The following is a 57671-nucleotide window of genomic DNA, read 5'->3' as shown; positions in this document are numbered from 1 at the left end:
GTGAACCGCTTGTCGGCATCCGAGAGGGAGACGCCGATGGAGAGGGTGACCAGGGCGGCCCGCCGGATGTTGCCGCGCCGGTCCTTCAGCTCGACGAAGCCGCGCTCCCGGTCGGTCGGGTCGTAGAGGGCGTCGGCGGCCTTCTCGAAGTCGACCACCGCCCGGCTGGTCAGCGGCCGGATCTGGGCGGGCGTGCAGACGATGACGAAGTCGTCGCCGCCGACGTGGCCGAGGAAGGCCGGCGGCAGCCCGACCGAGACCACCGCCCGGTGCAGGCTGCGGGCCAGGGCGGAGATGAACTCGTCGCCGCGGACGAAGCCGTACCGGTCGTTGACGCTCTTGAACCGGTCGATGTCGATGTAACCGACGGCGTAGTCCACGCCGCTGCGTACCCGGTCGCTGATCTCCCGGCGGATCCGGCTGTTGCCGGGCAGCCCGGTCAGCGGGGAGACCTCCCGGAACTCCTTGTTGCGCCGCAGCGTGGAACTGACCCGGGCGACCAGCTCGGCGGTGTCGAAGGGCTTGACCAGGTAGTCGTCGGCGCCGGCGGCGAGGCCGTTGACCTTGTCCTCGGTCATTCCCTTCGCGGTCAGCATGATCACCGGCAGGGCCGAGGTCATCGGGTCGGCCCGCAGCCGCCGGGTCAACTCCAGGCCGTCGAGCCGGGGCATCATCAGGTCGACCACGGCCAGGTCCGGCCGTTGCCGCTCGATGACCTCCAGGGCCTCCTCGCCGTCGCCGGCGCGCAGCACCTCGAAGCCGTGCAGCCGCAGGTTGAACTCGACGAAGCGGACGATGTCCGCGTCGTCGTCGACGACCAGGATGACGTCGGGTCGGTCGCCGGCGGGGTCCACGTCAGGCCCCGGTCATCGCGCGTTCCGCCAGCCCGCGCAGCCGGCGTACCGCCTCGGCCGGGTCGTCGGCGCCGTACACCGCGGTGCCGGCCACGAAGGCGTCGGCGCCCGCGGCGGCGGCCTGTTCGATGGTGTCGGCGGCGATCCCGCCGTCGACCTCGATGCGCAGCTCCAGGTGGCCGGCGGCGACGTGCCGCCGGGCGGCGCGCACCTTGTCGAGCAGTTGCGGGATGAACCGCTGGCCGCCGAAGCCGGCCTTGATCGTCATGATCAGCAGCGTGTCGAAGCTGGGCAGCAGCTCCAGGTACGGCTCGATCGGGGTGTCCCGGTCGATGGCCAGGCCCGCCTTGGCGCCGGCCGAGCGGAGGTCCTTCGCGAGGGCCACCGGGTCGTCGCAGGCCTCGGCGTGGAACGTGACGTTGTACGCCCCGGCGTCGGCGTAACCGGGCGCCCAGCGGCGCGGGTCCTCGATCATCAGGTGCACGTCGAAGGGCAGCTCGGTGGCCGCGCGCAGGCTCTGCACCACCGGCAGCCCGATGGTCAGGTTCGGCACGAAGTGGTTGTCCATGACGTCCACGTGCAACCAGTCGGCCGCGTGCTCGACGGCGCGGACCTCCCGGGCGAGGTGGGCGAAGTCGGCGGCCAGGATGCTGGGGGCGACGATCGGCGGCGGTACGGTCACCGGGCCAGTGTACGAATGCGGTCATCCACCGGGCACAGCGCGGCACCGCCGGGGACGCGGTGTGATCCGGACGTGACCGTCGGTGCAGAATGCGTCCGTCCGGAGAAGAATTCGGAACAATAAGCCAGCGGTGGCTGGCCGATCGGTCGAAAGGCAGCGAAACTCCAACAGGGACGGTCACGTATGCTGCACGCCCGGTGGCGCAGGACGCCGTAGGGCCGAGGCGACCGGCCGTCATCTCCCGGAAAGGGCGGACGATGCGACGGTGGCTCCTGGCGCTGGCGCTGGCCGGCACGGCGACGGTGGTCCTGGGCGGCTGCGTCCAGCCGCACCGGGCCGACGGCGACCTGACCGACGACTGGCCCGCGTTGCCCGCACCCCGGTTGTTCGTCCCGGCCACCGACGCCTGCCTTCCCCGGATCACCGCCGTGGTGCAGGCCAGCACGTACGAGGCGGTGGACTGCGGCCGCAGCCACCTCGCCGAGGTGGTGCACGTGGGCACCTTCGTCGGGGCCGCCGCGACCGGCGCCCGCCCCGAGCCCGGCTCCCCCGCGCTGCGCGTCGCCCGGGCCGAGTGCGACCAGCAGGCCCGGCAGATCATCGGCGGGGACTGGCACGCCGCCCGGCTCACCATGAACATCGCCCTGCCCACGGTGACCGCCTGGCTGTCCGGAGCGCGCTGGTACCGCTGCGACCTCGCCGAGACCGACAGCATCGACAACACCCGCCCGGTGAACCGGGTCGGCAGCCTGCGCGGCGTGCTGGTCGGCGACAACGCGCTCGCGCACCGCTGCTTCGACCCGAAGCTGATCGGCGACAACCTCAACTACATGGCCCCGGTGCTCTGCACCGAGCCGCACCGGGCCGAGTTCGTCGGCGTCTACGAGGAGCGGGACATGAGCTGGGACAAGTTCACCCGCTCCGCGGCGGAGGTGCACCGGCACTGCATGGCGCTCATCGCGGTCTTCGCCAACGTGCCGAACAACAGCGAGCTGCCGTACCGGGCCGGTTCGATCTTCTACCCGCCGTCGCAGCGCGAGTGGGAGGAGGGCGACCGCGGGGTGCGCTGTTTCCTGTGGAGCGACGACCGGAGGCTGACCCGTTCGATGCGCGGGGTCGGGCCGGAGGGACTACCCGTCATCTAGGCCGTGGTGCCGTATGCTGCACCGCCGTAGCGGTCGACGACGGGGAGGTCGGTGCGATGCGGCGATGGTGGACGGCGACCGCCGTGGGTGTGACGGCGGCGCTGGCGCTCGCCGGGTGCGGGGCTCCCGCCGGCGTGGACCGGGACCTGGCCGACGACTGGCCGGCCCTGCCGGCCGCCGAGACGTTCGTGCCGGAAGCCGGCGTCTGCCACGCCACCATCCAGGACGTCGGCTATCTCAGCGGCTACAACCCGGTCGACTGCGCGGCGTCGCACCGGGCCGAGACCCTGCACGTCGGCACCCTGACCGGCCCGGACGCCGACCGGTCGACGCCGCCGCGGGCCGGGTCGAACGGGGCGCGCACCGCCCGGGCCGAGTGCGACCGGCGGGTCAACACCGCGGTCGGGGCGGACTGGCGCGGCGGCCGGCTGCTGCTGTCGGTGGTCTTCCCCTCGGCGCAGGCCTGGACCGGCGGGGCGCGCTGGTTCCGCTGCGACGTCTCGGAGGTGGCCAGCCTCGACGACGGCAGCATCACCCCGCACAGCGGCAGCCTGCGCGGCGCGTTGAAGGCCGGCTCCCCACTGGCCTTCGGCTGTTTCAACCCCAAGCTGGCCAAGGACGACATCGAGGAGATGCGGCCGGTCGCCTGCACGGCGAAGCACCACGCCGAGTTCGTCGGGGTCTACCAGTTCCCCGAGGTCTCGTACGCGCAGTTCCAGACGTCTTCGGTGCGCGCGCACAAGGCGTGCCGCAGCCTGATCGCGAAGTACGCGAAGGTGCCGGACAACAGTGACATGCAGTACCGCGCCGGCACGATCATCTACCACCCCCTGGAAGAGGAGTGGAAGAACGGCAACCGGGGCGTGCAGTGCTTCCTGTGGCTGTCCGACCGGACGCTGACCCGCTCGGTCAAGGGCGCGGGCAGCAAGGCGTTGCCGATCCGGTGAGCGGGGCGGGCCGGGCCCACCGGCCCGACCCGCCCCGGGAACGCGCCTAGCCGACCTGCAGCGTCACGTCGTCGAGGACGAAGCTGGTCTGCAGGGACGCGTCCTCCACGCCGGTCCACTTCAGGGTGACCGTCTGCCCGGCGTAGCCGGCCAGGTCGAAGGTGCGCTGGGTGTAGCCGGCGGCCTTGTTCAGGTTCGAGTAGGTCGCCAGCGTGGTGCTGCCGACCTGCACGGTCAGCTTGTCGTACGCCGTCGACGTGGTGGTCTCCGACGTGTCGATGTGCAGCCAGAAGGCGAGGGTGTAGCTGCCGCACCCGGCCGGGAGGGTCACCGACTGGGACAGGGTGTCGGTGTGCGAGCTGCCGTACCCGTCCAGCCACGCCTTGTACGACCCGGTCCGGGCCGCCTGGCCGGACGAGCTGGTGATCACGCCCGAGGTCGCGGTCCACGGCGCGGTGCCCGACTCGAAGCTGCTGTTGCCGATCAGCTGGCCGCCCGTGCATCCGCCGCCCGTGCCGGTGACGGTGAGGCTGTAGCTGGCGGTACGGGTGACCGAGCCGGTGCCGGTGACCGTGATGGTGTACGTGCCGGTGGCGGCCGTCGAGGACGCGCTGACGGTCATGGTGGCCGAGCCGCCCGAGGTGACCGAGGACGGGCTGAAGCTCACCGTCACTCCGCTCGGGGCGCCGGACGCCGACAGGCTGACCGTCTGGGCGCTGCCGCTGACGGTGGTGGTGCTGACGGTGGCGGTGGTGGAGCCGCTCCGGGCCACGCTGCCGGAGGTCGGGCTCACCGCGACGGAGAAGTCGTTGGTCGGGGTGCCGCCGACCGCCGTGTTCCAGATCGTGTACGCCACGCCGTCGGCGCTGCGGTTCAGGATGGTCGCGTTGATGTTGCTGGTGGTGTCGCAGGAACGGTGGTAGCACCCGTCGTACGCCGCTCCGGCGGTGCCGCCCCACTTGCTGGCCTGGGCCGACGTCTTGGTGTAGCTGGCGCCGGCCGCGTAGCCGGAGGTCTGGATGCCCGCGTTGGCGAACGAGTAGTCGTCGGATCGGCCGGCGCCCTCGGTGTTCTCCTCCGGCTGGAGGTTGAACGAGTCCCAGTACGCCTTCAGCGGCGCGGCCGTGGCGGAGGTGATCCGGTTGATGAAGTAGCCGCCGTTGGGCGAGGCCACCATGTCGAAGTTGTAGTACGCCTTGATGTAGCCCTTCTGGGTCGAGCTGAGCTGGCCGACGTAGTACTTGGAGCCCTGCAGGCCCTGCTCCTCGCCGTTCCACCAGGCGAATCGGACCCGCTTGGTCATGGCCGGGTTCTGGCTCGCCAGCACCAGGGCGTTCTCCAGCAGGGTGGCCGAGCCGGAGCCGTTGTCGTTGATGCCCGGGCCGGCGGAGACGCTGTCCAGGTGCGCGCCGAACATGATCACTTGGTCGGCGGGGCCCTGCGGCCACTCGGCGATCAGGTTGCTCGCCGGGTAGGTGCAGGTGGTGCAGGTCTGCTCGGTGACGGTGTAGCCGGCCGCCTGGAGCTTCTGCTTCACGTACGCCACCGAGGCGGTGTAGCCGGCCGAGCCGGCCCGCCGGGTGCCGCCGTTGCTGCTGGCGATGCTGTTGAGCTGGGTCAGGTGGGCCTGGACGTTGGTCACCGAGATGTCCGGGGCCGCGGCCGCGGCCAGTGCGGGGACCGCCGGCGCGGGGGCGGCGGAGGCGGAGGTTCCGGCCAGGGTCGCCGTCATGGCGGCGAAGAGGGCGAGCGCGAGGCCCGCGGTCGGGGTGCGACGTCTCATGGAGACTCCTCGTGGGGGTCGGCGGGGTGGACGGGCGGGGGTGGGCGGGACCGTGGGCTCCGGTGGGAGCCCCGGCATCGGCGGGACCGGTGATCGGAACAGTTACATGCATCAATCTATTAGTCAACGGGGTGTCACATCCCAGGTGGACACTCCCCCCGCCGGGATGCCCGGACGGGACGGCGGGGTACCGCGGCGCCGGCGTTCACCCGGCGGGGTTCACCGGCCGACGCGGTCACGTCCCGCCCGGGCCGGCCGACGATCACACCCGGCGCTCCCCGAGGTCAACGCACCCACCCACACCCCCACCCCACCCGGCAAGTTCCGGCACACCCCCACCCCGGGGTTGGGTGATCAAGGGGTTCGCGTCGGGGATCGGCGATTCCGCGACGCGAACCCCTTGATCAACCCGACTGGGGGGTGGGGCGGAGGCGGTCGTGGAGGTCGCGGACCTCGGGGAGGTCGGACCAGTGGTGGGCCAGGCGGGCCCGCAGGCCGCGCAGCTCGTGGGTGATGGTGGCCCGCCCGCTGCGGGCCGCCGCGGCGGCCACCGGCGCCACCACCGCGACGGCGGCGTCGGGTTCGCCGGCGCACGCGTAGGCGTCCGCCAGCCGCACCGTGAGCAGCAGGTACGTCGGACGCATCCGGGCCGGCAGGTGACTCAGTGACCGGCTCGTGGCGTGCACGGCCCGCCGGGCCGTCGCCCGGTCCCCGGTGGCCGCGGCGAGGTCGCGCAGCGCGCCGCCGATCGACGACTCGGCGCGGACCACGCCCGCGTCCCCGGTGAGCCACGGCGCCTCCGCGACGTCCCGGGCGTCCAGCCGGTCCAGCCGCCGGCGGCCGAGCAGCACCTGCCGGAGACACTCATCGGCCGCGCCGGCCAGGCCGTACGCCCGGGCCTGGTAGAGGTGCGACAGGGTGGCCATCCAGCCGCGCTGCCGGTCCACCTCGCCGAGCGCCCGCGCGTACGCCAGCGACGACGCGGCGTCCCGGTCCAGGCGGGTCAGCGTGCAGAAGTCACTGAGCAGGGTGGCCCGCGCGACGGTGTCGGCACCCGCCCCGGCCCAGGCCAGCCCGTGGGCCACCCAGGCCATCCCCACCACGCTCTGCCCCCGCTGCATCCGCAGCCGGGCGGCGAGCTGGGCGTACTGGGCGGCGAGGCGGAGCAGCGCCAGCGGCGACCGGCCGGCCCGGTCGACCACCTCAGCCCAGCCCACCAGCAGGTGCAGGACCCGCTCGATGGAGGAGACCACCTCGGTCGAGACCTGCTCGACCGAGGCCCGGGTGTAGCCGGGCAGCAGCGCGGTCAGGCCGTGGACCAGGTCCGGCACCGCCCGGTCGGGCAGCGCCGCCGGGCCACCCCGGACCAGCCGGGCGAGCGCGGGCAGCAGGTCGTGCGGCCCGGGCACCGGGCAGCCGGCGACGTCGTGCAACGGGCAGGCGAAACCGGCGTACGGCAGGAGGGGCGGCCAGACCGGCACGCCCGGCGCGGCCAGCGCCTCGGTCCCGTCGACCGCCGGCAGCACCGGGAAGAGCGTGGGGTCGGACGGGCCGCGCGGCGGCCGGCCGCGACCGGACGGCTCGGCGAGGGCGGTCAGTGTGCCGTCCGACCCGAGCAGCGCGTCGAGCCGCCGCGGCAGCCCCATCGGCGGCTCCCGCAGCCCGCTCTCCAGCTTGCTGATCACGCTGTAGTGGTAGCCGACCCGCAGGCCGAGCTGGCCCTGGGTCAGCCCCGCCCGCCGACGCCACACCCGCAGCTCGCGGCCGAACTCGGCCCACGGCCGCGCCCCGGGCCCGTCCCCGGCATCCATCCGCCCCTCCCACCCGTCCCGGGCGTCAGGCGCGTCCGGGATCGGGTGGTGCAGGCATACACCAGCGGTCCGAACTGGTCAATCGGGTGCGCCGGGGCGGCTCAGCCCCTGCGGAGCACCGCCAGGAACATGGCGTCGGTGCCGTGCCGGTGCGGCCAGAGCTGCACCGTCGGCCCGTCCCCGAGCCCCGGCATGCCGGCCGGCAGCAGCGGCCGGGCGTCCACGAAATCCACCGGGAAGCCGCAGCGGCGGGCCGCCTCGGTCACCGTCACGTGGGTCTCCACCGTGTGCGGCGAGCAGGTCACGTACGCGACCAGGCCACCCGGCCGCACCGCGCGCAGCGCCGCGGTGAGCAGTTCCCGCTGCAACCGGGTCAGCGGCGGCAGGTCCGCCGGCTGGCGGCGCCAGCGGGACTCCGGCCGGCGGCGCAGCGAGCCCAACCCGGTGCACGGCGCGTCGACCAGCACCCGGTCGAAGTGCCCCTCCGGCAGCTTCGGGTCGGCCCCGACGGTGCGCCCGTCGGTGTTCAGCACGGTGACCGGCAGCCCGCTAGTGGCCTGGGCGACCAGCCGGGCCCGGTGCTCGGCCACCTCGACGGCGGTGAGCCGGGCGCCGCGCTGCGCCGCCAGCGCGCCGAGCAGGCCGGCCTTTCCGCCAGGGCCGGCGCAGAGGTCCAGCCAGCGGCCGTCCGGGCCGTCCAGCGGCGCTCCCGCCAGGGCGTTCGCCACCAGCTGGGAGCCCTCGTCCTGGACGTGGGCCCGCCCCTGCGCCACCGCCGGCAGCTCGCCCGGCGCGCCACCGGACAGATACACCGCGTACGGCGAGAAGGCGCCCGGCGCGCCGCCGACCTCGTCGGCCAGCTCCACCGGGTCGGCCAGGCCCGGCCGGGCGCACAGGTGCACCGGGGGCCGCTCGTTGTCCTCGATCAGCAGGCGGGCGGTCTCGCCCAGGTCGCCGCCGAGCGCCTCGGCGAAGGCCCGCACGATCCACTGCGGATGGCTGTACGCCAGGGCCAGGTGCCCGATCGGGTCGGTCTCGGCCGACGGGGCGAGCTTGTCGACCCAACCGTCATGGTCCCGGGTGGTGATCTCGCGCAGCACCGCGTTGGCGAAGCCGGTGGCCCCCGGGCCCACCGAGCGGACCAGGTCGACGATCGAGGAGACCGCGGCGTGCGCCGGCACCCGGGTGTGCAGCAGCTGGTACGCCCCGATCCGCAGCGCGTCGCGCACCGGCGGGTCGATCCGCTGCACGTCCCGCCCGGCCGCGTCCGTGATGATCGCGTCCAGGGTGCCGGTGTGGCGCAGCGTGCCGTAGGTCAGCTCGGTGGCGAAGGCGGCGTCCCGGCCGGTCAGCCCCTCCTCGCGGAGCATCGCCGGCAGCACCAGGTTGGCGTACGCGTCGTCCCGGTGCACCGCGGCGATCGCCTCGTACGCCACCAGCCGGGGCAGGTCGACGGGGGGCCGTGACGGTCGACGGGCGCCGCCGGAGCGCCCCTCGCGGGCGCCGTCGGCCCGGCGGCCGGTGCGGTCACGGCGCGGGCCGTCGGCGGGCTGACGCCCGGGATCACCCGGCCCCGTCACGCGAACACCTCGCCGGCGGCGACCCGGGCGCCGCGCGCCCAGTCGCTCGCCGACATGGCCTTCTTGCCGGCCGCCCGGACCTCGCCGAGCCGCACCGGCACGGTCGCCGTGCCGGCGAGGACGCGGGACTTCTCGACCAGCAGCTCGCCCGGCTTCAGCTCCGGGCCGTCGGCGACCGGGGTCACCGGGCCGAGCTTGACCCGGTCGCCGCGGAAGGTGGTCCACGGGCCGGGGGCCGGCGTGCCGGCGCGGATCCGCCGGTCGACCGCGAACGCGGGGTCGCTCCAGCGGACCCGGGCGTCCTCGACGGTCAGCTTCGGTGCGAGGGTGACCCCGTCGGCGGGCTGCGGCTCGGCCCGGGCGGTGCCCGCCTCGAGCGCGTCGAGCACGGCCACCAGCAGGCCGGCGCCGGAGTGCGCGAGGCGCTCCAGCAGGTCCCCGGAGGTGTCGGTGGGGCGGATCTCGTCGGTCACCGTGCCGTAGACCGGCCCGGTGTCCAGCCCCTCCTCCAGCTGGAAGACGCTGGCGCCGGTCAGCTCGTCGCCGTGCAGTACGGCGTGCTGCACGGGCGCCGCGCCACGCCACGCGGGCAGCAGCGAGAAGTGCAGGTTGATCCAGCCGTGCCGGGGGATCTCCAGCGCCACCGGCGGCACCAACGCCCCGTACGCGACCACCGGCACGCAGTCCGGGGCCAGATCGCGGAGCCGGTCCAGGAACTCCGGCTCGCGCGGCTTCGCCGGGGTGAGCACCTCGACGCCGTGGGCGTCGGCCCAGGCGCCGACGGGCGAGCGGACCAGGCTGCGACCCCGCCCGGCGGGGGCGTCGGGTCGGGTGACCACGGCCAGCAGCTCGTGGCCGGACGCGGCGATGGCGTCCAGGGCGGGCACGGCGACGGCCGGCGTGCCGGCGAAGACCAGGCGCATCCGGGTCACCGCCCCAGGCCGAACGGGTTGCCGGCGGCGTGCGGGCTGACCTTCACCGTCGGCGGGGCCTCCTGGTCGTACCACTCGGCCTGGCGGATCGCCTTCATGGCCGCCTTGCGGGCGGCCGGGTCGAGCCGGTCGACGAAGAGCACCCCGTCGAGGTGGTCGGTCTCGTGCTGGACGCACCGGGCCATCAGGCCGGTGCCGACGATCTGCACCGGGTCGCCGTAACCGTTGAAGCCCTTGGCGACGACGTTCTGCCGGCGCTTGGTGTCGAAGTAGAGCCCGGGGATGGACAGGCACCCCTCCGGGCCGTCCTGCTCCTCGGAGTCCGGGAACTCCAGCACCGGGTTGACCAGATGCCCGAGGACGTCGTCGACGTCGAAGGTGAACACCCGCAGGCCCACCCCGAGCTGCGGCGCGGCCAGGCCGGCCCCGCTCTGCTCGCGCATCGTGTCGGTCAGGTCGGCGATCAGCCTGCGCAGCTCGGCGTCGAAGTCGACGACCGGGTCGGCCGGCGTGCGCAGCACCGGATCCCCGAACAGACGGATGGGCTGGACGGTCACGCGGGGTGGCTCCTTCAGTGGGACGAGTGGTGCCGTACCAGTCTACGGAGTCGCCCGTGCCGTCCCGGCCGGCGTACCGCGATCGGTGAGCGGCGCCGCCACGTCACCGACGGTGACCGGCAGGGTGGCGTACCCGCGCAGGGTGAGCCGGACCCGGCGCTCGGGCGTCCCGGCCAGCGCGAGCCCGGGCAGCCGGCGCAGCAGCAGCGGGAAGGCCACCCGCGCCTCCAGCCGGGCCAGCGCGGCGCCCAGGCAGTAGTGCGGGCCGGCGCCGAAGGAGAGCGGGTGGACCTGCGGGCGCCACGGGTCGAAGCGGCCCGGCTCCGGGTAGCGGCGGGGGTCCCGGTTCGCCGCGCCGAGCAGCACGATCGTCCAGCTCGCGGCGGGCAGGTCGACCTCGCCGTGCCGGGCCGGGGCGGTGCTCATCCGGGAGGTGAGCTGGACCGGGGAGTCGTACCGGAGCAGCTCCTCGACGTACCCGGGGGCGAACTCGGGGTGCTCGCGCAGCGCCGCCGCCGCGCGCGGGTGGTCGAGCAGCACCACCAGGCCGTTGCCGAGCAGGTTGGTGGTGGTCTCGAAGCCGGCGACCAGCAGCACGACCAGGTTGGCCAGCAGCTCGTCCCCGGAGAGCCGGGCGCCGTCGGAGTCGTGTGCCTGGACCAGCGCGGTGGTCAGGTCGTCGGCCGGGGCCCGGCGGCGTTCCGCGACCAGCTCGCTGAAATAGTCGCGCAGCTCGACGGCGCCCTGGTCGGCCACCGCCAGCTCCTCGGGGGTGATCTCCGGCTCCAGGACGCCGGTCAGGTCGGTGGCCCACCGCCGGAACAGCGGCCGGTCGGCCGCCGGCACGCCGAGCAGCGCGCAGATCACCCCCACCGGCAGCGGGTACGCGAACTCGGCCTGGAAGTCCACCGGCGTCCCGTCCCGGCCCCGGGCGAGCATCGCGTCGATCAGCTCATCGGCCTGGGCGACGACCACGTCCCGCATGGCGGCGATCCGGCGCGGGGTGAACGCGCCGGCGGCCAGCCGCCGCATCCGGCTGTGGTCGGGCGGGTTGGTGCGCAGCATCGACCGGGAGATGGACAGCACGGCCGGGCTCTCCCGCCAGCCCGGCATGAACTGGTCGCGCAGGTCGTCGTCGAGCACCCCGAACCGTGCGTCGCGGAGGATCGCGTCGGCCTCGGCGTAGCCGGTGACCAGGTAGAAGCCCGGCCCGGCCGGGACGACCGGCCCGTGCGCGCGCAACTTCTCGTACGTCGGGTACGGGTCGACCCGTCCCGCCGGGGACATCAGCAGCGCGAGGGCGTCGGCAGGATCCACGATCGGCCTCCCCAGGGATCGGAGACCCTCATCATGCTCCGGTACGCCCGATCCGGCGATCCCGCACGGCCCGGTGGGCGCTCAGGCGCCGGTGCCCGGCTCCCCCGCGAGCACCGTGTCCCCGCCGAGCAGGGCGTGCTCGGGCAGCGGCAGCCGGGTGCCGTGCGCGGCCTCCCAGTCGTGGATCAGGCTGGGGCGGACCTGGGCGGCGAAGTACTCGACCGCGCTCATCCCGCCGACCACCGGCTCGTCCACCTCGGCGACCAGCCGGGCGGGCACCAGCGGGAAGCCGCTCTGCAGGGCCGCGCTGAGCCGGCGGTGCCCGTCGACCACGAAGAAGTACTCCCCGGTGTAGCCGATGGTCAGCGGCTCCAGGGCCTCGTCGCCGGCCTGGGCGACGCCGCCGACGAAGTCGGAGTCCCACAGGCCACGCAGGGCGACGACGTCCTCGGTCGGGTAGACCCGGGCGGGGTCGAGCAGCAGCAGCGGCTGCCCGTCGCGCAGCACGTCCGCGCCGATCCGGCCCTCGTAGACGTCGATGACGTGCGCGATCACCTGCTCCGGGGTGGCCCGGGTGGTGTCGCAGATCAGGTCGTAGTTGCGCAGCCGGGCCTTGTCGACGCCGTACCGCACGATGAACCGGCCGCGCTCGCTCTCGCTGCGCTCCCTGAGCTTGGCCTTCGCCTCCTCGATCGAGGCGTAGCTCTCGGCCGGGCCGGACGGCCGGGCCAGCACCCGGCGGGCCGCCTCGGTCGGCTCGGTGATCATGTGCACCTTGAGCGCGTCGGTGAAGAAGTGCCAGGCCAGCCGCGAGTCCATCACCAGGCGCTCGCCGGAGGCGGCGATGTCCCGCTGGAGCTGGTCGACGTAGCCGTCGACGGCCTGGTCCAGCTCGGCGTGCAGGTTGAGCTGGAGGGCGGTCATCTGCCGCTCCTCGGCCATCTGCCGGTAGAGGTCGCCGACACTGACCCGGCGCATGTTCAGCCGCTTGGCGATCTCGACCGAGACGGTGCTCTTGCCGCTACCGAGGTCACCGTTGAAGACGATCGACTGACGAACGGTCACGACTGGTCCACCCCTGCTCACCGGCTGACTGACATCATCGATTTGGCCTCGGCTCCCCGCGCTGCCGTCCGTGCGCGACCCTCGGGCAACTCCAGCTCGGCGCGTCTGACGCCGCGCCGCGATCTGGAGCCGCCGTTCGCCCGGGCATGACGGGCGATGCTATCACGCAGTGTTCACCCAACCGCCGCACGAGGTGTGCGACAAACCCCTGGTCACGACCCTCCGCGACGGCCCGGATCCGGCACGTCACGGCGCGGGGCGGTCAGAACAGAGCGAGCGGATCGACCTGGAGCCGGACCGGCTCGGCCGCCTTGCGGGCGCTGCGTTGCCCGGCGGCGACGTGCAGCGCCCGGGCGAGGGCGGCCGCCCGGGTCCGGGGCACCCGGACCAGCATCCGTTCCCGCCCCTCGTCCGCGGGCACCGGCCCGAGCACCTCGGCGCCGTCGGGCAGCCGGGCGCCGGCGAGCAGGTCGGCCACCGCCTCCGCCACGCCGGTGACGCTGGCCATCCGGACCGCCGGCGGGAACCCGAGCTCGCGCCGCTCGGCCAGCTCCCGGGCGGCGAACCAGGGAGCGTCCCAGCGCAGCAGCGCCTGCACCGGGGCCAGTCCGCCGTCGGCCACCACCACGACCCGGCCGCCCGCCGGACCCGGCCGGGCCAGCGCGGCGGCGGCCAGCCAGCGGCGCAGCGCCTCCTCCCCCGCCCGCAGGTCGGCGCGGGTGAGCAGCGCCCACGAGTCGAGCAGCAGCACCGCCCCGTAGCCGCCGTCGGCGACCGGTTCGGCCCCGGGGGTGGCGATCACCAGGCCGGCCCCGCCGGGCACGGTGGCGAGCACCTCCTCCCGGCCGGAGGTGCGCACCGGCACGCCCGGGAAGGCCCGCCCGAGTTCCTCGGCGGTCCGCCGGGCGCCGGTGACCGAGGCCCGCAGCCGCCGCCCCCCGCACTCCGGGCAGGCGTACGCGGCGGCGACCCGGCCGCACCAGCGGCAGGCCGGCGCCCCGGCGGCCGACGGCAGGGCGAGCGGTCCCGCGCAGTGCGGGCAGCGGGCCGGGGTACGGCAGTCGGCGCAGGCCACCGAGGGCAGGTAGCCCCGGCGGGGCACCTGGACCAGCACCGGCAGGTCGGCGCGGAGCGCGTCCCGGGCGGTGGTCCAGGCCAGGCTGGGCAGCCGGGCGGAGGCGGCGCCGGGGTCCCGGGCCAGCTGCGGGTCGTCCCCGGTCGGCGCGATGGCCGGCACCCGGGCCCGCAGGGTCGCCCGGTCGGCGACCAGCTCCCGGGCCCAGCCGGTCTCCACCAGCAGTTGCGCCTCGGCGGTGCGGGCGTACCCGCCGACCAGGGCCGCCGCCCCGCCGAGCTGGGCCCGGGTGAGCAGCACCTCCCGCGCGTGCGGGTACGGCGCCCGGGGTTCGGCGTGCAGGTCGTCGCCGTCGTCCCAGATCGCGACGAGGCCGAGCCGGGCGACCGGGGCGAACATGGCCGCGCGGGTGCCGATCACCACCGGCACATCACCGTGCAGCGCGGCGAGGAAGGCCCGGTAGCGGCGGGCCGGGCCCAGCGCGGCGGAGAGCCGGACGTGCCGCCCCGGCCCGAGGACGTCGGTGAGCGCGGCGTCGAGGCGGTCCAGGTCGCGGGCGTCGGCCACCACGACCGCCGCGCCCCGGCCACCGGCGACGGCGGCGGCCACGGCGTCGGCGTACCGGGCGGCCCAGTCCTCGCCCGGCAGCGCGGACCAGACCGCCCGGGGCGCCCGTCCGTCGGTGAGCGCGCGCAGGAAGGCCGGTCCGGCCGGGTAGTCCCGCCAGCCGCGCGGGTCGACCCGGGCGACAGCCAGGCCGGGCGCCCCGCCGGCCCCGGCGGGGGTGCCGGCCTCAGCGGGCGGCGCGGGTCCGGTCTCGGCGGGGTCGGCCGCGGCGGCGATCAGGTCCTTCTCGGCCCGGGCGTGCCGGGGCGGGACGGCGAGCCGGAGCACGTCGGCGAGGCTGCCGGCGTACCGGTCGGCGACCGCGCGGGCCAGCCCGGCGATCTCCGGGGCCAGCACCGGCACCGGGGAGACCACCTTCTCCAGGTACGCCAGCCGGGGATGGTCGGACTCCTCGGCCCGCGCCAGCAACCAGCCGTCGACGAGCTGGCCGGCGAAGCGCACCTTGACGCGTACGCCGGGTTGCGCCGCGGCGTCCAGCTCGGCGGGGACCAGGTAGTCGAACGGGCGGTCGAGGTGGGCCAGGGGCACGTCCACGCAGACGCGGGCGACCGGCGACCCGTCGGCGGGTCGCCGGTCGCCGCGCCTGGTGCCGGTCAGGCTCCCGCGGCCGACTTGAGGTCGGCGGCCCGGTCGGTGCTCTCCCAGGTCAGGTCCGGCAGCTCCCGGCCGAAGTGGCCGTACGCGGCGGTCTGCTGGTAGATCGGGCGGAGCAGGTTGAGGTCCCGGATGATGGCGGCCGGGCGCAGATCGAAGACCTCGGCGACCGCCTTCTCGATCGAGGCGACCGGCACCGTCTCGGTGCCGAAGGTCTCGATGAACAGGCTGACCGGGTGGGCCTTGCCGATCGCGTACGCGACCTGCGCCTCGCAGCGCTCGGCGAGGCCGGCGGCGACCACGTTCTTGGCCACCCAGCGCATCGCGTACGCGGCCGAGCGGTCAACCTTGGACGGGTCCTTGCCGGAGAACGCGCCGCCGCCGTGACGGGCGTAGCCGCCGTAGGTGTCGACGATGATCTTCCGGCCGGTGAGCCCGGCGTCGCCCATCGGGCCGCCGATCTCGAACCGCCCGGTCGGGTTGACCAGCAGCCGGTAGCCCTCGGTGTCCAGGCCGAGGCCCTCCAGCTCGGGGTTGATCACGTGCTCCCGGACGTCCGGGGTGAGCAGCGAGTCGAGCGAGATGTCGGCGGCGTGCTGGCTGGAGACGACGACCGTGTCGAGCCGGACCGGGCGCAGGCCGTCGTACTCGATGGTCACCTGGGTCTTGCCGTCCGGCCGCAGGTACGGCACCGTGCCGTCCTTGCGCACCGCGGCGAGGCGGCGGGCCAGCCGGTGGGCCAGCGCGATCGGCAGCGGCATCAGCTCGGGCGTCTCCGAGCAGGCGAAGCCGAACATCATGCCCTGGTCGCCGGCGCCCTGCGCGTCCAGCGCGCTCTCCGACCCCCCGGTACGCAGTTCGAAGGCGTTGTCCACGCCCTGCGCGATGTCCGGGGACTGCGCCCCGATCGAGACGCTGACGCCGCAGGAGGCGCCGTCGAAGCCCTTCTTCGACGAGTCGTACCCGATCTCCAGGATCGTCTCGCGGACGATGGTCGGGATGTCGGCGTACGCCTTGGTGGTGACCTCACCGGCAACGTGCACCTGACCCGTGGTGATCAGGGTCTCGACCGCGACCCGGCTGTGCGGGTCCTTGGCGAGCAGCGCGTCGAGAATGCCGTCACTGATCTGGTCGGCGATCTTGTCCGGGTGGCCCTCCGTGACCGATTCGGACGTGAAGAGACGTGTCACGGCACTCCTAAGCATGTGAATACTCTTTGAAAAGGTCGCTCGGCGGCAGTTTAGTCACCGTGCTCCTAGCGTGACCCGGGGAACGCGAGGTGACCAACCGTCAGGATTGCTCAGTCAGCCGGGCGACCACGAGGTCCCAGACGGCGTCGGCCAGGTCCTCCTTGGGCTGCTCGGGCAGCCGGTGCACGGACCCGTCCGCCCCGATCACGGTGGCCGCGTTGGTCTCGGCGCCGAAGACCTTGTCCACGCCCACCTCGTTGATCACGATCAGGTCGGCCCGCTTGCGGGCGAGCTTGGCCCGCCCGTTCGCCTCGGCGTCCCCGGTCTCGGCGGCGAAGACCACCAGCACCTGCTCGGGCCGGCGGGATCGGCCCAGCTCGGCGGCGATGTCCGGGTTGGTGACCAGCTCGATGGTGGGCGCGCTGCCGTCGTCCGCCTTCTTGATCTTCCCGGCCGCGTAGGTGGCCGGGCGGAAGTCGGCCGGGGCGGCCGCCATCACCACGGCGTCCGCGTCCGCGGCCGCCGCCAGGGTCGCCTTGCGCAGCTCCTCGGTGGTGCCGACCCGGACCAGGTCCACGCCGGCCGGGTCGGCGAGCGCGACGTTGGCCGAGATCAGGGTGACCCGGGCGCCCCGGGCGACGGCGGCGCGGGCGAAGGCGTACCCCTGCTTGCCGGAGGAGCGGTTGCCGAGGAAGCGGACCGGGTCGAGCGGCTCGCGGGTGCCGCCCGCGGTCACCACGACGTGCCGGCCGGCCAGGTCGGCCGGGGCGGCGACGCCCCGGGCGAGGGCCCGGCGGGCGACCGCGAAGATCTCCGCCGGATCGGGCAGCCGGCCCTTGCCGGTGTCGGCGCCGGTGAGCCGGCCGACGGCCGGCTCGATCACCCGGACGCCCCGGGAGCGCAGCGTCGCCACGTTCGCGACGGTGGCCGGGTGCTCCCACATCTCGGTGTGCATCGCCGGGGCGAGCACGACCGGGCAGCGGGCGGTCAGCAGGGTGTTGGTGAGCAGGTCGTCGGCGAGGCCGTGGGCGGCCTTGGCGAGCAGGTCGGCGGTGGCCGGGGCCACCACCACCAGGTCGGCGTGCTGGCCGAGCCGGACGTGCGGCACCTCGTGCACGTCGGACCAGACGTCGTCGGCGACCGGCCGGCCGGAGAGCGCGGCCCAGGTCGGCGCCCCGACGAAGCGGAGCGCCGACGCGGTCGGCACGACGCGCACCCGGTGGCCCGACTCGGTGAAGAGCCGGAGCAGCTCACACGCCTTGTAGGCGGCGATGCCGCCACCGACCCCGAGGACGATCTCGGCGGTCATCGGCGCGGGTGGGGCTTACGGCTGGTCGGTCGGCTCGGCGGTGAGCAGACCCGCGTTGATCTCGCGCATGGCGATGGAGAGCGGCTTCTCCTGCGGAGTGGTCTCCACGAGCGGGCCGACGTACTCCAGCAGGCCCTCGCCGAGCTGGCTGTAGTAGGCGTTGACCTGGCGGGCGCGCTTGGCGGCGAAGATCACCAGCGCGTACTTCGAGGTCGTCTTCTCGAGAAGCTCGTCGATCGGCGGGTTGGTGATGCCCTCGGGGTTGGTGGCGATGGATCCCACGAATAACCTCTGCGTCTTTGTGCACCGCCCGGCGGCGGTGGCCGCTCAACCGCTCAGGCGCGGTTGGGCCGGAGCCAGGAAGGATGAACCGAGCAAGCCTACCAGTTCCTCCGCCGCGCGCTCGGTGCGGTCGTGCGCCACGGCGTGTGCGAACGCGGCCGCGACGGCCGGGTCCGGCCGGTACGCCGGGGGCGCGAGGAGCACCAGCCGCGCGTCCGGCCAGACGGCCCGGACGGCGAGCGCACCGGGCAGGTCCAGCGGGAGCAGCACGGGCCGCCCCTCGGCGAGTCGGGCGCGGACGGCCTCGCGCGGCACGCCGCGCCGGTACGGCCCGACCCGGCTCCACTCCAGCAGCTCGTCGGCCGCGATCATCCGGTCGAACGCGGCCGGGTCGAGGAAGAGCCGGTCGACCCCGGGCACCTCGCCGGGGCACCGGGGCCGGGTGGTCGCGGGCACGGGCCGCCACACCGACGGAAAACGCGCCCGGATCAGCTCGACGACACTCTCCCGGCCGTCCCCCGAGGGTCCGGTCAGGACAGTGAGCCGAGCCGCCGGGCGCGCCTCGTCATCCGTGCTCACCGCTTGTTTCTACACGCCTGGGGCGCTCAGTTGGCGGCGAACTCTCCAAGCAGAGCCTTGCGCTGCTGCTCGCCCAGGCCGCGCAGGCGACGGCTGTCGGCGATCTTGAGCTTCTCCATGATCTGGGTGGCCCGGATCTTGCCGATGCCCGGCATCGCCTGCAGCACGGCCGACACCTTCAGCTTGCCGACGACGTCGTCGGACTCGGCCTGCTCGAGCACCGTGGCGAGGCTGGTCTTGCCCTGCTTGAGGTCCTCCTTCAGCTTGGCACGGGCCTTGCGGATCTCCGCGGCCTTCTCCAGCGCGGCAGCGCGCTGTTCGGGGGTCAGTGACGGGAGCGGCACCAGTTCTCCTCAGGTCCCTCATGCGGTGGGCGGGGCGCACCACCGCTGCTGTGAAACGTGGTGTCGCTGGCAACCAAAGGGGTCCGTGGTTCCCAGCGCGGGGAAAACTAGCGGTCAACGGAGTTTTCGGCAACGTGGACGCGCGAAGATCAACGTAAAGTGACCGAGCCGTCAGTCAGTCACGAACCGGCCAGGGCGGCCCGGCAGTCGCCCAGCACCCGCTCGGCGGCGGCCCGCAGGGCGGCCACGTCGGGGCCGGCGCTCAGCACCTCCCGGGAGTAGGACGGCAGCACCGAGGGGAGGCTGGAACCGAAGACGGCGCGCAGGTCGGCGGCCGTGGCACCCTGCGCTCCCAGGCCGGGGGCGAGCAGCGGACCGTGCACGGCGGAGAGATCGTGACCGGTGTCACCGATCGTCGCGCCGACCACGAGACCGAAGCTGCCGAGCGGGTCGGCGCCTCGGTTGAGCTGGGAAATCTCGTCGATGACGGTCTGCGCGACGGTGCGCCCGTCGGCCCCGACGGCCCGCTGCACGGCGGCGCCCTCCGGGTTGGAGGTGAGCGCCAGGACGAAGACCCCGCCCCCGTGCGCGGCGGCCAGCTCGAACATCGGCGCGAGCGAACCTACTCCCAGGTAGGGGCTCGCGGTGACCGCGTCGACATACAGCGGGCTGGATGGATCGAGGTACGCCGAGGCGTACGCGCTGACCGTCGAGCCGATGTCGCCCCGCTTGACGTCGAGGAGAACGAGCGCACCGGAGTCCCGCAACTGTCGGATAGTTGACTCAAGGACCCCTACGCCCCGGGAGCCGAACCGCTCGAAGAACGCCGACTGGGGCTTGATCACGGCGACCCGGTCACCGAGCGCCTCCACCACCGTCCGGCTGAATCGCTCCAGTCCCTCGACGTCGTCGGACAGCCCCCAGCCGGCCAGCAGCCCGGGATGCGGGTCGATGCCGACGCAGAGCGGTCCCCGCTCGGCCACGGCCCGGTGCAGCCGGGCGCCGAAGCTCTCCATCGTGTCTCTCCCTCTCTCTGCGCGGCGTCGCGCCGCCTCTGTCCGGCGGATACGCCGCCGGTCGTCTCGTCCCGCCCGCAGCGTTCCAGCGGGGGCGTCGCCGCCCGCTGGGCCGTTAACAGGGGGCCCTTCCTCTACCGAATGCGTTAAGAAGGGGCCCTTCCTTCAGTTCAGCCCGCCTTGACCGCCGCCTCGATGCCGGCCGCGATCCGCGCCACGTCGGCGTCGTCGGTGACGTACGGCGGCATGGTGTAGACCAGGTCGCGGAACGGCCGCAGCCAGACGCCCTGGCCGACCGCGGCGGCGGTGGCCCGGGGCAGGTCCACCTCGTGGTCGAGCTGGACCACCCCGATCGCGCCGAGCACCCGTACGTCGAGCACCCCGGGCACGCCGCGCAGCGGCTCCAGACCGGCCCGCAGGCCGGCGGAGATCCTCCGCACCTGCCCGGCCCACTCCCCGGCCGCCAGCAGGCCCAGGGAGGCGTTGGCGACCGCGCAGGCGAGCGGGTTGCCCATGAAGGTGGGCCCGTGCGCGAGCACCCCGGCCGCGGAGATCCCCCGGGCCACCTCGGCGGTGCACAGGGCGGCGGCCAGGGTGAGGTAGCCGCCGGTGAGCGCCTTGCCGACGCAGAGCACGTCCGGGGCGACCCCGGCGTGCTCGGCCGCGAACATCGTCCCGGTGCGGCCGAACCCGGTGGCGATCTCGTCGAAGACCAGCAGGATCCCGTGCGCCCGGGTCACCTCGCGCAGCACCCGCAGGTAGTGCGGGTGGTGGAAACGCATGCCGCCGGCCCCCTGGACCACCGGCTCGACGATCACCGCGGCCAGCTCGTCGGCGTGCCGCTCCACCGCCTCCACCAGCGCCGCCTCGTACGCCGGGTCGGGCGGGGTGTCGAACCCACCGGGCGGCACCGGCGCGAAGACCTGCCGGGGCAGCACGTCGCCCCAGAGGTGGTGCATGCCGCCCTCCGGGTCGCAGACGCTCATCGGGTGGAAGGTGTCGCCGTGGTAGCCGCCCCGCCAGGTGCCCAGCCGGCGCCGTTCCGGCCGTCCGGTGGCCCGCTGCCACTGCAGGCACATCTTCACCGCCACCTCGACGCTGACCGAGCCGGAGTCGGCGAGGAAGACGTGCTCCAGCCCTTCCGGGGCCAGCTCGACCAGGGTGCGGGCCAGGCGTACCGCGGGCTCGTGGGTGAGCCCGCCGAACATCACGTGGCTCATCCGGCCGAGCTGATCGGTGACGGCGGCGTCCAGCACCGGATGCCGGTAGCCGTGGATCGCCGCCCACCAGGACGACATCCCGTCGATCAGCTCCCGGCCGTCGGCCAACCGCAGCCGTACGCCCTCGGCGCTGTCCACCACGTACGGCGGGCTGGCCGGCGGCAGCGCCGCGTACGGGTGCCACACGTGCCGCCGGTCGGCGGCGAGGATCTCCTCGGGCGTCACGGTCCTCCTTCGTGCCGGGTCAGCGCCGGGCGGCGGCCCGCGCCGCCGCCCGGACCAGGCCCGGGCCGCGGTAGATGAAGCCGGTGTAGAGCTGGACCAGGCTGGCCCCGGCGTCGAACATCCGGGCGGCGTCGTCCGGGTCGAGGATGCCGCCGACCCCGATCACCGGCAGCCGGCCGCCGGTCTCCCGGTGTACGAAGGCGACCACCTCGCGGGCCCGGGCGGCCAGCGGACGGCCGGAGAGGCCGCCGGTCTCCGCGCCGCGCGGCCGGTCGGCCGGGGCGAGGCCGTCGCGGGCGAGGGTGGTGTTGGTGGCGATCACCCCGGCCGCGCCGCGGTCGAGGCAGACCTCCAGCAGCTCGGCGACGGCCGGCTCGGTGAGGTCCGGGGCGATCTTCACCAGCACCGGCTTCTCCCCCACCAGGGCCGCCAGCAGCGCGTCCAGGTGGGACCGGTCCTGAAGGGACCGCAGGCCCGGTGTGTTCGGTGAGGACACGTTGACCGCGAAGTAGTCCCCGTGCTCCTTCAGCGCCCGGTACGAGGCCAGGTAGTCCTCGACCGCCTCGTCCAGCGGGGTCACCTTGGACTTGCCGAGGGAGATGCCCAGCGGTACGCCGAGCGGGCGCGGGAGCGCCGCCAGCCGGGCCGCGAGGGCCTCCGCGCCGGCGTTGTTGAAGCCCATCCGGTTGACCACGGCCTCGCTCTCCCGCAGCCGGAACAGCCGGGGCCGGGGGTTGCCCGGCTGGGCGTGCGCGGTGACCGTGCCGACCTCGACGAAGCCGAAGCCGAGCGCCGGCCAGGCCGGCAACGCGACGCCGTTCTTGTCCATCCCGGCGGCCAGCCCCACCGGGTTCGGGAAGTCCACCCCGAACACGGTGCGCGGCGCCGCCCGGAAGTACCGCCCGCGCAGCGCCGCGAGAGCGACCGGCCGCCGCGACACCGCCGCCAGCCGCCGCAGCGTCCACTCGTGCGCCACCTCCGCGTCCCCACCCCCGATGGAGAACAACCCAGCCCGCACGACCTTCTCGAAGATCACGCCGCCCTCACCCCCGATGCGGTGATCATGAAGTTGACGGCGAAGTCGATCTCCTCGACCGCCGCCAACCTCATGATCGACGCGGACGTGCGGGCGGTCATTCGCCGGACCGGAGGGCGGCGTGGAGGTCCTGGAGGGGGCGGACCTGGAGGTCGCCGCGGATTCTCGCCTCGATGCCCATGACCGCGGCGGCGGCGCCGGGAACCGTGGTGATGCAGGGGATGTCCGCCGTGACGGCGGCGCTGCGGATCTCGTAGCCGTCGGAGCGGGCGCTCGCGCCGGACCCCTGCGGGGTGTTCACCACCAGGGCCACGTCGCCGCCGAGGATCAGCGACACCGCGTCCTCGCCCTGACCCGACTCGTAGTGCTTGCGGATCTGCTCGCAGGCGATGCCGTGCCGGCGCAGCACCTCGGCCGTGCCGGTGGTGGCGACGATCTCGAAGCCCAGGTCGGCCAGGCGCTTGATCGGGAAGATCATGCCGCGCTTGTCCCGGTTGGCGACCGAGACGAAGATCTTGCCGGCGGTCGGCAGCGACCCGTACGCGGCGGCCTGCGACTTCGCGAAGGCCTGACCGAAGCCGGTGTCGATGCCCATCACCTCGCCGGTGGACTTCATCTCCGGGCCGAGCAGCACGTCGATGCCCTTGCCCGACGGGGTGCGGAACCGCTTGAACGGCAGCACCGCCTCCTTGACCGCGATCGGGGCGTCGGCCGGCATGGCGCCGCCGTCCCCGGTGGGCGGCAGCATCCCCTCGGCGCGCAGCTCGGCGATGGTGGCGCCGAGCGCGATCCGGGCCGCCGCCTTGGCCAGCGGCACCGCGGTGGCCTTGGAGACGAACGGCACCGTCCGCGAGGCGCGGGGGTTGGCCTCCAGCACGTAGAGCATGTCGCCCTGCAGCGCGTACTGGACGTTGAGCAGGCCCTTCACCCCGACGCCGCGGGCGATCGCCTCGGTGTAGCGGCGGACCTGGGCCAGGTGCGAGCCGGCCAGGGTGATCGGCGGCAGCGCGCAGGACGAGTCGCCGGAGTGGATGCCGGCCTCCTCGATGTGCTCCATCACGCCGCCGAGGTAGACGTCGCCGTCGGCGTCGACCAGCGCGTCCACGTCGATCTCGATGGCGTCGTCGAGGAACCGGTCGACCAGCACCGGGTGGTCGGGCGAGATGTCGGTGGCCCGCCCGATGTAGTCGCGCAGCGTGGCGTCGTCGTAGACGATCTCCATGCCCCGCCCGCCGAGCACGTACGACGGGCGGACCAGCACCGGGTAGCCGATCTCGTCGGCGATCGCCTTCGCCTCGTCGTACGAGGTGGCCATGCCGTGGGCCGGGGCGCGCAGCCCGGCCCGGGCCAGCACGGCGCCGAACGCGCCGCGCTCCTCGGCCAGGTGGATCGACTCCGGGGAGGTGCCGACGATCGGCACGCCGGCGTTCTTGAGCCGCTGGGCCAGGCCGAGCGGGGTCTGCCCGCCGAGCTGCACGATCACCCCGACCACGCCGGGGCCGCCGGCCGCCTTGCCGGAGGAGTCCTCGGCGTGCCAGACCTCGAGGACGTCCTCGAAGGTCAGCGGCTCGAAGTAGAGCCGGTCGGCGGTGTCGTAGTCGGTGGAGACCGTCTCCGGGTTGCAGTTGACCATCACGGTCTCGTAACCGGTGCCTTCGGCACCGGAACCGGACGCAGCGGCTGTGCCGATCGGGGCGCTTCGCAGCGCCTGCACCGCGTGCACGCAGGAGTAGTCGAACTCGATGCCCTGGCCGATCCGGTTCGGCCCGGAGCCCAGGATGAGCACCTTCGGCCGGTCCGAGGGCGCGACCTCGGTCTCCTGGTCGTACGTCGAGTAGTGGTACGGCGTGGTCGCCTCGAACTCGGCGGCGCAGGTGTCCACGGTCTTGTAGACCGGGCGGACGCCGAGCCGGTGCCGCAGGCTGCGGACGCCGTCCTCGGCGGCCAGCTCGGGGCGGAGCGCGGCGAGCTGCCGGTCGGAGAGGCCGGCCCGCTTGGCCCGGCGCAGCAGGCCGGCGTCGAGCACCGGGGCGTCGACGATCTCGGCGCGCAGCTCCACCAGCGCGGCGATCTGATCCAGGAACCACGGGTCCATCCCGCCGGACGCCTCGGCCACCTCGGCGATCGACGCGCCCAGGCGCAGCGCCCGCTCGACGGTGTAGAGCCGGCCGTCGTGCGGCATGCGCAGCGCGGCGAGGGTGTTCTCCCGGGTGGCCCCCGCCGGGTCCGGGATGGTCCAGAAGCCCGATGACTTGGTCTCCATCGAGCGCATGGCCTTGTTCAGCGCCTCGGTGAAGTTCCGGCCCAGGCTCATCGCCTCGCCGACCGACTTCATGGTGGTGGTCAGCTCCGGGTCGGCGCCGGCGAACTTCTCGAAGGCGAACCGGGGGATCTTCACCACCACGTAGTCCAGGGTCGGCTCGAACGCCGCCGGGGTCTTCAGGGTGATGTCGTTGGGGATCTCGTCCAGGGTGTAGCCGATGGCCAGCTTCGCCGCGATCTTGGCGATCGGGAAGCCGGTGGCCTTGGACGCCAGCGCCGAGGAGCGGGACACCCGGGGGTTCATCTCGATCACGACGATCCGGCCGTCGGCCGGGTTGACCGCGAACTGGATGTTGCAGCCGCCGGTGTCCACCCCGACCTCGCGGAGCACCGCGATGCCGAGGTCACGCAGCCGCTGGTACTCCCGGTCGGTGAGGGTCATCGCCGGGGCGACGGTGACGCTGTCGCCGGTGTGCACGCCCATCGGGTCGACGTTCTCGATCGAGCAGACCACCACCACGTTGTCGTGGCGGTCGCGCATGAGTTCGAGCTCGTACTCCTTCCAGCCGAGCACGCTCTCCTCGATGAGCACCTCGTGCACCGGGCTGGCGGCCAGGCCGGCGCCGGCGATCCGGGTCAGGTCCTCGTCGGTGTGCGCCATGCCGGAGCCGAGGCCGCCCATGGTGAACGACGGCCGGATCACCACCGGCAGGCCCAGCTCGGCGACGGTCTCCCGGACCTCGTCCATGGAGTGGCAGACCCGCGAGCGCGGGGTCAGCGTGGACGGGTCCTCGATACCGAGCCGTACGCCGGCCTTGGCCACGATGTCCTTGAACAGCTGCCGGTCCTCGCCGCGGTTGATCGCGTCGATGTTGGCGCCGATCAGCTCGACGCCGTACTTCTCCAGCACGCCGGCCTCGTGCAGGGCGACCGCGGTGTTCAGCGCGGTCTGCCCACCCAGCGTGGGCAGCAGCGCGTCCGGGCGTTCCTTGGCGATGACCAGCTCGACGAACTCCGGGGTGATCGGCTCGACGTACGTGGCGTCGGCGAACTCCGGGTCGGTCATGATGGTCGCCGGGTTGGAGTTGACCAGGCTGACCCGGATCCCCTCGCTGCGCAGCACCCGGCAGGCCTGCGTGCCGGAGTAGTCGAACTCGCAGGCCTGTCCGATCACGATCGGCCCGGAGCCGATCACCAGAACGTGCTTGAGGTCGGTCCGCTTAGGCATTCTTGCCGCCTTCGATGAGCTCGGCGAAACGGTCGAACAGGTAGTCCGCGTCGTGCGGGCCGGCCGCCGCCTCCGGGTGGTACTGGACGGTGAAGGCGGGCACGTCCTTGGCCCGCAGCCCCTCGACCACGTTGTCATTGAGGCAGACGTGTGACACCTGGACGCCGCCGAACTCGGTGTCGATCACCTGGTCGGGGACGACCGCCCCGGCCTGCGCCCCCGGCACCTGCACGGCGAAGCCGTGGTTGTGGCTGGTCACCTCGACCTTGCCGGTGGCCCGGTCGAGCACCGGCTGGTTGATGCCGCGGTGGCCGTACCCCAGCTTGTAGGTGCCGAAGCCGAGCGCCCGGCCGAGGATCTGGCTGCCGAAGCAGATACCGAACAGCGGGATCCGCCGGGTCAGCACCTCCCGGGCCAGGGCGACCGGACCGACCGCGGTGGCCGGGTCGCCCGGGCCGGGCGAGAAGAAGACCGCGTCCGCCCCGGTGGCGAGCAGGCCCTCGATGGTGGAGCCGGCGGGCAGCACGTGGGTGGTGACGCCGCGGGCGGCGAGCCGGCGCGGCACGTTGCGCTTGATGCCCAGGTCGAGCGCCGCGACGGTGAAGCGGTGCTCGCCCTGCGCCTCGACGACGTACGGCTCGGCGGTGGTCACCTCGGCCGACAGGTCGGCGCCGACCATCTGCGGCGACCGGCGGACCCGTTCGAGGAGGGCGCGCGGGTCGTCGTCGACGCTGGAGATGCCCACCCGCATCGCGCCGCGCTCGCGCAGGTGCCGGGTGAGCGCCCGGGTGTCGACGCCGCTGATGCCGACCACGCCCTCGGCGGCGAGCCGATCCTCCAGGTCGCCGGTGGCCCGCCAGTTGGAGCGGATCCGGGCCGGGTCGCGGACCACGTACCCGGCGACCCAGATCCGACCGGACTCGTCGTCGGACTCGTTCACCCCGGTGTTGCCGATGTGCGGGGCGGTCTGCACCACCACCTGCCGGTGGTAGGAGGGGTCGGTGAGGGTCTCCTGGTAACCGGTCATGCCGGTGTTGAAGACCGCCTCACCGAAGGTCTCCCCGACGCTGCCGTACGCCTCGCCGTGGAAGGTGCGCCCGTCCTCGAGCACGAGGATCGCGGGCCTCCGCTTGGTCATCGAACTGCCTTTCCGTCCAGGACCGTCGGCTCGCCGCGCAGGAAGGTCGCCACGATGCGACCCGGCAGCGTCATGCGGGCGTACGGGGTGTTGCGACTGCGACTGGCCAGCTCCGCCGGTTCGATGACGCGGCGGGCGGCCGGGTCGACCAGGGTCAGGTTGGCCGGGACGCCGGGGGCGGGGTCGAGGCCGTGCCCCTCCAGGCCGGCGATGCGGGCCGGGGCGCGGGACATCCGCTCGGCGATCAGGTCCCACTGCGGACCGAGCACGTCCAGCGCGATGGAGAGCGCCGTCTCCAGGCCGAGCATGCCCGGCCGGGCGTACGCCCACTCGCACTCCTTGTCCTCCACGGCGTGCGGGGCGTGGTCGGTGGCGATGATGTCGATCACGCCCTCGGCCAGCGCCGCCCGGAGGGCCGCGATGTCGTCCGCCGTCCGCAGCGGCGGGTTGACCTTGTAGACCGGGTCGTACGTCTCCGCCTTCTCGTCGGTGAGCAGCAGGTGGTGCGGGGTGACCTCGGCGGTGACCTTGACCCCGCGCGCCTTGGCGTGCCGGAGCACCTCGACGCTGCCGGCGGTGGAGACGTGGCAGATGTGCAGCCGGCTGCCGACGTGCTCGGCCAGCAGCACGTCCCGGGCGATGATCGCCTCCTCGGCGACCGCCGGCCAGCCGGTCAGCCCGAGCCGGGTGGAGACCTCGCCCTCGTGCATCTGCGCGCCCTCGGTGAGCCGGGGCTCCTCGGCGTGCTGGGCGATGACCCCGTCGAACGCCTTGACGTACTCCAGCGCGCGGCGCATCAGCTTCGGGTCGGCCACGCAGTGCCCGTCGTCGGAGAAGATCCGCACCCGGGCCGCCGAGTCGGCCATGGCGCCCAGCTCGGCCAGGCGCTCGCCGGCCAGGCCGACGGTGACCGCGCCGATCGGCTGCACGTCGACCAGCCCGGCCTCCCGGCCGAGCCGCCAGACCTGCTCGACCACGCCGGCGGTGTCGGCGACCGGCGAGGTGTTCGCCATCGCGCAGACCGCCGTGTAGCCGCCCAGCGCCGCCGCCCGGGACCCGGACTCGACGGTCTCGGCGTCCTCCCGGCCCGGCTCGCGCAGGTGGGTGTGCAGGTCGACCAGGCCGGGCAGGGCGACCAGCCCGGTGGCGTCGAGCACGGTGGCGTCCGGCGCGGCCAGCCCCGGGCCGGTCTGGGCCACGACGCCGTCGCGGATCAGCAGGTCGGTCGGCTCGGCGCCGACCAGGCTGACGTTCTTGATCAGGTACGCGGTCACCGGTTGTTCCCTCCGAGCAGCAGGTAGAGGACGGCCATCCGCACGGAGACCCCGTTGGCGACCTGTTCGACGATGGTGGAGCGGGGCGAGTCGGCCACCTCGGGCGTGATCTCCATGCCCCGGTTCATCGGGCCGGGGTGCATGACGATCGCGTGCTCGGGCAGCCGGCGCATGCGCGGCGCGTCCAGGCCGTAGCGGCGGGCGTACTCGCGGGCCGAGGGGAAGTAGGAGTCGTTCATCCGCTCCCGCTGCACCCGCAGCATCATCACCACGTCCACACCGGGTAGAACGGCGTCGAGGTCGTAGCAGACGTCGGTGCCCGGCGCGAGCGCCGCCGCGATGTCGACGGGGATGAGGGTGGGCGGGCCGACCAGGGTGACCTTGGCGCCGAGGGTGGAGAGCAGCAGCACGTTGGAGCGGGCCACCCGGGAGTGCAGCACGTCGCCGACGATCGCCACGTGCAGGCCGGCGAGCCGGCCCAGCCGGGACCGCATCGTGTACGCGTCGAGCAGCGCCTGAGTGGGGTGTTCGTGGGTGCCGTCGCCGGCGTTGACCACCGACCCGTCGACCCAGTTGGCCAGCCGGTGCGGGGCGCCGGAGGCGGGGTGCCGGACGACCACCGCGTCGGCCCCCATGGCCTGGAGGGTGAGCGCGGTGTCCTTCAGGCTCTCGCCCTTGGCCACGCTGGAGCCCTTGGCCGAGAAGTTGATCACGTCGGCGCTGAGCCGTTTGGCGGCCGCCTCGAACGAGATCCGGGTCCGGGTGGAGTCCTCGTAGAAGAGGTTCACCACGGTCCGGCCGCGCAGGGCGGGCAGCTTCTTGACCTCGCGCCCGGCGACGGTGGCCATCTCGGCGGCGGTGTCCAGGATCTGGGTGGCGGTGGCCGCGTCCAGATCGGCTCCGGAGAGCAGGTGGCGGATCATGAGGGGGTCCCCCCGTACAGCTTGACCTCGTCGGCGCCGTCGGTCTCGGCGAGGGTGACCTTGACGCTCTCGGCGAGCGCCGTCGGGATGTTCTTGCCGACGTAGTCGGCGCGGATGGGCAGCTGGCGGTGGCCGCGGTCGACCAGGACCGCGAGCTGCACGGAGGCGGGGCGGCCGACGTCGCTGAGCGCGTCGAGCGCGGCCCGCACGGTGCGGCCGGAGAAGAGCACGTCGTCGACGAGGATCACCCGCTTGCCGTCGATCCCGCCGGACGGCAGGTCGGTCGGGCCGACCGCACGGGTGGCGTGCCGGCGCAGGTCGTCGCGGTAGAGGGTGATGTCGAGCACGCCGACCGGGACGGTCACGTCCTCGAAGGTGCTGATCCGGGCGGCGAGCCGCTTGGCCAGGGGCACGCCCCGGGTGGGGATGCCGAGCAGCACGGTGTCGGCGGCGCCCTGGGTCTTCTCCAGGATCTGGTGGGCGATGCGGTCGACCACCCGCGACACGTCGGCGGCGGCGAGGATCACCTTCACCGAGGGTTGTCGCGGCGGCGACGACTGGGCAGCCGGTGGGTAGGCCACGGCGGACCTCCTTCCCCGCCTCACGGGACGGGTCGTTAAAGGACGTCTGGATGACCGGGCGGACCCCGCGGGGCCCGGACCGGGGCTTCCCGCCACGTTACCAGCGGTCACCGGGCCGGCCGTCGCCGGTACTGACCCCCGGGTCAGGGCGGAGAAATGCGGACAAGTTTCGCGTGGACCCACACCCGGCCCTCTCGAACACTTGACCGCGTGTCGCAATCCCCGTACCGTCACGCTCCGTAGCGATAGCTGGGAGAACCCCGAGCAGCACTGGGAGTGTCCGAATGCCCTCTGAATACGCCAAGTCGCTGGGCGCCCGCCTGCGCTCCATCCGCCAGCAGCAGGGCCTGTCCCTGCAGGGGGTGGAGGAGAAGTCGAACGGGCGGTGGAAGGCCGTGGTGGTCGGCTCGTACGAGCGCGGCGACCGGGCCGTCACCGTGTCCCGCCTGGCGGAGCTGGCCGACTTCTACCGCGTTCCCGTCTCGGAGCTGCTGCCCGACGGCAGCGGGGTGCGTCACGAGCCCACCAGCAAGATCGTGCTGGACCTGGAGCGGCTCTACGACGAGGCCTCCGAGGACCTGGCCTACGTCGCCCGGTACGCCCGGGCCATCCAGCAGCAGCGCGGCGACTACAACGGCCGGGTGCTCTCCATCCGCGCCGACGACCTGCGCGCCCTGGCCATCGTCTACGACGCCTCGCCGTCGGGCCTGATCGAGCGGCTCACCGAGCACGGTGTGCTGGTCGCCGACCCGCGGGCGTTCTTCGCGTCCTGACCTACCGCTGTCGCACACCGAGGGCCCGTGCCGTCCGGCACGGGCCCTCGGTGTCTGTCGCCTCAGCGGGTGGCGTACTCGGCGATCCGGCCGAGCAGGCCGTTGAGGAAGCGCGGCGAGTCGTCGGTCGACATCTGCCGGGCCAGCTCGACGGCCTCGCTGATCGCCACCGCGTCGTCGATCTCGTCGACGTAGAGCAGCTCGTACACGGCGATCCGGGCGAGGTTGCGGTCGACCACCGGCATCCGGTCCAGCGTCCAGCCCTCGGCGTAGCTGGCGATCACCTCGTCGATCCGGTCGAGGTGCGCCGCGACGCCCTCGACCAGGCTCACCGCGTAGCCCAGGTGCTCCGGGCGGGGCTTCTCGATCCGCTCGATGTAGCCGGCGAGCACCTCGACCGGGGGCCGGTCCCGCAGATCGGCCTCGAAGAGCACGTCCAGCGCCCGCTTGCGCGCCTTGCGGCGCGCCGGCATCTGCTGCTTGGGACCCTCGGCCATCAGGCTCGGCCGAGGTAACGGCCGTCGCGGGTGTCGACCTTGATCTTCTCGCCGGTGGTGATGAAGAGCGGCACCTGCACGGTCGCGCCGGTCTCGACGGTGGCCGGCTTGTTGCCGCCGGTCGACCGGTCGCCCTGCAGGCCCGGCTCGGTGTAGGTGACCTCGAGCACCACGGAGGTCGGCAGCTCGATGTAGAGCGGCACGCCCTCGTGGGTGGCGACGGTCGCCTCGGCCTCGGGAAGGAGGTAGTTGGCGGCCTCGCCGACGGTGCCGCCGGGGACGGTGATCTGGTCGAACGTCTCCAGATCCATGAAGACGTAGTCCTCGCCGTCGGCGTACAGGTACTGCATGGTGCGCTTGTCGACGGTGGCGGTGTCGACCTTGGTGCCCGCGTTGAAGGTCTTGTCGACCACCTTGCCGGACAGCACGTTCTTCAGCGTGGTACGCACGAACGCGCCACCCTTACCGGGCTTGACGTGCTGGAACTCGACGACGGCCCACAGCTCGCCGTCGAGGTTGAGTACCAGGCCGTTCTTGAGGTCGTTGGTGGTGGCCATTTCCTGCCTTGATCATCAATTGGCGGACAGACCTGGAAAGTCTACTAGCTGTGTCGAACCGGGGCCGCCGCGCTGCGCGCGGCCCCGACCGGCCACCCCCGCCTACACCTGGCCGGCGTGCCGAACATCACTCAGAGCGACCGCACCGGCCACCCCGGCGGGAAGGAGGCCCGCCGGCGCCGCCGGGCCGATGACGGACAGCCACGAAGGCAGCGAACACCGAACGCAAGCGCCGCCGGGCGCGAACGAGGCGGGCCACCGCCGGGTCGGGCGCGGACGGGGCCGGGCGCGGACGGGGCCGGCTCAGGCGCCGGCGTCCCGCCGGGCCGCCAGGTGGTGCAGGGCCAGCCGGTAGCCGTCCACGCCGAGGCCGCAGATCACCCCGGTGGCCACCGCCGACACCACCGAGTGGTGCCGGAACTCCTCCCGGGCGTGGATGTTGGAGATGTGCACCTCGACCAGCGGGCCGCGGAGCATCGCGCAGGCGTCCCGGACGGCGATCGAGTAGTGCGACCAGGCGGCCGGGTTGAGCACCACCGCCGCTTCCTCGTCGGCCGCCTCGTGCAGCCAGCCGAGCAGCTCGTGCTCCGCGTCGGTCTGCCGGACCACCACGTCCAGCCCCAGCTCGCGGCCGGTGTCCACGCACAGGTTCACCAGGTCGGCGTAACTGGTCACGCCGTAGACGTCGACCTGGCGGGTGCCGAGCCGGCCCAGGTTCGGCCCGTTGAGCACGTACACCCTCATGAGCTGATCTCCCGGTACGCCTCCTGCAGCAGCTCGTCCGGCGGGCCCTCCAGGATCGCCGGGCGGGCCAGCCCGTCCAGCACCACGAACCGCAACGTGTTGCCCCGGGCCTTCTTGTCCACCCGCATCGTGGCGAGCAGCTCCGGCCAGGCGTCCGCGCGGTAACCGGTGGGCAGCCCGAGCGCGCCGACCACCGCCCGGTGCCGCTCGGCGGTGGCCGCGTCGAGCCGGCCGGCCAGCCGGGCCAGGGTGGCGGCGTAGATCAGACCCACCGCGACGGCATGCCCGTGCCGCCAGCGGTAGCCCTCCACCTTCTCGATCGCGTGGGCCAGGGTGTGCCCGTAGTTGAGCACCTCGCGCACCCCGGACTCGCGCAGGTCCCCGGAGACCACGTCCGCCTTGACCCGCACCGCCCGCTCGATCAGCTCCCGGGCCACCGGCCCGGTCGGGTCCAGCGCGGCCGTCGGGTCCCGCTCGACCAGGTCGAGGATCACCGGGTCGGCGATGAACCCGCACTTGACCACCTCGGCCATGCCGGCGGCCAGGTCGGCCGGGGGCAGGCTGTCCAGGGTCGCCAGGTCGCAGATCACCCCGGCCGGCGGGTGGAAGGCGCCGACCAGGTTCTTGCCGGCCGCCGTGTTGATCCCGGTCTTGCCGCCCACGGCCGCGTCGACCATGCCCAGCAGCGAGGTCGCCACCGGCACCCAGCGCACCCCGCGCAGCCAGCAGGCCGCGACGAAGCCGGCCAGGTCGGTGACCGCCCCGCCACCCACCCCGACCACCGCATCGGTACGGGTGAAGCCCGCCTCACCCAACCGGTCCCAGCAGGCCGCGGCCACGTCCACGTGCTTGCCCGACTCGGCGTCCGGCACCTCGATCAGCAGCGGCGACACCCCGGCCGCGCGAACCCGCTCGGCGAGCCCCTCCGTCAGGGCCTTGAGCGGGGGCGCGTGCAGGAACGCCACCCGCTCCGCGCCGGGCAGCAGCCGCGGCGGCGGGTCGAGCAGGTCGCGTCCCACCAGCACCTCGTACGGCCGTTCGCCGCCGACCGGGATCCGGGTCACCTCGTCCATCGCGGGCAGCCTAGCCGAGCGGGCGATGCCCGGGCGGCGAGTGTCCACAACGTGGGGCGGATCGGACGAAACAAGAAGCCGGTCGCGGCCGGACTACGAGCGGGTGCTGGCGTATCCGAGGAACGCGCGCCAGGCGCCGGGGGCGAAGGTCAACACCGGCCCCTGCCGGTCCTTGCTGTCCCGGACCAGCACCCGACCCGGCAGGTTGTCCGCGACCTCCACGCAGGCACCGCCGGTGTCACCGGACCGAGTCGACGTCCGCCAGCGAGGGCCATCGGTGATGGTCATGGGGTCACCTTCAGCTTCGTGATCAGATCCAGCGAGGCCCGCTCGGATACAGCCTCACCCAGCAGGCTATCCCACTTACGCCGGACCAGATGCAACGTGTCCGGGTCGTCAACGACCCTGCCCCGGGCGATGTCTTCCAGGTAGAGAATCTGTTCCCCGTCGGTCAGATCCGCCAGCAGAAGGTTGCCGGTAAGGCCGACGTAGGCGCCAGCCTCGTTGGGGATGACATGGAGGTGGACGTGCGGGAGCCGGGCGATTTCCAGCAGGTGCCCAAGCTGTGCATCCAGGACCGCGGTCCGCCAATCGGCCGGCGCAGCGCACCCTCGTCCAGAATGAAGATGCATTCTGGGGGATCGTCGCGGGTCAGGAACTGCTGCCGCTCCATCCGTACGCTGACCAGCTCGTCCACCTTGTCCGACGGATTCAGGCCGCCGGCCGAGATGATCGCCCGGGCGTACTCCTCGGTCTGGAGCAGTCCCGGGATCAGGCAGGGCTCGAAGGCGCGCAGCCGCGCGGCTTGCGACTCGTAGGAGCGCCAGGTGGCGAACCAGCTCGGCGAGCGTTCCCGGTCGGCCGCCTCCAGCAGCTCGGTCAGCAGGCCACCGGTCTCCAGCACCTGGTCCGCCGCGATCGCGAACTCCCGGGTCGGCCTGCGCCGGCCGGTCTCGATCGCCGCCACCGTGGACGGACTCCACTTGACCAGGCTCGCCATCCGCTCCTGGGAGACGTCCGCACTCGCCCGCGCGGCCTTCAACGCGCGGATCCACATGTCGAAGTCCACCCACGCACTCCCTCTGCAAGCGTACGAACGCGCTCCGTAGTATGCCCCGGCATTCTCCACTGTGGGTGGCAGGCGGTCCAGGGGCTCCCCGGCGGTGCGCGGGAGCGGCGTCCCGCACGGGTCAGGGCTTGAGCAGGGCGGCGATCTCGGCGGCGATCTCCTCCGGGGTACGCCCGTCGGTGACCACGGTCGCGGTCGCCACCTCGGCGTACAGCGGGCGGCGCTGCTCCATCAGGTGCTTGAGCGTGGCGCGCGGGTTGAGCGCAAGCAGCGGCCGCCCGGCGCCCAGGCCGACCCGCTTGACCGCGTCGGGCAGCTCCACCGACAGGTGCACGACGGTGTGCCCGATCAGCGCGGCCCGGTTCTCCTCGGCGAGGACCGCGCCGCCGCCGAGGGCTAGCACCCCCGGGTGCGCGGCCAGCGCCGCCGCCACCGCGGCCCGTTCGAGGGTACGGAAGTGCTCCTCCCCCTCGTCCACGAAGATCTCCGGGATCGGCTTGCCGGCCAGCTCCTCGATGTCGGCGTCGGTGTCCCGGAACGCGACGCCGAGCGTCGCGGCGAGCGCCTCCCCGACGGTGGTCTTGCCGGAGCCGGGCGCCCCGACCAGCACGCAGACCGGCCGGGTGCTCATTTGATCACCAGGTTGTCGAGGTAGCTCGCCAGGTTGCGGCGCATCTCGGCGACCGAGTCGCCGCCGAACTTCTCCACCGCCGCCTCGGCCAGCACCAGCGCCACCATCGCCTCGGCGACCACCGCTGCGGCCGGCACCGCGCAGACGTCCGAGCGCTGGTTGATCGCGGTGGCCGGCTCGCCGGTGGTGACGTCGACCGTGGACAGTGCCCGGTTCAGCGAGGAGATCGGCTTCATCGCCGCCTTCACCCGCAGCGGCTCGCCGGTGGTGATGCCGCCCTCCAGGCCGCCGGCCCGGTCGGTCACCCGGCGTACCCCGGTGGCGGTCGGGATGATCTCGTCGTGCGCGGCGGAGCCCCGGGACCGGGCCTGCTGCCAGCCGTCGCCGATCTCCACCCCCTTGATCGCCTGGATCGACATCAGCGCGGTGGCCAGCCGGGCGTCGAACTTGCGGTCCCACTGCACGTGGCTGCCCAGGCCCGGTGGCACCCCGTACGCGAGCACCTCGACCACGCCGCCCAGGGTGTCGGCGGCCTTCTTCGCGGCGTCGACCTCGGCGACCATCCGGGCGCTGGCCTCCGGGTCGAGGCAGCGCAGCGGGTCGGCGTCGATCCGGACCGCGTCCTCCGGGGTCGGCCGCAGGCCCGGCTTCACGGCGACCGGTCCCAGCTCCACCACGTGCGACACGATGTCGACGCCGAGGGCCTGCTTGACCAGGGCCTTGGCGACCGTGCCGACGGCGACCCGGGCGGCGGTCTCCCGCGCGCTGGCCCGTTCCAGGATCGGCCGGGCGTCGGTGTGGCCGTACTTCTGCATGCCGGCCAGGTCGGCGTGGCCGGGCCGGGGCCGGGTCAGCGGGGCGTTGCGGGCCTGCCGGGCCAGCTCCTCCGGGTCGACCGGGTCGGCGGCCATGACGGTCTGCCACTTGGGCCACTCGGAGTTGCCCACCCGGATCGCCACCGGGCTGCCGATCGTCACGCCGTGCCGCAGCCCGCCGATGATCTCGATCTCGTCCTGCTCGAAGGACATCCGGGCGCCCCGGCCGTAGCCGAGCCGGCGCCGGGCCAGCTCACCGGCGATCTCCCCGGTGGTCAGCTCGATGCCGGCGGGCACCCCCTCGACCAGCGCGACGAGGGCGGGTCCGTGCGATTCACCTGCGGTCAACCAGCGCAACACAGCGGTCAGTCTGTCACGCCCGGTGGCCGCCCCGATGCGCCGCCCGTCCTGTCCCGCCCTGCGGACACGGACGTCCGCAGGGCGAGGCAGGCGGCGGATCAGGCGGTCCGGACCGCGATGATCGACTTGGTCAGGCCGAGCATCCGCTCCGCGCGAATGGTGGAGTCCGGGAAAAGGTAGCGAAGCTCCGCCCGGCCGATCAGCTCGGTGGTCAGCACCTGCCTCATCGCCGCCTCCCAGGACTTGCCCGGCGTGTACGCCAGCGGCCACTTCCGGGCCACCGCCACCCGGGCCGGCACCGGCAGGAACTGCATGCCGGGGGCCACCCAGTGCGGCTCGACCGGGAAGTACCGGTACGGGGTCTGCACCCAGTGCCGGGGAGCCAGCGCCCGGATCGCCTCGGCCATCCGGCGGCGCCGCTCGTGGCCGCCGACGTGCTCCAGCACGCTGTTGCTGAACACCAGGTCGTAGCGGCGGTTCAGGATGGCCGGCGGCAGCTCGCAGGCGTCGGCGTGGTCGGCCTCCGCCCAGTCGGGCAGTTCGGCGGGCAGCGGCTCCAGGTTGACCACGTGCACGTGCTTCGGCCGGACCGGGACCTTCGTCCAGCTGCCCAGCCGGCCGCCGAGGTCCAGCACGGACATCTCGGCCAGGTCGGGGAAGGTCTCCGAGAGCCACATCGCCCGCTTCGCCCGGCGCTTCGCGCCGTACGAGTCCGGGGAGTCGACCAGGCGGAACCGGAGCGCGTGCAGGGATCCCCTGCGCTCGCGGGGGGTCGTGGTGTTCTCGTCGGTGGTGCGGGTGCCGCTCGCCACGGTCAGTTCCCCCAGTCGAAGGTCATGCCCAGCCGGTCGGCGAGGGCGTTGTTATGCGGTGCGTAGTACCGGGTCAACTCGTCCCGGACGGCCGGGTCCATGGCGCTGCTGCGCCGGTCGTTGAACACCTCGTACCGGTCGAGCCGGTACGGCGGCAGGTCGAGGAACTCCAGCACCCGGGCGTACGTGGCGGCCGGCTCCCGGTACAGCGTCTCGCTGGGCAGGATCAGCAGCTGCGCCGGGTCGAACCGGTCCAGCCACGGCTCCAGGTGCTCCAGGTAGCGGCCCCGGGCCCGGTAGCTGTACCAGTCGTAGGCGTTGCTCACGTACGTCGGGTCGGCGATCAGCTTCTCCCGCTCCCCCGCGGTCCGCTCCTCCTCGGCGGCCAGGGCCTCGGCGAAGCCGAGCGGCTCCACCCCCTCGGTGCGCCGTTCCTTCCAGTGCGAGTACGCACGCTCCACCGGGTCGCGCAGCAGCACGATCAGCTTCACCGCCGGGATCAGGTCGGCGACCCGCCCCGGCGCGAGGGGGTGGAACATGTACAGCGGGGCCGCCTCCCCCACCCGGGTCAGCCCGCCGTGCCGGCGTTCCAGGGCCTCCCGCTGCCGGCGGGTCGGGAAGTGCGAGCGGTACCACGCCTCCCCGCGGCTGAAGGTGTCCTCGAAGTAGTGCGAGGTCTTGGTGTTCCAGGCCGGGAAGAGCCGGGGCACGAGCGGGTGCTCCAGCAGGTAGCGCCAGAGCGAGGTGGTGCCGCCGCGCTTGGTGCCGATGATGAGGAAGTCCGGCAGCGGGCGCCGGTCGCTGGTGCGTTCCCCGTACCGGACCAGGGACTCGCGCACCCCGGTCAGCACCGGGGTCGGCACCAGCCCCTTGACCCGGTCCCGCAGCGTCGTCATCGCGTCCTCCTCGTCATCGCGGTCCCCGTCCCAGCAGGGTGGGCACGGCGGCGCGTGCCCGTCGGCGTACCCCGGGGTGCAGCAGCAGCACGACGGCGAGCAGCGCCGCGACCCCGAGGGTGAGGAACAGTCCGGCCACGCCGCGGCCGGCCACCGCGGCGCCCGCGCCGGCCAGCACGGCGGTGCCGGCGGCGGCCAGCACCGCGGTCCGCAGCACGGTACGGGTGACCAGCGGCTCGCCCACCACCCGCCGGGCGGCGGCGGTGGCGATGAGGTTCTCCACCACGATGCCGACGGTCCAGGCGACGGCGGCGCCGAGCGCGCCGTGCGGCGGGATCAGCACCAGCGCGAGCCCGACGTTGAGCAGCAGTCCGGTGGCGGCGGCCAGCAGATGCCGCCCGCTGCTGCCGCTCATCAGCAGCAGGGTCTGCACGATCCCGGTGCCGGAGTTGACCAGCATGGCCCCGGCGAGGACCGCCATGGCCGCGCTGCCGGTGGTGAAGTCCGCCCCGAAGAGCCGCAGGAAGCCCGGCGCGAAGACGGCCAGCAGCAGGTACCCGGGCCAGGAGAGCGCGATGATCACGGCGGTGATCCGCTGGTAGACCGCCGCCGCCTCCGCCGTGCGGCCCTGCCCGAGCAGCCGGGACAGCTGCGGCGCCACGGACACCCGCAGGCCCTGCATGACCAGCAGGCCGGCGAGGGCGTACCGGCCGACCGCGCCGATCACGCCGGCCGCGGCCTGGCCGGCGAGGGCGGCGGTGAGCAGCACGGTCAGCCACATGCTGCTGGCGTCGATCGTCGCCGACGCGGCGCGGGGCAGGGCGAAGCCCCAGAACCCGTGCCAGTCCGCCCGCACCGGGCGCAGCCTCGTCCCGGCCGTCAGCCCGAGCGGGCCGACCAGCAGCGCCACGCAGGCCAGCACCGCCAGCGCGACCGGGGCGAGCCAGCCGGCGAAGGCGACGGTCACCCCGGCGCCGGCGACCAGCGCGGCGCCCACCAGCGCCGGGCGGGCGGCCGGCACCAGGACGTACTGGACGGCGACCAACGCGGCGACCGGGCGGACCGCGCGCACGGCGGCGAGCAGCACGGTCATCGCCACCACGAACGGCAGCCCGGCGAAGGCCAGTCGGAGCAGGTCGTCGCCGTCCGTGGTGCCGGTGTCGAAGAGCACCGGAGCGAGCGTCCCGGAGAGCGCGACGCCGGCCGCCGCCACGGCGACGGTGAGCAGCAGCGTCGGCGCCAGGGCCACGGGCAGCAGCCGGGCCGCGTCGCCGTCCGGCCCACGGGTACGCCGGGGCAACGCCCAGACGAGCGCGGTGTCCGCCCCGGCGCAGCAGAGCACACCCACGATGGCCACCACGCCGATCGCGGTGAACATGGCGCCGGAGCCGGCCGGCCCGAGCCCCCGGACGATCACCACGGTCAGCACGAAACCGAGCAGGCCGTTGACCGCCGCCCCGGCCAGCCCGACCAGCCCGCTGCGGGTGCTGCGGCGCACCTCCCGCTCGCCGCTGGTGGCGGTGGCCACGGTCGGCGTACCCGATGCGGTCATGTCGTCCCCTCCCCCGCCGCCGGCTCGGTGGCCGGTTCCGTCGCCGCCTGCGGCGGCTCCGCCGCGTCCGGCGCGGCTGCCGGAGGGCCGGCGGTGCGCAGCGGGACGGCCGCCACCCCGGTGGCCGAGGCGTCGCGGATCGCCCGGTCCGGGACGGCGGCGCGGCCGAAGCCGCGGGTCCGCCACGGGTTCAGCGGCGCCGGCCGGGACAGGCGGGACGGGCCGAGCGCGGTCCGGTTCACCGGGCCGGCGACGGCGGCCAGCCCGGCGCCCACCGCGAAGAAGATCAGCGACAGGTTCGGGTCGATGTAGGCGTAGACCGGGATCACCACCAGCGCGATCACCGGTACGGTGCTCAGCCAGTGCCCGGCGGGCGAGACCGCGGCGGCCAGCCGCCGGGCGACCAGCACCAGCCAGCTCACGAAGACCAGCAGGGCCGGGATGCCGTGGCTGTAGAGGATCTGCCAGATCAGGCCCTGGGTGCCCAGCGGCTCCTCGGCCAGGGTGGTGTCCACGCTCTTCGGCGCGCCGTAGCCGAGCAGCGGTGAGCGTTGCACCGCCTGCCAGGTCCGCACGTACAGGTCCATCCGGTCGACGTTGGTGTCGGTGCTGCTGACCCGGGCGTTGATCATTTCCTGCACGGGGACGACCAGGCTGACGATCCAGACCAGCAGGACCAGCCCGCCGATCGACACGATCAGCCGGGCGTTGCCCCGGAGCAGGGCGCGCAGCGCCAGGTAGAGCAGCCCGGCGCCGAGGCCGAGGAACATGCCCCGGTTGAGGGTCAGGAACGCCGGCACCACCGACAGCGGCAGGGACACCCACAGCGCCACCCGGAACCGCCCGGTCCGCACCGAGGTCAGGTACGCCAGCACGCACGGCACCAGCAGCGCGTACGCGGTGCCCCAGTTGTTGGTGTACGGGTACGGCGCGGCGGTGCGGTAGATCGGCGTCCGGGACAGCGGGTTGAACTCGTTGGCGTGGACGTGGGTCAACGCCTGGATGTACCGCTCGCCGGCCACCCCGCCGGGCAGGGCCAGCTCCACCGGCGTGGTCAGCGCGAGGGTGGGCACCAGCACGGCCAGCCAGCCCAGCGCCACGATGCCCAGCCAGTACCAGCCGAGCGGGCGCAGCACCCGGTCCCAGGGGGTGCCCTCGCGGACCAGCGTGTACACGTACACGCAGACCACCAGGGCGGTGACCAGGAATCCGTAGCGCAGCCCGAAGGTCAGGTACGCGGTGGCCCGGTCCAGCCGGGTGGCGCTGAGCAGCACCAGGACGAGGAAGACCAGCCAGCAGGCGGTCCCGGCGGGCAGTGGCACCCGGCCGCGGGTCACCAGCAGGGCGAGCAGGGCGACGCCGAACGCCGACCAGCCCAGGTAGAACGCGCCGAGCGCCCACCAGAGCGGCACCAGCGCGAACATCACGGTGAGCGGCCAGACCGGCAGCGGCGGCGGGCCGGGCGCGGGCCGCGCGGCGCCACCGGTCATCGGCCGCGCGGTGGTCCCGGTCGCCCGATCAGACACCCCGCCCCGTCCGCTGGGCCAGCCGGAGCACCCGCTCCCCGGAGAGCAGCCCGAGCACCACCGGCACGGTCACCAGGACGCGCTTCTCGCGCGGGTTGAGCCGGAGCACCCGGCCCAGCTCCCGCACCGCCTCGCGGCGCCGCCGCCCGGAGGCGAGGGCGAAGGCGATCTGCCCGTGCAGCCGGGCCAGCCCGGTCCGGCTGCGGGCCAACTCCGGGTGCTTGTCGATGAGGTAGCGGGTGGCCTCGACGATCATCGCCCAGCGGCCGAAGAAGAACGAGCCGCCGTGCCAGTCCACCACCACCAGCACCTCGGGCACGATCACCACCGGTCCGTGCCCGGCGATCCGCAGCAGCCACTCGTAGTCCTCGCCGTAGCCGCCGGGCAGCTCCTCGTCGACCGGGCCGACCGCGTCCCAGGTGGACCGGGGCAGCAGGATCGTGCTGGAGTGCACCTCCATGATCCGGTCCTCGACGAAGTCGGCGAGGGTCACCTCGACGCTGTCGAGCTGCCGGTCCTTGGCGATGCCCGGCCCCTGCAGCCGGATGCCGCAGCTGACCGCGGCGGCGTCGGGGCGGGCGACCAGCAGCTCCACCTGGCGGCGCAGCTTGCCCGGCAGCCAGTGGTCGTCGTCGTCGCAGAAGGCCAGCAGATCGTGGGACGCCTCGGCGGCCCCGGTGTTGCGGCCGCCCGGCAGGCCCCGGGAGTGGCTGTTGTTGACGTAGCGCAGCGTCCGCCCGGCCGGCACCGGCAGGTCCAGCGGCCGGATGTCGGTGTGGTCGTAGACGACCAGGCACTCCACCGGGCCGGGGTAGTCCTGGTCGAGCACCGCGCCGACGGCCCGCTCCAGCAGCCGCGGGCGGTCCCGGGTGGCCACCACCACGGTCACCGGCGGGTACGCCGCGGCGGCGGGCCGGTCGTGGTCAGTCACGGTGGCCTCCGGTGAGCACGAATCCGAACGGTTCCACGCCGACCGAGCGCAGCCGCTCCACCAGGCGGGTCAACTGGGGCAGCCGGGTCCGGTCGCGGGCGGCCACCAGCACCGCCCGGCCATCCCGGGCGGCGCGTACGCCCCGCTCGTCGTGCAGCGCGGGCGGCGCGTCGAGCAGGGTGAGGCCGTCCGCCGCCGGTGGGGCGTCGAGCGGGACGAGCCGGACCGTGCCCGAGCCGATCCGCAGCTCCTGGCCGTCGGTCCGGGTGGTGGCGCCGGCCGTGGCGGACCGGGCGGTCGGGATGACCTGGGTCTTGTCGTCGGTGGTGGTGGACCGGTAGACCGCGCCGTTCTTCGCGTCGGCGGTGGGGAACGGGCGCGGCTTGCGCACGGCCGGGATCACCGCGGTCTCCTCCGGGTCGCCGCCGCCGGCTGGGGCGGCGACCCCGACGCTGGCCGGGGTGGTCGCCGGGGCGGGCCGCTGCCGGGGCAGCTTGGCGGGGGCCGGCTCCACCGGCGGGTTGCGACGCTGGGCGTCGAGCATCAGCGGGCGGATCCGGTCCAGGCTCTCCGGGGTGACCCCGAGCCGCACCGCGTGCCCGCCGCCGGCCAGCACCGCGGCGAGCCCCGCGGTCACCTGCTCGCGCCCCTCGTCGGTGGCGGAGGAGAGCAACACGAGCGGGCCGCGCTCCGGGCCGTCCACCCAGCGGGCCAGGGCCAGCGCCAGGTAGCGCAGGTCGGCCTCGTCGGGCTCGCCGCCCCGGGTGCGGCGGACGGTGCCGAGCAGCGGCGCGCCGATCGCCGACACCGCCTCGGCGGTGCTGCGCAGCCGCCGGTCCAGCGACTCCCGGACGAAGGCCACCAGCCCACCGAGCAGCAGGCCGCCGAGGACGCCGCCGACGAGGAGCAGCGGGGCGCTGTCCCGGCTGGACGGCACCGGCGTCCGGGCCGCGCTGGTGATCGAGCCGGGGCTGAGGTCCGCGGAAGCGATCTTGGAGCGTTGCTCGGCCAGCGTGGCGAGCTGGTCGTTGAGGGCCCGCAACTGGTCCAGCAGGGCGCTGGTGCGCGGCGACGGGCTGTCCGTCGACTGCTTCTCGGGCAGCGACTTCTGGGTGGTGGTGCGCTGGGCGGTGACCACCGCGATGGTGTCGTCGTACGACTTCAACACCTCCGCGCGCTGCTTCTCGTAGATGCCCCGCCGCAGGTCCAGGTAGCCCTGGGCCGCCCCGTTCGCCCCGTCGACGGCCTCCCGCTCGCTGTGCGCCGCGTACTCGAAGCGCATCACCTGGCCGCCGACCGGGGTCTCCACCTTGAGCGCGTCGGCCACCTCCTCGGTGTCGCGCCCGGTGATGGCGGCGACCTTGTCGATGACCTCGTTGCTGGTGGCGATGCCGCTCTCGGCCGTCATGTTCACCGCCCGGTCGGCGCCCCCGGAGGGCACCGAGAACGGGTCGGTGACCACCGGACGAACCACCACGGCGGTGGTCGCGGTGTAGCTGGCCGGCAGCACGAACAGGTAGACCAGCACCGCCACCAGCACCGACGCCGCCGCGACGAGCACGGTCCGCCACCGGCGTAGCGGGATGCGCGCCAGTTCGGCGAGGCCGACCGGGTGTTGCCGGGCGGTGGCGACGTCGGTCACGTCCATGTGTCAGGTCCTTGCGGGGCGTGAGGGGTGGGTATCCGGCCCGGGCCGGAGAGGGGACCGTGTCGGGGCGGCGAGGTCTCATTGTCGCCGACCGGGCCCCCGGATCGGGAGTCCGTCCCGGGGCCGGTTACCCCGACGGTCCGCCGGCGTCCCGGGGGACGCCGGCGGACCGCCGGTGGGGGTGGATCGTCAGGAGGTGGCGAACCAGAGCGTCCGGCTCGACCAGTCCACCGCGCCGCCGGCCGGCGCGACCTGGACCGCGGCGGCCCCGTCGACGGCCGCCCCGTCGAACGGCACGGTACGCAGCGAGCCGTCCGTCCAGCCGTACACGATCTTGCCGTTGACCCAGGCCAGGCCCCGCACGCTGCCCCAGGCCAGGCCGACGCTGGGCAGGGTGAACTCGGTGCAGCCGACGATGTAGCCGTCCGGCTCCAGGTACCGGAAGAACAGGCTGTTCGTGCCGGACTTCGTGTAGTACATCTTGCCGCCGAGGTAGAAGGCGCCGGTCATGGTCGCCGGCTTGAACCAGTCGTTGTAGCCGCTGCTGACCCACGGCACGCCCACCGAGCCGCCGGAGAAGATCGACACGTCGAGGTAGCTGCCGTTCGGCGCGCCCGCGTCGGTCTTCGACCAGTAGAGCTTGTTGCCGACCGAGAACGACGCCCCGGCCGCGGTGAGGTTCGGCTGGCTGGTGCTGACCGGGGTGCCGAGGGTGGTGCCGTCGAACGGCACCTTGGTCGCCTGCCCGTTGGCCGAGGAGACGTAGAGGTAGCCGGAGGCGGCGGACGGCGCGTTGGTCGCCGCGACCGTACGCCCGCCGGCGAGCGGGAACAGGCCCATCCGGCCGTGGTACTCGTTGCCCACGCCGTCGGAGTCGAAGCCGGCGTACAGGCCGGTGCTGCCCCGCCACAGCTCCCACATGATCGGGCCCCAGGTGGTGGTGCCCGCCGGTGCGCCGGTGCGACCCGGGTTCCAGACCAGCGGCAGGCCGTTGATCGGGTCGAGGGCGCCCAGGCCGAACCGGTTGATCGCGCCGGCGCCGGCCGAGTCGTTGCCGTTGGCGTTGTTGAGCCAGCGGAAGTGCCCGCCGACGTAGACCACGTTGTCGGCGGCCTCGACCGAGGTCACCGAGTCGGTGCCGGTGTAGTTGACCCAGGTGGCGTCGATGCCGGCGCCCCGGTCGGCGGTCTCGAACCGGGCGACCGCGTCGCAGTACGCCCCGGCGCCCCGGCCGCCGTCGGCGATGATGATGAAGTACGTGCCGTCGTCGGAGAAGTCCACGTCGCGGGCGTAGAACGGGAACGCCCAGTCGTAGCAGGGCGCCACGTAGCGCTGGGTGCTCCAGTCGGCCACCGCCGGGGTGCCGGCCAGGTCGACCACCACCACCTGGTTGCGGGCCTGACCGTTGACCTGGGTGAAGTTGCCGACCGCGACCAGGGTCTTGTTGTCCGGCGACACCGCGAGGCCCCACACCAGCTCGCTGCTGGCCCGGGGGACGCTGGCGTCGATCTGGAAGGTCGGGTCGATCGCGCCGGTGCTCGCGTTCAGCCGGGCGAGCAGGGAGTGCTGGGTGCCGTTGACCCAGTGGAAGGCCCCGGCGATGTAGAGCTGGTTGCCGACCACGATGGTGCGCCGGACCAGGCCGCCGTCGCTGCGCCCGGCCCAGCTGGTCACGGTGGCGCCGGTGGTCGGGTCCAGCTCGACCAGGTTCTTGCGGCTGTCCCCGTTCACGGTCTTGAAAGCGCCGCCGACGATGAGCTTGCCGTCGGGGCTGACCGCGAGGGCGTGCACCGCGCCGTCGAGCACCGGGGTGAAGTCCGCCTTCAGCGCCCCGGTCGACCGGTCGTACGCGAACAGGTAGTTGCGGGCCGTCCAGCCCGCGTCGCCCGCCGCCTTCACCGCGGTGAACGACCCACCGACGTAGACGGTGCCACCGATCTCGGCGAACGCCTTGGTGTCGCCGTTCTGCGCGTGCGGGGTGTTGTCCGCCGGGTTCGCCGAGGTGAGCGTGCTGGTGACCGGCGTGAGGTCCGCCGCGCGGGCCGGCGCGGCGAGCAGCCCGACGGCGAGCACCGGAGCGGCGAGTACGGCGCACCACCGCCGCCACCCCGGTCGAGACGTTCTGTGAAGCACGGGTGCCCCCAAAGAGATGATGAGATCACGGGTAGCTTGCTCGGAACGGACATTAGGCACCATCAACCGACCGGTCCGGTCTGGTCGTCCGGGTCGCGTCCCCGGGTCCCGGTGCGGGCGGGCGTCCGGTGTCGACCGGCGGAGCCGGCTGCCGGACCGTCCGCTCCGGTCGGCCCTCACGCGGCCGCCGCCCACTGGAACGGCGCCACCGATCCGGTCGCGGCGACCGTCCAGGCGGCCGCCTCCGCCAGGTCTTCCGCCGTCACGGCGTCCGCCTCCCGGGCCAGGACCAGGCCGCGGCGGTCCAGCTGCCGGGCCAGTTCGACCTGGTGATCGTCGACGTGCTCGGCGTGCCGGCGGCGGCGCGGCACGTAGACGGCCCGGTGACCGGCCCGCAGGGCGCCCAACGCCGAGCCCACCCCGGCGTGGGTCACCACCACGTCCGCCTCCCGCATCGCCTGCTGCATCTCGGCGTACGGAACCTGAGCGCGGGCGCCGGCCGGCATCCGGGGGATCCGGGTCGACCCGACCTGCCAGAGCACCTCCGCCTCCGGCGGCAGCACCTCGACCAGTCGGGCCAGCAGCCGGGGGAAGCTGAACCGTCCGTGGGTGCCGAGGGCGACGACGACCCGGGACACCGGTCGCGGGCGGGCCAGCCGGACGGCCTGGTAGCCGTCGAAGACCGTGCCGCCGTAGCGCCAACGCGCGTCGGCCCAGCCCGGGTACTGGGTGTAGAGCCGGGTCCGGGGCACCCGGGCGACCAGCCGGCCGGTGAGCGACGGGCCCTCGGTGCGGGTGGCGCTCTCGATGTAGTGGCAGTCCAGGCCCCGGCGGGCGGCCGGGACGAAGAACGACATGGCCACGCTGGCACCGGTGCTGACCACCCGGCTGAACCGTCCCCCACGCAGCACCCGGCGCGCGGCGAGCAGGTCGCGGAGCGCGCCGACGGCGTCCCGGGTGGTCGCCGGCGGCACGTGGATGACCTCCTGACCGTCCAGCAGGGACCGGCTCTGCGGTGAGTCGAAGGTCGCCCAGACGCAGTCGCCGGGCAGGCCCAGCCGCGGGTGCAGGTCGTACAGCTCGGCGAGGTGTCCACCGGTGGAGGCGACGAGAAGGGTCGTCACGTCGTTGCCCGACTTCCTTCGAGGGGTGGCAGGGGACGGTCTTCCGGGGTGGCGCGGGGGTCAGGTGCCGGCGGTCACCCGGTCCCGTGCGGCGCGGGTGGGCTCGCTCTCCGGGGGCCGGACCCGGCCGGCGGCGACCAGGACGGTGAGCGTCATGACGCCGGTGAGCAGGGTGGCGAAGACCCACCCGCCGAGCACGTCGGTGAACCAGTGCTTCTCCGCGTAGACGCGGGTGTAGCCCTCGACGGCGACCAGCACGGCCAGCGCGGCGACCAGCCCGATCCGGACCCGGCGCGGAATCCGCCAGGTGAGGGCGACGAACACCAGGATGGTGCCGAAGGTCATCGCCACCCGGGCGCAGCCGCCGGACGGGTAGGTGCCCAGGTCCGTCGGCGGGTGGCCGCGGTCGACCACCCGGGCGAGGATCTCCTGGACGTACCGCTCGACGACGAACTGCAGCGGCAGCGCGACCAGCGGCAGCCACCAGCGGCGCCGGCGCCAGGCCACGGCGAGCGCGAGGGCGGCGACCACGGTCACCCACTTGAGCGGGTACCGGTCACCGAGCGCGGTGACGAACGAGTTGATTCCGGCCCACGGCTCGGCCCGCCGGGCGTGCACGTAGTCGAAGACCGGGTGGTCCACCTGGGGTTCGAGCCGGGACAGGGCCTCGCCGAGGGGCCAGCAGACGGCGACCACGGCGGCGCTGCCGGCGAGCAGCACCACGCCGGCGGCCCCGACCCGGCCGAACGCGGCGGTCAGCCCGGCGACGGCGACCCGCAGCCGGTCGGCCGCCCGGCCCGCCACGACGGCCGGCGCCCAGCGGGCGGCCAGCCAGGGCACTAACAGCGCCGGCACGAGCACGACGAGCACGGCGCAGGCGTAGATGAGGGTCATCGCCGTCCACCGTCCGTGCCCGGCCGGGTGCCGCGCGTCGACCGCACCCGGTCCTCTGCCCCGTCAGCCATCGGCCGACCTCCCCACGCCGCACGGTCCGCGGGCGGTCCCCCACGCCCACGCCGACCGGATCGAACCCGTCACCGCCGACGGGTGGTGATCGAGTGGTGACACCTTAGTGGAGGCCGGCTCATGTTCGGTAGCAGGGGCCGGACGGCCGGGGCATTTCCCCGGATTTGCCGGCCACCTCCCCCGACCGGCCGACCGGGTCACTCCCGGGGCGACCCCAGGCGGTCGGCGAGCACGTGCAGCAGCGCGGGGTGCAGCCGGTCGCTCCAGCCACCCCCGCCGGCGGCGAGTTCGGCGGTCCGCAGCCACAGCTCGACCAGGTAGGCGTCGGCGACGAGGCGCCGGCGGGTCGGGTCGAGGCCGAGCCTGTCGCCGTACCGGTCCAGCACGGCGACCAGGTCCGCGGTCGCCTCCGGCACCGGCCGCCCGCGCAGCGACAGGGCACTCTGGAACGCCTGGTGGGCGAGGTCGAAGCCGACCGGCCGGCCGGGGCCGCTGTTCTCCCAGTCCCAGGCGACCAACCGCCCCCGGTGGGTGCCGAGGTTCCACGGCACCCAGTCGCCGTGCCAGTGGCCGAACTCCAGGGTGGTCGCGCCGTCCCGCTCGACGAGGGCGGCCAGCGCGGCCCCGACCGGGCCGCCGGCCCGCCGGGCGCGGGCGGTGAGGTCGGCCAGGAACGGGGAGCCGGCGAGCGGGCGGGGCGCGGCCGGCGGGCCGCCCCGCCGGGCGACGGCGAGCATCGCCGCCAGCTCCGGGCGGTCCGGCCGGGGCAGCCGGCGCACCCCGGCCGGCATCGGCTCGACCAGGGTCACCGCCAGGTTGCCCCAGGCCAGCTCGCGCAGCAGGCGGGGCACCGCGGGCAGGTCACCCCCGGCGCGGGGCGCCGCGCGCAGCGCGTCCGCCTCCGCGCGGACCATCGCCCGGGTCGCGTCGTTCCAGCCGACCTTCGCGTACGCCCATGCGGCGCCCCGACCGTCGAAGAGCTGCAGGGTCGGCTTGTGGTGCGGGTCGGGCGGCCGGATGCCGATCGCGGCGTGCAGCGGCCGGCCCTCGACCCGGGCCAGATGGGCGGTGAGCAGCAGCTCGGCGGGATCGGCGTCGGTCGGGGCCGCGACGGTGAGCACCGGCATCCGGGCCAGCCCGGTGACCCCGAGCCCGGCCAGTACGCCGACCGCGAGCCGGTTGGCCCGCACCCGGGGCGGCCGGAGCGCGTTGTACGCCAGCGTCGACGCCGCCCCGACCCGGCGGGACGCCAGCGGCAGCAGGAACTTCGCCCGGTCCACCGAGGGCACCACCGCGTACCGGGCGACGGTCCGGTGACCGGGCGGCAGCCCGGCCGCCTTCGCGGCGACGCCGAGCCGGAGCCGCTCGTCGCCGAAGATCGCCCGGGTCACCCAGCCGATGCCGTCCCGCCGGTCCCGTGGGTCGTCCGTCACGCCGCGCCCTCCCCAGTCCCGTCGCACCCTGTGGCGGACACGATAGGGGCCGCCGGCCAGCCACCGGCGACCGGTCAGCGCTGCCAGACCCGGACGTGGTCGACCCGGAAGTCCGCGGGCCACGCGGTGGCCGCGTCGGGCGCTCCGAGCCAGCCGCCGACCTGGAAGTTCAACCGCAGGTTGTACGGCTTGTCGAAGGCCTCGTCGAACCACGGGGTGGTGCTCCGGTCCCGCTGCCAGACCAGCCGGCCGTCGACGTACCAGCGGATCACACCGGGCTCCCACTCGGTGGTGTACGTGTGGAACCCGTCGCCCGGGTACCCGGTCGGGAACTCCCAGCGCTGGTCCTGTTTGACCGGGCTGTAGTCGTAGAAGATCGCCTGGGTGGCGGCCCGGTGGTACGCCGCCCCGCCGGGCAGCTCGACCACGTCGATCTCGCCCTTGCCCCCGTCGTCCGGCCGCAGCCAGAACGCCGGCCACAGGCCCTGCGAGTCGGTCGGCCCGTTGGGCGACTCGGCCCGGACCTCGAACCGGCCGTAGCGGAACGACGCCCTGCCGATGGTGTCCAGGTAGCCCTCGGTGTACTGCCGGGGCTGCCCGGCGCAGACGGTGCTCCGCCGCTGCGCCCGCAGGGTGAGCACCCCACCGGCGACGATCACGTTCTCCGGGTCGTCCACGTTACAGCCGAGGTCGACGTCGCGCGGCTCGCCGTCGCGCACGTTCCACTTCGACCGGTCGATGGTCGGACCGTCGAACTCGTCCGACCAGACCAGCCGCCAGCCGGGCACCCGGGCGCCGGGGCGGTCGGCCGGCGGCGGGGCCGGCGAGGCCACGGGACCGGCCTGCGGCGGTCGGGCGGCGGCGGTCGGGCGAGCCGTGCCGCCCGGCTCACGGCGGTAGCTGACCACCAGCCCGGGCCGCAGCGCGGCGCGCACGTTCTCCCGGGAGGCCCAGTAGATCCGCCGGGGCCAGTCCTCCTGGGTCAGGGCGAGGGTCACCCGGCCGTTGCCGGTGACGGCGGCGGAGACGTCCCACTCGTTGAAGCCCTGGTCGACCCGGTCCCGGGTGGCTAGCGCCGAGCCGAGCACGGGACGCTGCGCCCAGGCGCCGGCGTTGGCGGCGGAGCCCTGCGCGGAGTGCGCCCGGACCCGCGAGGCGAACGGCTGCCAGGCGTACACGCGCAGCACGGCCCGCACGTCCACCGCGTCCGGGGGCAGCCCCCGGACGTTGAACTCCAGCACCGCGTCGCGCTGCCCGTCCGGGTTGCCCTCGCAGAACCGCGGGCAGCTCGCCAGGGTGGTCTTCACCCCGTTGTCCCCGTCCTGCGGGACCCGGGTGACGGTGGTGTCCGCGGTGGCGGCCACCACCAGCGGCGCCACCTCGGCGACGACCCGGGGCAGCGCCACGGCCGTGCCGGCGGCGAGCGCCACGGCCAGCACGCCGAGCAGCACGAGCCGGCGGCGACGGCCGGTGGCCGGTCGGTCGGGCGGGGACGGCGGCTGCCCGGTCACGGCTCCCCCTGTGGTCGGCGACGGGTTGCGTCAGCAGCGTATCGACCGGGCGCAGCCGCCCGCTCAGTCGCGGGCCGCCGCCAGCGCCGCGCGCATCGCGTCGACCGGGGCGGGCACCCCGGTGAACTGCGTGAACTGGCCGACCGCCTGGGCCAGCAGCAGGTCCAACCCGGAGATCACCCGGCAGCCGGCGGCGAGCGCCGAGGCGGCGAGCGGGGTGGGCCAGGGATCGTAGAGGGCGTCGAAGAAGACCGCCCCCGGACGCCAGTCGAAGTTGTCGGCGAGGGGGTCGCCGACCCCCTTCGGCACCGTCGAGATCACCAGGTCGGCGCGGGCGTGCGCCGGGGCGCCGTCCCAGTCGGCACCGGCCAGCGGCACCCCGACCGCGGCGGCCACCGGGCGCAGCTCGGCGATCGCCTCGAGCCGGCGGGCCACCACGGTCACCTCGGCCGCGCCGATCCGGGCCGCCGCCGCGAGCGCGGCGCGGGCGGTGCCGCCCGCGCCGAGCACCGTCACCACGGCGCCCGCCGCGCACCCGGCGGCCGTCAGCACGTCGACCATGCCGGCGACGTCGGTGTTGTCGGCGTACCAGCTGCCGTCGGGGCGGCGTACCAGCGTGTTGGCGGCGCCGACGGCGGCGGCGACCGGCGAGACCTGGTCGGCCAGCGCGAGCGCCGCCTCCTTGCCCGGCATGGTCACCGACAGCCCGGCCCACTCCGGGCCCAGGCCCGCGACCAGGCCGGCCAGGTCGTCGGCCGCGCACTCGATCCGGGTGTACGACCAGCCGGTCAGCCCGGCGGCCGCGTACCCGGCCGCATGGATGACCGGGGAGAGCGAGTGGGCGATCGGCTTGCCGACGACGGCGGCCCTCACGCGCAGTTCGACTTGGTCAGCACGCCGTTGTCGCACATCTGCTTCTGCAGCTTCCGGAAGTCGGCGTCGTTGGAGCCGTAGCCCATCGTGCCCTTCTTGTCGATGGTCATGAAGTAGATCCAGTTGCCCGGTGGCGGGTCCATCGCGCCCTTGAGCGCCTCCTCGCCGGGGTTGCTGATCGGCGTGATCATCAGGCCGTTCACGTCGTGCGTATTGTACGGGTTCTTCAGATCGTGGATCTCGGACTGCTTGAGGACGTCGGAGTCCTTGGGGTTCTTGCCCTGCAACCGCAGCCAGTAGTTGATCGCGCTGTCGATCTCCAGGCAGCGGCAGTGGTACTTGTCGGTGTAGACCCGGTTGTAGATGACCCGGGCCACCTTCGGCATGTCCACGTGGTTGACCGACTCGGCCTGGGCGATGGACGCGGCGATCAGCGCCTCGTACGGGGAGATCCCGCGCTCCTTCTGCACCCTGTCGACGAACTTCATGTCGCCGGTGACCTCGAGGAACTTCTCCACCATCATCGACAGGATCTGCTCGGCGGTGGCCTTCGGCGGGATCTCGTAGGTCGCCGGGTAGAGGAAGCCCTCGACGCTCTTCGGGCCCTTCTTGCCGTCCGTGCGGTTGAACCAGAACGCCGGCACGCCCAGCTTGACCGGGTCCTTGGCGGCCGCCTTGAACTCGGCGACCGGGATCTTGGTCTGCTTGGCGAGCAGGTCGTAGATGGTCAGGCTGATCGTGCCCTCGGGGATGGTCACCCCGTTGACCACCCGATTCTTCGGGTCCAGCAGCATGATCACCGCGTCGGCGGCCTTCATCTGCTTGCGGACCTTGTACCGGCCGACCTGGATGTTCTTGCTGCGGGAGTTGGCGTCGGCGGCCTCGATGAACGCCTTGGTGCTCTTCACCACACCGGCGTCGTAGAGGGTGTTCCCGATGTCGGTGAGGGTGTCGCCCGCCTTGACCTCGACGAGCGCCTCGCCGGTGCCCGGTCCGTCGTAGTCGGGGGTGACGAAGTGGTTCCGGATCCGGTCGAAGCCGATGTACGCGCCGCCGCCGATTCCGCCCAGCAGCACGAGCGCCATGAGCAGGGCGAAGATGGTCTTGCCCCGGCCACCACCGGACCTGCCCTGCCGCTTGCGCACGGCGCCGCGCCGGTGCCGGCCCTTCTCCCCCCTCTCCGCGTCTTCGAAGCCCAGGTCAAGATCGTCGATCATTGCGTCCGCCTCCGCTGTGCGTCCAGCCAGCTCTGCAGAATCTCCACCGCGGCGGCCTGGTCGACCACCGCCCGTTGGCGCTTTCCCCGGACGCCCCGTTCGGCCAGCCTACGACTCGCGACCACGGTCGACATCCTCTCGTCCGTCAGCGTCACCGGAATCGTCCCCATTACATCGGCCAAACGGGCAGCGTACGCCGAGACGTTCGCCGCCGCCGGGCCATGCTTTCCGGCGAGGTTGACCGGCAGGCCGACGACGATCTCGACCGCCTCGTGCTCCTCGGCCAGCCGGACCAGCTCGGCCATGTCGGTGGGCACCCCGTCCGGTGCCGCGGCCAGGTCGCGAGCCAGGGTGACCAGCGGGGTGGCCAGGATGCCGTGCGGGTCCGAGCGGGCCACCCCGACCCGGACCTGCCCGACATCGACCCCGAGACGCACCCCGCGGGACGGTTCAGCCATCTACCGGACACTTCCCCCCGGGTACGGGCCAGGGCGGACCGTACGGTCCGCCCTGGCGTCGATCGGCACGGCCATCACGCCTCGGCGATCGCCTTCTCCACGGTCAGCAGCAGGTTCGGCGCCTCCGCCGCGGGCAGGCCGCCACCCTGGGCCAGGTCGTCGCTGCCGCCGCCCCGGCCGGAGAACGCGGCCTTCACCAGGTCCTTCGCGGTCAGTCCGCGGCCGCGGGCCGCCGGGTTGACCGCCACCACCAGGGAGGCCTTTCCGTTCGCCCGGGCCGCCACCGCGACCACCGCCGGGCGGGCCGGGTCGATCCGGCCCCGGATCTCCTGAGCCAGGGTCCGCACGTCGTTGCCGGCCGCGCCCTCCGGCGCCTCGGTGCCTACGTACGCCACACCCCGCACGTCCTTCGCCCCCGCCGCGAGGCTCGCGGCCCCGCCCAGCACCAGCTGGGCGCGGAGCTTCTCCAGCTCCTTCTCCGCGTCGCGGAGCTGGGTGACGGTCTGCTCCACCCGGTCCGCGACCTGCTCGCCGGGAACCCGGAACAGCTCGGCCAGCCGGGACACCAGCAGGTGCTCGCGGGCCAGGAAGCCGAACGCGTCCATGCCGACCAGGGCCTCGATCCGGCGCACGCCGGAGCCGACCGAGGCCTCGGAGAGGATCTTCACCAGGCCGAGCTGCGCCGAGCGGGCCACGTGGGTGCCGCCGCACAGCTCGCGGGCGTAGTCGCCGACCTCGACGACCCGGACCCGCTCGCCGTACTTCTCGCCGAACAGCGCCATCGCGCCGATCCGGCGGGCCTCCTCCTGGCTGGTGATGAAGGCGTGCACCTCCAGGTCGGCCAGGAGCACCTCGTTGACCTGCTGCTCCACGTCGTGCAGCACGCTCGGCGCCACCCCGGTCGGGGTGTTGAAGTCGAACCGCAGCCGGCCCGGCGCGTTCAGCGAACCCGCCTGGGTCGCCGACTCGCCGAGGAAGTTGCGCATCGTCTGGTGCACCAGGTGGGTGGCGGTGTGCGACCGGGAGATCGCCCGCCGCCGGGACACGTCGATCTCGGCGTACCCGGTCTCCCCGGCGCGCACCTCGCCCCGGACCACCTTGGCCCGGTGCACGATCAGACCCGGCACCGGCTGCTGCACGTCGAAGACCTCGAGCTGGCCGCCGCCGACCGTGATCAGGCCCTGGTCCGGCTGCTGGCCACCGCCCTCGGCGTAGAACGGGGTGGTGTCGAGCACCAGCTCGACGGTGTCCCCCTCGACCGCCGCGTCGACCGCGGCCCCGCCGGCGAGCAGCGCCCGCACCCGGGACTCCCGGTTCAGCTCGGTGTAGCCGGTGAACTCGACCGCGCCGCCGGCGTCCAGCACCGACCGGTACGCCGACACGTCGGTGTGGCCGGTCTTGCGCGCCTGCGCGTCCGCCTTGGCCCGGCTGCGCTGGTCGGCCATCAGCCGGCGGAAGCCCTCCGCGTCGACCTGCAGGCCCTGCTCGGCCGCGATCTCCAGGGTCAGGTCGATCGGGAAGCCGTACGTGTCGTGCAGCTGGAACGCCTTGTCGCCCGACAGCGCCGCCTTACCGGCCGACTTGGTCTCCGCGATCGCGGTGTCCAGGATCGTGGTGCCGGCGCGCAGCGTGGCGAGGAAGGCGTCCTCCTCGGCGTACGCGTACTGGGAGATCCGGCCGAACTCCTCGGCCAGCTCCGGGTACGACGGGGCCATGCAGTCCCGGGCCACCGGCAGCAGCTCGGGCAGCGCCCGGTCCTGGTAGCCGAGGAGACGGACCGCCCGAATGGCCCGGCGCATGATCCGGCGCAGCACGTAGCCGCGGCCCTCGTTGGACGGGGTCACCCCGTCGCCGATCAGCATCAGCGCGGTCCGCACGTGGTCGGCGATCACCCGCAGCCGCACGTCGTCCGGGTGGGACTCGCTGGCCGCGTGGCCGGAGTGCGCGCCGTAGCGCTTGCCGGTCAGCTCGGCGGCCCGGTCCAGGATCGGCCGGACCTCGTCGATCTCGTAGAGGTTGTCGACGCCCTGCAGGATGGAGGCCATCCGCTCCAGGCCCATGCCGGTGTCGATGTTCTTCGCCGGCAGTTCGCCGAGGATCGGAAAGTCCTCCTTGCCGACGCCCGGTCCCCGCTCGAACTGCATGAAGACGAGGTTCCAGAACTCCAGGTAGCGGTCCTCGTCGACCTCCGGGCCGCCCTCCCGGCCGTACTCCGGGCCGCGGTCGTAGTAGAGCTCGGAGCACGGTCCGCACGGGCCGGGGATGCCCATCGACCAGAAGTTGTCGGCCTTGCCGCGCCGCACGATCCGCGCGTCCGGCACGCCGGTGCGCCGCCAGATGTCGTACGCCTCGTCGTCGTCCAGGTAGACCGTGGCCCAGATCCGCTCCGGGTCCAGCCCGAAGCCGCCCGCCTCGACCGGCTTGGTGGCCAGGTCCCAGGCGAGCGGGATCGCCCCCTCCTTGAAGTAGTCACCGAAGGAGAAGTTGCCGTTCATCTGGAAGAAGGTGCCGTGCCGGCTGGTCTTGCCGACCTCGTCGATGTCCGGCGTCCGGATGCACTTCTGCACGCTGGTGGCCCGCCGGTACGGCGGCGTCTGCTGGCCCAGGAAGTAGGGCACGAACTGCACCATGCCGGCGTTGATGAACAGCAGGTTCGGGTCGCTGATGGCGGGCAGCGGAGCGGACGGCACCACGGCATGGCCGTTCGCCTCGAAGTGGGCGAGGTACCGCCGCTTGATCTCCGCCGTCTTCATCGCTGGTGCTCCTCCGGGAAAATCTCTCGATCACCGATGCGCGGGTCCTCCCGCAGCTCGGCGAACTGGTCGTCGTACGCCTCGCCGCGGGCGAAGGCCTCGTGGATCTCCTGCTCGCGCTCGGCCATGCCGACCCGGACGTCGTCCACGAAACTCCGGACCGACTCGACGAGGCTGCCGGCGGACTCGGACAGCCCGCTGGCGATGCCGGCCGGCGTGTACGCCTGCGCGGTGCGGGTCGCCTTGCGCACCACCAGCACGCCCACGGCCAGCCCGATGCCCAGCCAGAACAACCGCCTCATGTTCACATCCCTCCGTTCGGCCTGGTCACCGGTTGGCGCGCTTCGCGGCGCGGCGCCGCTGCTTGATGATGTCGCGGGCCTCGCGCTCGTCCTCCGCGTGCCGGCGGGCGGCCGCGGCCTTGCGCACGCCGTAGCCGAAGGCGGCCACCTTGACCAGCGGGTTCGCCGCGGCGGCGGAGACCACGGCGGCCAGGTTGGCCACGTTGGCGGTGACGTTCTGCGCGTGGGTGGTCATGGTGTCCACCTTGGCCAGCTGGAGGTTGACCCCGTCGAGCGAGGTCTGCACCTGCTCCAGGGCGGTGTTGACGTTCTTCACCGTGGTGTTGACGTCACCGAGCAGCGGCGCGGTGCGGTCATTGAGGTCGTTGATCATGCGGGTCGCCGCGTCCACGGTGTGCCGCAGCCGCAGGATGGGCAGCGTCAGGATCAACACGAGCATCGCGAACGCGATCGCCGCGACCAGCGCCGCGACCTCTCCATAACTCACGCCTGTCCTCCTCGAGCAGTGTCCCGGGGCCCGACGCCCCGGGACGCGCGACCGTCCTACCCACTTCCCCCCACGCCGACCCGTCGGGGTCAACGGGCGCAGCGGAGCCTGCCAGCCCCAGACCCTACCGTCCGTGATGGAGCGCTGCTCACGACGGTGAGGGGGTCAGCTCGCCGAGCGGATCGTCGGTGAGGCTCGGGTACGGATCCTCACCGGTGAGTGACGGATCAGTGCTGGGCTGTGGTCCGGTCCGCTCGTCGTCGATCGCGTTGCGGACCTTCACCGACACCAACGACCCGGTGCACTTCCCCGCTGCGGGCGTGGGAGCCGGGGACGGCGCGGATTGTCCGTCGACCGGCGGCGGCACGCAGGTCGGGTCGCGTACCCAGAGGTCCAGGGTGAGCTCGTCCCGTCGCCAGCAGGTGTAGCTGCCCTTGACGTCCCCCTGCTCCGGGCAGCGGTCGACCTTCCAGCGGCGCCAACCGTCACCGGCCAGGGCCTGCTCGTAGACCTGGGCGGTCTCCTTCCAGGCCTTCTCCGACTCCACCGTCCGCTCCCGCAACCGGCAGTCCTGCAGGCACCACCGGCTGCCGCTGACGTTGTCCACGGTCTTCGTCGCCGCCCAGGAGGGCACGTCGAGCTGGTCGAGGGTGTCGAAGACCGGGTCCCGGCTGAGCGTGCGCAGCCCGAAGTAGAGCGGTACGGCCCCCAGCAGCACCAGGCTGACCAGGGCCAGGATGCCCATCCGCAACCGCCGCCGCTCGCGCATCTGCCGGCGCAGTTCGGACCGGGCGCCCCGCAGGCCGCCGACCGAGCCGGCCGGCGCGCCGGCTCCCCCCGTGGGTACGGCGGCCGGTGCGCCCGGGCCCGGTCGGGTCGCCTCCGGTACGGGCGGGGTGGCCCGCCCGGCCGGTCGCTCGTCGGGTCCGCCGGGGCGGGCCACCGCGGCGGCCC

Annotated in this window: 51 protein-coding genes and 1 pseudogene (1 of these 52 running past the window's edge); 3 read left to right on the top strand and 49 right to left on the bottom strand. The window is 73.8% G+C overall.

Going from position 1 to position 57671, the window contains the following annotated elements; genetic code table 11:
* A protein-coding gene (locus tag EFE23_RS05590; protein ID WP_123239807.1) for a GGDEF domain-containing response regulator crosses the window boundary here: on the bottom strand, window positions 1–854 show its 5' portion. It extends 103 nt beyond the left edge of the window; the window shows 854 of its 957 coding nt (coding positions 1–854); it begins with the start codon at window positions 852–854; its stop codon lies beyond the left edge, outside the window.
* Window position 855: 1 nt separating this feature from the next.
* Window positions 856–1536, bottom strand: coding sequence for a ribulose-phosphate 3-epimerase (rpe, locus tag EFE23_RS05585; protein WP_123239806.1), 681 nt, complete (start codon window positions 1534–1536; stop codon window positions 856–858).
* A gap of 257 nt (window positions 1537–1793) precedes the next feature.
* Between rpe and EFE23_RS05580 the strand changes: the two genes are divergently transcribed.
* Window positions 1794–2681 (top strand): septum formation family protein, encoded by an 888-nt coding sequence (locus tag EFE23_RS05580; protein ID WP_123239805.1) that lies wholly within the window; start codon window positions 1794–1796, stop codon window positions 2679–2681.
* Window positions 2682–2737: 56 nt separating this feature from the next.
* Window positions 2738–3628, top strand: coding sequence for a septum formation family protein (locus tag EFE23_RS05575; protein WP_123239804.1), 891 nt, complete (start codon window positions 2738–2740; stop codon window positions 3626–3628).
* A 46-nt stretch (window positions 3629–3674) separates the two neighbouring features.
* Here EFE23_RS05575 and EFE23_RS05570 read toward each other — a convergent pair whose 3' ends face one another.
* The 21 genes from EFE23_RS05570 to pyrR all read right to left on the bottom strand — a co-directional run bounded on the left by EFE23_RS05570 (window position 3675) and on the right by pyrR (window position 29576).
* The gene (locus EFE23_RS05570) at window positions 3675–5411 is read right to left on the bottom strand and encodes a M28 family peptidase (RefSeq protein WP_123239803.1); all 1737 of its coding nucleotides are present in this window, start codon (window positions 5409–5411) and stop codon (window positions 3675–3677) included.
* Between the two features lie 404 nt (window positions 5412–5815).
* Entirely contained in the window at window positions 5816–7222 is a 1407-nt protein-coding gene (locus tag EFE23_RS05565) for a helix-turn-helix domain-containing protein (protein ID WP_123239802.1), read from the bottom strand.
* Between the two features lie 101 nt (window positions 7223–7323).
* A complete protein-coding gene (locus EFE23_RS05560; RefSeq protein WP_123239846.1) occupies window positions 7324–8844 on the bottom strand; it encodes an RsmB/NOP family class I SAM-dependent RNA methyltransferase in 1521 nt (506 codons plus the stop codon).
* A complete protein-coding gene (gene fmt / locus EFE23_RS05555) occupies window positions 8799–9725 on the bottom strand; it encodes a methionyl-tRNA formyltransferase (RefSeq protein WP_123239845.1) in 927 nt (308 codons plus the stop codon). Before fmt ends, EFE23_RS05560 begins: the two co-directional genes overlap by 46 nt.
* 5 nt (window positions 9726–9730) lie before the next feature.
* Window positions 9731–10291: a peptide deformylase gene (gene def / locus EFE23_RS05550; protein ID WP_123239801.1), complete on the bottom strand. Its 561-nt coding sequence runs from the start codon at window positions 10289–10291 to the stop codon at window positions 9731–9733.
* 42 nt (window positions 10292–10333) lie between these two features.
* Complete coding sequence (locus EFE23_RS05545) at window positions 10334–11578, bottom strand: cytochrome P450 (protein WP_204334722.1); 1245 nt, start codon at window positions 11576–11578, stop codon at window positions 10334–10336.
* Between the two features lie 111 nt (window positions 11579–11689).
* Window positions 11690–12673: an AAA family ATPase gene (locus EFE23_RS05540; protein WP_123239799.1), complete on the bottom strand. Its 984-nt coding sequence runs from the start codon at window positions 12671–12673 to the stop codon at window positions 11690–11692.
* Between the two features lie 262 nt (window positions 12674–12935).
* Window positions 12936–14909 (bottom strand): primosomal protein N', encoded by a 1974-nt coding sequence (locus EFE23_RS05535; protein ID WP_123239798.1) that lies wholly within the window; start codon window positions 14907–14909, stop codon window positions 12936–12938.
* Window positions 14910–14968: 59 nt separating this feature from the next.
* The gene (gene metK, locus EFE23_RS05530) at window positions 14969–16174 is read right to left on the bottom strand and encodes a methionine adenosyltransferase (protein WP_123239797.1); all 1206 of its coding nucleotides are present in this window, start codon (window positions 16172–16174) and stop codon (window positions 14969–14971) included.
* A gap of 85 nt (window positions 16175–16259) precedes the next feature.
* Window positions 16260–17468 (bottom strand): bifunctional phosphopantothenoylcysteine decarboxylase/phosphopantothenate--cysteine ligase CoaBC, encoded by a 1209-nt coding sequence (gene coaBC, locus EFE23_RS05525; RefSeq protein WP_123239796.1) that lies wholly within the window; start codon window positions 17466–17468, stop codon window positions 16260–16262.
* A gap of 15 nt (window positions 17469–17483) precedes the next feature.
* Window positions 17484–17750 (bottom strand): DNA-directed RNA polymerase subunit omega, encoded by a 267-nt coding sequence (gene rpoZ / locus EFE23_RS05520; RefSeq protein ID WP_013285517.1) that lies wholly within the window; start codon window positions 17748–17750, stop codon window positions 17484–17486.
* Window positions 17751–17795: 45 nt separating this feature from the next.
* Complete coding sequence (locus tag EFE23_RS05515; RefSeq protein ID WP_123239795.1) at window positions 17796–18329, bottom strand: nucleoside/nucleotide kinase family protein; 534 nt, start codon at window positions 18327–18329, stop codon at window positions 17796–17798.
* A 26-nt stretch (window positions 18330–18355) separates the two neighbouring features.
* Entirely contained in the window at window positions 18356–18673 is a 318-nt protein-coding gene (mihF, locus tag EFE23_RS05510) for an integration host factor, actinobacterial type (protein WP_046564635.1), read from the bottom strand.
* A 179-nt stretch (window positions 18674–18852) separates the two neighbouring features.
* Window positions 18853–19689 carry an orotidine-5'-phosphate decarboxylase gene (pyrF, locus tag EFE23_RS05505; protein WP_123239794.1) on the bottom strand — a complete coding sequence of 279 codons (837 nt, stop codon included), beginning with the start codon at window positions 19687–19689 and terminating at the stop codon, window positions 18853–18855.
* A 170-nt stretch (window positions 19690–19859) separates the two neighbouring features.
* A complete protein-coding gene (locus EFE23_RS05500; RefSeq protein WP_123239793.1) occupies window positions 19860–21134 on the bottom strand; it encodes an adenosylmethionine--8-amino-7-oxononanoate transaminase in 1275 nt (424 codons plus the stop codon).
* 19 nt (window positions 21135–21153) lie between these two features.
* A complete protein-coding gene (locus EFE23_RS05495) occupies window positions 21154–22170 on the bottom strand; it encodes a quinone-dependent dihydroorotate dehydrogenase (protein ID WP_123239792.1) in 1017 nt (338 codons plus the stop codon).
* A gap of 97 nt (window positions 22171–22267) precedes the next feature.
* Window positions 22268–25660 carry a carbamoyl-phosphate synthase large subunit gene (gene carB, locus EFE23_RS05490; RefSeq protein WP_123239791.1) on the bottom strand — a complete coding sequence of 1131 codons (3393 nt, stop codon included), beginning with the start codon at window positions 25658–25660 and terminating at the stop codon, window positions 22268–22270.
* Window positions 25653–26798 carry a glutamine-hydrolyzing carbamoyl-phosphate synthase small subunit gene (gene carA / locus EFE23_RS05485; RefSeq protein ID WP_123239790.1) on the bottom strand — a complete coding sequence of 382 codons (1146 nt, stop codon included), beginning with the start codon at window positions 26796–26798 and terminating at the stop codon, window positions 25653–25655. Before carA ends, carB begins: the two co-directional genes overlap by 8 nt.
* Window positions 26795–28072, bottom strand: a complete 1278-nt coding sequence (locus tag EFE23_RS05480; protein WP_123239789.1) for a dihydroorotase — start codon at window positions 28070–28072, stop codon at window positions 26795–26797. The genes carA and EFE23_RS05480 overlap by 4 nt, the downstream gene beginning before the upstream one ends.
* The gene (locus tag EFE23_RS05475) at window positions 28069–28995 is read right to left on the bottom strand and encodes an aspartate carbamoyltransferase catalytic subunit (protein WP_123239788.1); all 927 of its coding nucleotides are present in this window, start codon (window positions 28993–28995) and stop codon (window positions 28069–28071) included. Before EFE23_RS05475 ends, EFE23_RS05480 begins: the two co-directional genes overlap by 4 nt.
* A complete protein-coding gene (pyrR, locus tag EFE23_RS05470) occupies window positions 28992–29576 on the bottom strand; it encodes a bifunctional pyr operon transcriptional regulator/uracil phosphoribosyltransferase PyrR (RefSeq protein WP_123239787.1) in 585 nt (194 codons plus the stop codon). Before pyrR ends, EFE23_RS05475 begins: the two co-directional genes overlap by 4 nt.
* Window positions 29577–29860: 284 nt before the next feature.
* Here pyrR and bldD point away from each other — a divergent pair, with 284 nt between their 5' ends.
* Window positions 29861–30349: a transcriptional regulator BldD gene (gene bldD / locus EFE23_RS05465; RefSeq protein WP_013285505.1), complete on the top strand. Its 489-nt coding sequence runs from the start codon at window positions 29861–29863 to the stop codon at window positions 30347–30349.
* Between the two features lie 62 nt (window positions 30350–30411).
* Here bldD and nusB read toward each other — a convergent pair whose 3' ends face one another.
* The 26 genes and pseudogenes from nusB to EFE23_RS05335 all read right to left on the bottom strand — a co-directional run bounded on the left by nusB (window position 30412) and on the right by EFE23_RS05335 (window position 57486).
* Window positions 30412–30822 carry a transcription antitermination factor NusB gene (nusB, locus tag EFE23_RS05460; RefSeq protein WP_199736939.1) on the bottom strand — a complete coding sequence of 137 codons (411 nt, stop codon included), beginning with the start codon at window positions 30820–30822 and terminating at the stop codon, window positions 30412–30414.
* A gap of 23 nt (window positions 30823–30845) precedes the next feature.
* Window positions 30846–31403 carry an elongation factor P gene (efp, locus tag EFE23_RS05455; RefSeq protein WP_123239785.1) on the bottom strand — a complete coding sequence of 186 codons (558 nt, stop codon included), beginning with the start codon at window positions 31401–31403 and terminating at the stop codon, window positions 30846–30848.
* 303 nt (window positions 31404–31706) lie between these two features.
* On the bottom strand, window positions 31707–32147 hold the full coding sequence (gene aroQ / locus EFE23_RS05450) for a type II 3-dehydroquinate dehydratase (RefSeq protein WP_123239784.1): 441 nt from the start codon (window positions 32145–32147) through the stop codon (window positions 31707–31709).
* Window positions 32144–33220, bottom strand: a complete 1077-nt coding sequence (aroB, locus tag EFE23_RS05445) for a 3-dehydroquinate synthase (protein WP_123239783.1) — start codon at window positions 33218–33220, stop codon at window positions 32144–32146. Before aroB ends, aroQ begins: the two co-directional genes overlap by 4 nt.
* 93 nt (window positions 33221–33313) lie before the next feature.
* On the bottom strand, window positions 33314–33508 hold the full coding sequence (locus EFE23_RS05440; RefSeq protein ID WP_123239782.1) for a DUF397 domain-containing protein: 195 nt from the start codon (window positions 33506–33508) through the stop codon (window positions 33314–33316).
* Window positions 33505–34220 (bottom strand): annotated as a pseudogene (locus EFE23_RS05435) (helix-turn-helix domain-containing protein). Before EFE23_RS05435 ends, EFE23_RS05440 begins: the two are co-directional and overlap by 4 nt.
* Window positions 34221–34410: 190 nt before the next feature.
* Entirely contained in the window at window positions 34411–34920 is a 510-nt protein-coding gene (locus EFE23_RS05430) for a shikimate kinase (protein ID WP_123239781.1), read from the bottom strand.
* Window positions 34917–36095: a chorismate synthase gene (gene aroC, locus EFE23_RS05425; RefSeq protein WP_123239780.1), complete on the bottom strand. Its 1179-nt coding sequence runs from the start codon at window positions 36093–36095 to the stop codon at window positions 34917–34919. The genes EFE23_RS05430 and aroC overlap by 4 nt, the downstream gene beginning before the upstream one ends.
* A 98-nt stretch (window positions 36096–36193) precedes the next feature.
* The gene (locus EFE23_RS05420) at window positions 36194–36844 is read right to left on the bottom strand and encodes a class I SAM-dependent methyltransferase (protein WP_204334729.1); all 651 of its coding nucleotides are present in this window, start codon (window positions 36842–36844) and stop codon (window positions 36194–36196) included.
* 65 nt (window positions 36845–36909) lie between these two features.
* A complete protein-coding gene (locus EFE23_RS05415) occupies window positions 36910–37803 on the bottom strand; it encodes a sulfotransferase domain-containing protein (RefSeq protein ID WP_123239778.1) in 894 nt (297 codons plus the stop codon).
* Window positions 37804–37816: 13 nt separating this feature from the next.
* Window positions 37817–39355, bottom strand: a complete 1539-nt coding sequence (locus EFE23_RS05410; protein WP_123239777.1) for a lipopolysaccharide biosynthesis protein — start codon at window positions 39353–39355, stop codon at window positions 37817–37819.
* Entirely contained in the window at window positions 39352–40845 is a 1494-nt protein-coding gene (locus EFE23_RS05405) for an O-antigen ligase family protein (RefSeq protein ID WP_233600880.1), read from the bottom strand. Before EFE23_RS05405 ends, EFE23_RS05410 begins: the two co-directional genes overlap by 4 nt.
* A 28-nt stretch (window positions 40846–40873) precedes the next feature.
* Window positions 40874–41812 carry a glycosyltransferase family 2 protein gene (locus EFE23_RS05400; protein WP_123239776.1) on the bottom strand — a complete coding sequence of 313 codons (939 nt, stop codon included), beginning with the start codon at window positions 41810–41812 and terminating at the stop codon, window positions 40874–40876.
* A complete protein-coding gene (locus tag EFE23_RS05395) occupies window positions 41805–43460 on the bottom strand; it encodes a lipopolysaccharide biosynthesis protein (protein WP_123239775.1) in 1656 nt (551 codons plus the stop codon). Before EFE23_RS05395 ends, EFE23_RS05400 begins: the two co-directional genes overlap by 8 nt.
* A 189-nt stretch (window positions 43461–43649) precedes the next feature.
* The gene (locus EFE23_RS05390; protein ID WP_123239774.1) at window positions 43650–45656 is read right to left on the bottom strand and encodes a delta-60 repeat domain-containing protein; all 2007 of its coding nucleotides are present in this window, start codon (window positions 45654–45656) and stop codon (window positions 43650–43652) included.
* Between the two features lie 113 nt (window positions 45657–45769).
* A complete protein-coding gene (locus tag EFE23_RS05385; protein WP_123239773.1) occupies window positions 45770–46717 on the bottom strand; it encodes a glycosyltransferase in 948 nt (315 codons plus the stop codon).
* Window positions 46718–46777: 60 nt separating this feature from the next.
* On the bottom strand, window positions 46778–47611 hold the full coding sequence (locus EFE23_RS05380) for a phosphatase PAP2 family protein (protein WP_123239772.1): 834 nt from the start codon (window positions 47609–47611) through the stop codon (window positions 46778–46780).
* A gap of 269 nt (window positions 47612–47880) precedes the next feature.
* Window positions 47881–49116 (bottom strand): hypothetical protein, encoded by a 1236-nt coding sequence (locus tag EFE23_RS05375; RefSeq protein ID WP_123239771.1) that lies wholly within the window; start codon window positions 49114–49116, stop codon window positions 47881–47883.
* 74 nt (window positions 49117–49190) lie between these two features.
* Window positions 49191–50627 (bottom strand): glycoside hydrolase family 16 protein, encoded by a 1437-nt coding sequence (locus EFE23_RS29420; RefSeq protein WP_123239770.1) that lies wholly within the window; start codon window positions 50625–50627, stop codon window positions 49191–49193.
* Between the two features lie 63 nt (window positions 50628–50690).
* The gene (locus EFE23_RS05365) at window positions 50691–51500 is read right to left on the bottom strand and encodes a shikimate dehydrogenase (protein WP_123239769.1); all 810 of its coding nucleotides are present in this window, start codon (window positions 51498–51500) and stop codon (window positions 50691–50693) included.
* A complete protein-coding gene (gene mltG / locus EFE23_RS05360) occupies window positions 51497–52717 on the bottom strand; it encodes an endolytic transglycosylase MltG (RefSeq protein ID WP_123239768.1) in 1221 nt (406 codons plus the stop codon). The genes EFE23_RS05365 and mltG overlap by 4 nt, the downstream gene beginning before the upstream one ends.
* Window positions 52714–53175 carry a Holliday junction resolvase RuvX gene (ruvX, locus tag EFE23_RS05355; RefSeq protein ID WP_123239767.1) on the bottom strand — a complete coding sequence of 154 codons (462 nt, stop codon included), beginning with the start codon at window positions 53173–53175 and terminating at the stop codon, window positions 52714–52716. Before ruvX ends, mltG begins: the two co-directional genes overlap by 4 nt.
* Window positions 53176–53249: 74 nt before the next feature.
* A complete protein-coding gene (gene alaS, locus EFE23_RS05350) occupies window positions 53250–55928 on the bottom strand; it encodes an alanine--tRNA ligase (protein ID WP_123239766.1) in 2679 nt (892 codons plus the stop codon).
* On the bottom strand, window positions 55925–56230 hold the full coding sequence (locus EFE23_RS05345) for a DUF6167 family protein (RefSeq protein ID WP_123239843.1): 306 nt from the start codon (window positions 56228–56230) through the stop codon (window positions 55925–55927). Before EFE23_RS05345 ends, alaS begins: the two co-directional genes overlap by 4 nt.
* 25 nt (window positions 56231–56255) lie before the next feature.
* Window positions 56256–56717 (bottom strand): DUF948 domain-containing protein, encoded by a 462-nt coding sequence (locus tag EFE23_RS05340; protein ID WP_123239765.1) that lies wholly within the window; start codon window positions 56715–56717, stop codon window positions 56256–56258.
* A 148-nt stretch (window positions 56718–56865) separates the two neighbouring features.
* The gene (locus tag EFE23_RS05335; protein ID WP_123239842.1) at window positions 56866–57486 is read right to left on the bottom strand and encodes a hypothetical protein; all 621 of its coding nucleotides are present in this window, start codon (window positions 57484–57486) and stop codon (window positions 56866–56868) included.
* Window positions 57487–57671 lie beyond the last annotated feature (185 nt).

It is taken from the genome of Micromonospora solifontis (assembly GCF_003725545.1).
Taxonomy (GTDB): Bacteria; Actinomycetota; Actinomycetes; order Mycobacteriales; family Micromonosporaceae; genus Micromonospora; species Micromonospora solifontis.
Note: the sequence above shows the minus strand (reverse complement) of the source record. Positions and strands in the feature narration are given on the sequence as shown.

Bases quoted from the DNA above. Each gene is read 5' to 3' on its own strand.
- bldD (WP_013285505.1), top strand. From the start codon at position 29,861: ATGCCCTCTGAATACGCCAAGTCGCTGGGCGCCCGCCTGCGCTCCATC.
- alaS (WP_123239766.1), bottom strand. From the start codon at position 55,928: ATGAAGACGGCGGAGATCAAGCGGCGGTACCTCGCCCACTTCGAGGCG.
- efp (WP_123239785.1), bottom strand. From the start codon at position 31,403: ATGGCCACCACCAACGACCTCAAGAACGGCCTGGTACTCAACCTCGAC.
- EFE23_RS05395 (WP_123239775.1), bottom strand. From the start codon at position 43,460: ATGGACGTGACCGACGTCGCCACCGCCCGGCAACACCCGGTCGGCCTC.
- EFE23_RS05335 (WP_123239842.1), bottom strand. From the start codon at position 57,486: ATGCGCGAGCGGCGGCGGTTGCGGATGGGCATCCTGGCCCTGGTCAGC.
- EFE23_RS05565 (WP_123239802.1), bottom strand. From the start codon at position 7,222: ATGGATGCCGGGGACGGGCCCGGGGCGCGGCCGTGGGCCGAGTTCGGC.
- EFE23_RS05430 (WP_123239781.1), bottom strand. From the start codon at position 34,920: ATGAGCACCCGGCCGGTCTGCGTGCTGGTCGGGGCGCCCGGCTCCGGC.
- EFE23_RS05390 (WP_123239774.1), bottom strand. From the start codon at position 45,656: ATGGTGCCTAATGTCCGTTCCGAGCAAGCTACCCGTGATCTCATCATC.
- pyrF (WP_123239794.1), bottom strand. From the start codon at position 19,689: ATGGAGAGCTTCGGCGCCCGGCTGCACCGGGCCGTGGCCGAGCGGGGA.
- aroQ (WP_123239784.1), bottom strand. From the start codon at position 32,147: ATGAGGGTGTACGTGCTCAACGGGCCGAACCTGGGCCGGCTCGGCACC.
- EFE23_RS05345 (WP_123239843.1), bottom strand. From the start codon at position 56,230: ATGAGGCGGTTGTTCTGGCTGGGCATCGGGCTGGCCGTGGGCGTGCTG.
- ruvX (WP_123239767.1), bottom strand. From the start codon at position 53,175: ATGGCTGAACCGTCCCGCGGGGTGCGTCTCGGGGTCGATGTCGGGCAG.
- coaBC (WP_123239796.1), bottom strand. From the start codon at position 17,468: ATGACCGCCGAGATCGTCCTCGGGGTCGGTGGCGGCATCGCCGCCTAC.
- carB (WP_123239791.1), bottom strand. From the start codon at position 25,660: ATGCCTAAGCGGACCGACCTCAAGCACGTTCTGGTGATCGGCTCCGGG.
- EFE23_RS05475 (WP_123239788.1), bottom strand. From the start codon at position 28,995: ATGATCCGCCACCTGCTCTCCGGAGCCGATCTGGACGCGGCCACCGCC.
- EFE23_RS05440 (WP_123239782.1), bottom strand. From the start codon at position 33,508: ATGACCATCACCGATGGCCCTCGCTGGCGGACGTCGACTCGGTCCGGT.
- EFE23_RS05570 (WP_123239803.1), bottom strand. From the start codon at position 5,411: ATGAGACGTCGCACCCCGACCGCGGGCCTCGCGCTCGCCCTCTTCGCC.
- EFE23_RS05580 (WP_123239805.1), top strand. From the start codon at position 1,794: ATGCGACGGTGGCTCCTGGCGCTGGCGCTGGCCGGCACGGCGACGGTG.
- aroB (WP_123239783.1), bottom strand. From the start codon at position 33,220: ATGGACGAGGTGACCCGGATCCCGGTCGGCGGCGAACGGCCGTACGAG.
- nusB (WP_199736939.1), bottom strand. From the start codon at position 30,822: ATGCCGGCGCGCCGCAAGGCGCGCAAGCGGGCGCTGGACGTGCTCTTC.
- EFE23_RS05410 (WP_123239777.1), bottom strand. From the start codon at position 39,355: ATGACCGCATCGGGTACGCCGACCGTGGCCACCGCCACCAGCGGCGAG.
- EFE23_RS05415 (WP_123239778.1), bottom strand. From the start codon at position 37,803: ATGACGACGCTGCGGGACCGGGTCAAGGGGCTGGTGCCGACCCCGGTG.
- mltG (WP_123239768.1), bottom strand. From the start codon at position 52,717: ATGATCGACGATCTTGACCTGGGCTTCGAAGACGCGGAGAGGGGGGAG.
- EFE23_RS05405 (WP_233600880.1), bottom strand. From the start codon at position 40,845: ATGACCGGTGGCGCCGCGCGGCCCGCGCCCGGCCCGCCGCCGCTGCCG.
- metK (WP_123239797.1), bottom strand. From the start codon at position 16,174: ATGCTTAGGAGTGCCGTGACACGTCTCTTCACGTCCGAATCGGTCACG.
- EFE23_RS05575 (WP_123239804.1), top strand. From the start codon at position 2,738: ATGCGGCGATGGTGGACGGCGACCGCCGTGGGTGTGACGGCGGCGCTG.
- EFE23_RS05380 (WP_123239772.1), bottom strand. From the start codon at position 47,611: ATGACCCTCATCTACGCCTGCGCCGTGCTCGTCGTGCTCGTGCCGGCG.
- carA (WP_123239790.1), bottom strand. From the start codon at position 26,798: ATGACCAAGCGGAGGCCCGCGATCCTCGTGCTCGAGGACGGGCGCACC.
- EFE23_RS05545 (WP_204334722.1), bottom strand. From the start codon at position 11,578: ATGTCCCCGGCGGGACGGGTCGACCCGTACCCGACGTACGAGAAGTTG.
- fmt (WP_123239845.1), bottom strand. From the start codon at position 9,725: ATGCGCCTGGTCTTCGCCGGCACGCCGGCCGTCGCCGTGCCCGCCCTG.